Here is a 56,449-nt window from a genome sequence, read left to right on the forward strand (position 1 = left end):
AACGGCAACGGCAACGGCAACGGCAACGGCAACGGCAACGGCAACGGCAACGGCAGTATCAAAGGTAATTTGAGCGTTCGTCGGCGCGCCGACGTGGTCGGCTATCACTTCTCTGTCACGTAACTGTATTGTTGGCTATTCTCCGATCTGTCCCAGTACACTTCGTAACTGTTACGGTATTCTGGCCCCGCAGTGACCCACACAAGAACAATGACCCGTCAGCGCTTCGAGAACACGCCATGACCAACCTGCTGCTGTACCAGCGCATTGCCCAGCAACTGGCCGATGACATCCGCCGGGGTGTCTACCAGCCGGGGGAGCGGGTGCCGTCGGTGCGCAAGATGAGCGCGCAGCTCAATGTCAGCCATGCCACCGTGCTGCAGGCTTACGCCAATCTCGAGGACCAGGGCCTGATACGTGCCCGGCCGCAGTCCGGCTACTACGTCCACCAGACCCCGGCGTTGACGGCGCAGACCCCGGATATCGCGCGGGTCGAGCGCCCGGGCCTGGTCACCCGGGCAAGCATCATCCAGCAAGTGCTGGTCGAGGCGCGGCGCGATGGGGTATTCCCGTTCGGCGCCGCGGTGCCGCATGTGGACTACCTGCCCGTGCGTGCCCTGCACCAGCAATTGGCCAAGGTGACGCGCTTCCACAGCCCGCGTGCCTTCAGCTACATGTTCAGCCCGGGTTTCGAACCGCTGCGCCGGCAGATCGCCATCCGCATGCGTGATGCAGGCGTGCTGGTCGATCCGCGTGAAGTGGTGGTCACCCACGGCTGTGTCGATGCCCTGCAGATGGCGCTGCGGGTGCTGACCCGGCCGGGCGACCTGATCGCTGCCGAATCGCCCACATACTACGGCCTGCTGCAGTTGGCCGACCTATTGGGGCTCAAGGTCATCGAGATTCCCAGCGACCCATCTACCGGTATCAGCCTGGAGGCCCTGCAACTGGCCGCCAACCAGTGGTCGATCAAGGCGCTCGTACTGACGGCGCGCTTGAGCAATCCCCTGGGCGGCACCATCCCCGAGGAGCGGCAGAAACAGTTGCTGCGCCTGGCCTCCGACTTCGACATACAGATCGTCGAGGATGATATCTACGGCGAACTGATGTTCGAGCAGGGGCGCACCAAGGCGCTCAAGGCGTTCGATCGCCTCGACCGGGTGATCTACTGCTCGAGCTTCTCCAAGACCCTGTCGCCAGGGGTGCGGGTCGGCTGGATGATCGCCGGGCGCTACCAGGACGAGATCCAGCGCCTGCAGACTTTCACCACGCACTCGGCCTGCAGTGTCACGCAGATGGCGGTGGCTGCCTACCTGGAGAACGGCGGCTACGATCGCCACCTGCGCTACATTCGCCAGGAATATCGCAAGAACCTTAGTGCCTACCAGCTGGCGGTGCAGCAGCATTTCCCGGAAGGCACGCAGATGACCCGGCCCACTGGCGGATTCATCCTCTGGGTCAGCCTGCCGGGGCGGGTCAATACCCAGGAGCTGCATGTGCGGGCACTGGAGCAGGGGATCAGTATCGCGCCGGGGCTGATCTTCAGTAATACGGAGCAGTTCAACCACTGTATCCGGCTTAATTGCGGTATTCCCTGGAACCGCGAGGCGGAGCGCGCGGTGATGACCCTGGGGCTGTTGGCCCAACAATTGTGCCGCGAGCCGACAGGTTCACTTTTGTAGGCTTGTCAGATGAGCGGCGAACAGGGAGCATACGCGTTTTGCAGCTTACGCTCCCGGTACCCATGAACCTGTTTCGTCCTCTTGTCATTGCCCTGTGTTGCGCGTTGCCCTGGCTGCCGGCCGGAGCGGTGCAGGCTGCCGAGCCTGCTGCCAAGGCGCAGGTGGTGCACAAGTCGGCGGCCAAGGCTGCAGCCAAGCCGGCAGCCAAGCCGGCAGCCAAGCCCAAGGCCAAACCAAAGGCCAAACCAAAGGCCAAGCCCAAGGCGAAGGCCAAGCCTGTCAGCAAGGCTGTCGCCAAACCGCTGCCCAAGCCGAAAATCGACCTGAGCCTGCCGAGTGAGATGGTCAGGCATCTCGAACCGGACCTGGGTGACGGGCCGGTGGTGCGCAAGCCTCTGCTGCCGTCGATGTTCCCTACCAAGCCGGAGTCCGACAGCAGCCCGTTCCAGCTCAACGGCCGACTGATCAGCAACGAAATGCAGCTGCAGTTGCGCAACGACAGCCGGCGTGATGTCGACGGCGCGGCGATCGATTTCGAATTCCGCAACTGACTGCCGGGTCACGGTCTTTTTCATTCGCTCGGCAATTTCAAACATATGTTTGAGCGGTTAGTATCCAGGGACGTTCGTCCCGTTTTGCTCCTGGGAGTCCTGTTGTCATGAAATGCCGCGAGGGCTGCGGTGCCTGCTGCATCGCCCCGTCCATCAGTTCGCCTATCCCCGGCATGCCGCAGGGTAAGCCGGCCGGCGAACGCTGCCTGCACCTTAATGTCGAAAACCTCTGTGCGCTGTTCGGCAAGCCCGAGCGACCGCAGGTGTGTGGCGGCTTCAAGGCGGAAGCGGACATCTGTGGCAACGATCGTGACGAGGCCATCCGCATCATCGGGTGGCTGGAGCAGATGACGGCGGCGTGACAGGTTGGATCCTCGACAACAAGGAACAAGATGATGAGATCGATCAAGCGTATTGCACTGCTGTGTGGCATGGGTGTCGTGCTGGCACCCACGGCCTGGGCCGAGAACTGGCAGGTGGCCAAGGACGAGGAGGGGATCAAGGTGTCCCTCAGCGAGGTGGCCGGTTCCAAGTACAAGGCCTACCGTGGCGTGACCGTGATCAAGGCGCCGCTGGCCAAGGTCAAGGCGTTGCAGGAGGACGTGGCCGGGGCCTGCGCCTGGATCCACGAGTGCAAGTCGCAGAAACTGCTCAAGAGCGAGGGCGACCAGAGCTGGACCTACACCCAGTTCAATACGCCATGGCCGGTGACACCACGCGATTCCGTCCTGCATGTGACCACTGTCCAGGAGGCTGATGGCAGCCTGACCCGCAAGCTTGAGGAGCAGCCGAAGTATCTGCCGGAGGAAAAGGGCTTCGTGCGCGTCGCCCAGGTAGAGGGCTACTGGAAGCTGGTGCCCAAGGGTGACAGCACCGAGGTGACCTATCAGGTGCACACCGAGCCAGGTGGCAGCGTGCCGTCCTGGCTGGCCAACAAGTTCGTGGTGGATGCACCGTTCAATACCCTGAAGGGGTTGAAGGAGCGTGCCGAGAAACAGTGATCGGCGCCGGTAATGCAGAAACAAGAAAGGCTGCCCGAGGGCAGCCTTTTTGCGTTCGGCCGAAAAGGCTTACTTGCGGTCTTTCAGCTCGACGATGTCACGCTGCTCGTAGCCGGTGTACAGCTGGCGCGGGCGGCCGATCTTGTACGGGCTGGAGAGCATTTCCTTCCAGTGCGAGATCCAGCCGACGGTCCGCGCCAGGGCGAAGATCACGGTGAACATGCTGGTTGGAATACCGATGGCCTTGAGGATGATGCCCGAGTAGAAGTCGACGTTCGGGTACAGCGAGCGCTCGACGAAGTACGGATCGGTCAGGGCGATCTCTTCCAGGCGCATGGCCAGTTCCAGCTGCGGGTCGTTCTTGATGCCCAGCTCGCTGAGCACTTCGTCGCAGGTCTTCTTCATCACGGTGGCGCGCGGGTCGCGGTTCTTGTACACGCGGTGACCGAAGCCCATGAGCTTGAACGGATCGTTCTTGTCCTTGGCCTTGGCGATGAACTTGTCGATGTTCGAGACATCGCCGATTTCATCGAGCATGGTCAGTACGGCTTCGTTCGCACCGCCGTGGGCAGGGCCCCACAGTGCGGCGATGCCGGCGGCGATACAGGCGAACGGGTTGGCGCCCGAGGAGCCCGCCAGGCGCACGGTGGAGGTGGAGGCGTTCTGCTCGTGGTCGGCGTGGAGGATGAAGATCCGGTCCATCGCCTTGGCCAGCACCGGGCTGATCGGTTTGATCTCGCACGGGGTGTTGAACATCATGTGCAGGAAGTTTTCCGCGTACGACAGGTCGTTGCGCGGGTACATCATGGGCTGGCCCATGGAGTACTTGTAGACCATCGCGGCCAGGGTCGGCATTTTCGCGACCAGGCGTACCGCGGAGATTTCGCGGTGCTGCGGGTTATTGATGTCCAGCGAGTCGTGATAGAACGCCGACAGGGCGCCGACCACGCCGCACATCACCGCCATCGGGTGGGCGTCGCGGCGGAAGCCGTTGAAGAACGACTTCAGCTGCTCGTGAACCATGGTGTGGTTCTTCACGGTGCTGACGAACTGGGCCTTCTGCTCGGCATTCGGCAGTTCGCCGTTGAGCAGCAGGTAGCAGGTCTCGAGGTAGTCCGACTGTTCGGCGAGCTGTTCGATCGGGTAGCCGCGGTGCAGCAGCACGCCCTTGTCGCCATCGATGTAGGTGATCTTCGACTCGCACGAGGCGGTCGCCATGAAACCAGGGTCGAAGGTGAAGTGGCCTGATGCCCCCAACCCGCGGACGTCGATAACATCGGGACCAACGGTGCCGGTTAAAATGGGCAGCTCGACGGGGGCAGCGCCCTCGATGATCAACTGCGCTTTTTTGTCAGCCATGTGGCCTCCTATTAATGCTTGAAATCATCAGACAGACCCCCCACGCAGGGCCCGCACCACTATAGAGGGATAAATTCGAATGTCAATTTGCCTAAAGGCTGGTTGAAACGCCCTCTGAGGCCTGATTTTTCACGAAATTCTCGCCCGTTTACGCCTTTTGTCCCTTAAAGGCAATGCGATATTTGGGCTAGCCCCTCACGTTGTCATAAGCAGCCTAACTGTCTATACTCGGCAGCCGACTCCCAGGGGCTTCCAAGCCCGCCCTGCTGGGTGTCGTCGCTCTCCTGGGTGGTGGGTACCTGACCAGTACACTTACCAACAACTTTGCCCTGTTAGCTAGGGGCTCTTCAGTGTGAAAAAAGCCGTGAAAAGCCAACGACCTGTAAACCTAGACCTAAGGACCATCAAACTCCCGATCACCGCGTACACGTCCATTCTTCACCGTATTTCCGGCGTCATCCTCTTCCTCGGCCTTGCCATCATGCTGTACGCACTGGGCAAGTCGCTGGGTTCGGAGGAAGGCTTTGCCGAGGTGAAGGCGTGTCTGACCAGTCCGCTGGCCAAACTGGTGACCTGGGGCCTGCTGTCCGGCCTGCTGTACCACCTCGTGGCAGGTGTGCGCCACCTGATCATGGACATGGGTGTCGGTGAGACGCTGGAAGGCGGCAAGCTGGGCTCGAAAATCGTGATCGTCATCTCCGTGGTGCTGATCGTTCTGGCAGGAGTTTGGGTATGGTAACTAACGTCACGAACCTGTCGCGTTCGGGCCTCTACGACTGGATGGCGCAGCGCGTCTCGGCGGTCGTTCTCGCGGCTTACTTCATTTTCCTGATCGGCTACCTCGCCGCCCACCCGGGCATCGACTACGCCCAGTGGCACGCTCTGTTCACCAACAATGCGATGCGCATCTTCAGTCTGCTGGCCCTCGTTGCCCTGGGCGCCCACGCCTGGGTCGGCATGTGGACCATTGCCACCGACTACCTGACGCCGATGGCGTTCGGCAAGTCGGCGACTGCGATTCGTTTCCTGTTCCAGGCGGTATGCGGCGTTGCGATGTTCGCTTACTTCGTCTGGGGTGTGCAGATTCTCTGGGGTATCTGATTCATGGCTAACATTCCAACCATTTCCTTCGACGCCATCATCATCGGTGGCGGCGGCGCGGGCATGCGCGCAGCACTGCAACTGGCTCAAGGCGGCCACAAGACCGCCGTAGTCACCAAGGTGTTCCCGACCCGTTCGCATACCGTTTCCGCCCAGGGCGGCATCACCTGCGCCATCGCTTCGGCCGACCCGAACGACGACTGGCGCTGGCACATGTACGATACCGTCAAGGGTTCCGACTACATCGGTGACCAGGACGCTATCGAATACATGTGTCAGGAAGGCCCGGCCGCGGTCTTCGAGCTGGACCACATGGGCCTGCCGTTCTCGCGTACCGAAACCGGCCGTATCTACCAGCGTCCGTTCGGTGGCCAGTCCAAGGACTTCGGCAAGGGCGGCCAGGCTGCCCGTACCTGCGCAGCCTCCGACCGTACCGGTCACGCGCTGCTGCACACCCTGTACCAGGGCAACCTGAAGGCAGGCACCACCTTCCTCAACGAGTACTACGCCGTTGACCTGGTGAAGAACCAGGACGGCGCGTTCGTCGGTGTGATCGCGATCTGCATCGAAACCGGCGAAACCATGTACATCAAGTCCAAGGCCACCGTGCTGGCGACTGGCGGTGCTGGCCGTATCTACGCCTCCACCACCAACGCCCTGATCAATACCGGCGACGGTATCGGCATGGCCCTGCGTGCCGGCGTGCCGGTGCAGGACATCGAGATGTGGCAGTTCCACCCGACCGGCATCGCCGGCGCCGGTGTACTGGTCACCGAAGGTTGCCGCGGTGAGGGTGGCTACCTGATCAACGCCCACGGCGAGCGCTTCATGGAGCGTTACGCGCCGAACGCGAAAGACCTGGCCGGCCGCGACGTGGTCGCCCGTTCCATGGTCAAGGAAATCATCGCCGGCAACGGCGTGGGCCCGAACAAGGACCACGTGCTGCTGAAGCTGGATCACCTGGGCGAGGAAGTGCTGCACAGCCGCCTGCCAGGTATCTGCGAGCTGTCCAAGACCTTCGCCCACGTCGACCCAGTGGTCGCCCCGGTACCGGTCGTGCCGACCTGCCACTACATGATGGGCGGCGTTGCCACCAACATTCATGGCCAGGCCATCACCATGGACGCCGAAGGCAAGGATCACATCATCCCGGGCCTGTTCGCCGTGGGTGAAGTGGCTTGCGTATCGGTCCACGGCGCCAACCGCCTGGGCGGTAACTCGCTGCTCGACCTGGTGGTGTTCGGCCGTGCCGCCGGCCTGCACCTGGAAAAGGCGCTGACCGAAGGCGTCGAGTACCGCGATGCCAGCGACACCGACGTCGATGTTGCGCTGAACCGCCTGAACAAGCTCAACGAGCGTACCAGCGGCGAAGACGTGGCAAGCCTGAAGCGCGAACTGCAGAGCTGCATGCAGAACTACTTCGGTGTATTCCGTACCGGCGAATACATGCAGAAGGGTATCGAGCAACTGGCTGGCCTGCGTGACCGCATCGCCAACGTCAAGATCAACGACAAGTCCCAGGCCTTCAACACCGCGCGTATCGAAGCGCTGGAGCTGCAGAACCTGCTGGAAGTCGCCGAAGCTACCGCCATCGCGGCCGAAGCCCGTAAAGAGTCCCGCGGCGCGCACGCCCGTGAAGACTTCGAAGACCGTGACGACGAGAACTGGCTGTGCCACACCCTGTACTACCCGGGTGAGAAGCGCGTTGCCAAGCGCGGCGTCAACTTTGCGCCGAAGACAGTTCCTGCCTTCGAACCAAAAGTCCGGACTTACTAAGGGTGGCTGCTATGTTGAAAGTCGAAGTTTATCGCTACAACCCCGACACCGACTCGGCGCCCAAGATGGAGTCGTTCGACGTCGATACCGGCGGCAAGGACCTTATGGTTCTGGACGTGCTGGCACTGATCAAGGAAAAGGACGAGGGCTTCTCGTACCGTCGCTCCTGCCGTGAAGGCGTGTGCGGTTCCGATGGCATGAACATGAACGGCAAGAATGGCCTGGCCTGCATCACCCCGCTGTCGGGTGTGGTCAAGGGCAACAAGCTGATCCTGCGTCCGCTGCCTGGCCTGCCGGTCATTCGTGACCTGGTGGTCGATATGAGCATCTTCTACAAGCAGTACGAGAAGGTGAAGCCATTCCTGCAGAACGACACGCCGGCTCCGGCCATCGAGCGTCTGCAGTCGCCGGAAGACCGCGACAAGCTGGACGGTCTGTACGAGTGCATCCTGTGCGCTTGCTGCTCGACCTCCTGCCCATCGTTCTGGTGGAACCCGGACAAGTTCCTGGGCCCCGCCGCCTTGCTGCAGGCCTACCGTTTCCTGGCCGACAGCCGCGACACCAAGACTCAGGAGCGCCTGGCGTCCCTGGATGACCCGTTCAGCGTGTTCCGCTGCCGCGGGATCATGAACTGCGTGAACGTTTGCCCGAAGGGTCTGAACCCGACCAAGGCGATCGGCCACGTACGTAACATGCTGCTGCAAAGCGGCACCTGATTCAAAGCGTTGTACCTGCAGTAAGCCGAGGTGCGGGTGGTGAGCCCGCACTGAGGTAAAACCCGAGCAAGGGCCCACAAAGCCCGCGCTCATTACCTATGAAGATATGAGACCAGCAGGGGCTTTCCGGGCTGGTACCCGGAAAATCAGCAGGATCCAAGTGGCGTGGTTCAGTCGCTGTGTTCGGACTTTTCCAGGTTTGCTGTGGCTCTCGCCGATCAGTCCCCTAACCGAGGGTGACCAAGCATGCAAGAAAGCGTGATGCAGCGCATGTGGGAAAGCGCCCACCTTTCAGGTGGTAACGCTGCATATGTGGAAGAGCTTTATGAGCTCTACCTGCACGACCCTAACGCTGTGCCAGAAGAGTGGCGCACCTACTTCCAGAAGTTGCCCGCCGACGGCAGCACCGCTACCGATGTATCGCACTCGACGATCCGCGACCATTTCGTACTGCTGGCAAAGAACCAGCGCCGCGCCCAACCGGTTTCCGCCGGGAGCGTGAGCAGTGAACACGAGAAGAAGCAGGTTGAAGTGCTGCGACTGATCCAGGCCTATCGTATGCGCGGCCATCAGGCTGCCAAGCTCGACCCGTTGGGGTTGTGGCAGCGTCCTGCGCCCGTAGACCTGTCGATCAATCACTACGGCTTGACCAATGCCGATCTTGATACGACCTTCCGTGCCGGCGACCTGTTCATCGGCAAAGAGGAAGCGAGCCTACGCGAAATTTCCGAAGCGCTGCAGAAGACATATTGTCGCACCATTGGCGCCGAGTTCACCCACATCGTCGATTCCGAGCAGCGCAGCTGGTTCCAGCAGCGTCTGGAAAGCGTGCGTGGCCGTCCGGAATTCTCCGCTGACGTGCAGGCCCACCTGCTCGAGCGCGTCACGGCCGGTGAGGGCCTGGAGAAGTACCTGGGCACCAAGTACCCGGGCACCAAGCGCTTCGGCCTCGAGGGCGGCGAAAGCCTGATCCCGATGCTGGACGAAATGATCCAGCGCTCCGGTTCGTACGGCACCAAGGAAGTCGTGATCGGCATGGCCCACCGCGGCCGCCTGAACGTGCTCGTCAACACCTTCGGCAAGAACCCGCGCGAGCTGTTCGACGAGTTCGAAGGCAAGAAGATGAACGAGCTGGGCTCCGGTGACGTGAAGTATCACCAGGGCTTCTCCTCCAACGTGATGACCGCCGGTGGCGAAGTTCACCTGGCCATGGCGTTCAACCCTTCCCACCTGGAAATCGTCTCGCCAGTGGTGGAAGGTTCGGTTCGCGCCCGCCAGGATCGCCGCAACGACACCGTTGGCGACAAGGTCCTGCCGATCTCGATCCACGGCGACGCAGCGTTCGCCGGCCAGGGCGTGGTCATGGAAACCTTCCAGATGTCGCAGACCCGCGGTTTCAAGACCGGCGGCACCGTGCACATCGTGATCAACAACCAGGTTGGTTTCACCATCAGCAACCCGCTGGACTCGCGTTCCACCGAGTACGCCACCGACGTTGCCAAGATGATCCAGGCGCCGATCCTGCACGTGAACGGCGATGACCCGGAAGCGGTGCTGTTCGTCACCCAGCTGGCCATCGACTACCGCATGCAGTTCAAGCGTGACGTGGTCATCGACCTGGTCTGCTACCGTCGCCGCGGCCACAACGAGGCCGACGAGCCAAACGGTACCCAGCCGCTGATGTACCAGCAGATCAGCAAGCAGCGCACCACCCGTGAGCTGTATGCCGACGCCCTGATCCAGGCCGGCCGCATCGATGCCGAGCGCGCACAGGCCAAGATCGACGACTACCGCAACGCGCTGGACAACGGCCTGCACGTGGTCAAGAGCCTGGTCAAGGAGCCGAACCGCGAGCTGTTCGTCGACTGGCGCCCATACCTGGGCCATGCCTGGACCGCGCGTCACGACACCCGCTTCGACCTCAAGACCCTGCAGGAACTGTCGGCCAAGCTGCTCGAGCTGCCGGAAGGCTTCGTCGTCCAGCGCCAGGTGTCGAAGATCTACGAAGACCGCCAGAAGATGCAGGCCGGTGGCTTGCCGATCAACTGGGGTTACGCGGAGACCATGGCCTACGCCACCCTGCAGTTCGAAGGTCACCCGATCCGCATGACCGGCCAGGACATCGGCCGTGGCACCTTCTCGCACCGTCACGCGGTGCTGCACAACCAGAAGGACGCCAGCACCTACGTGCCGCTGCAGAACCTGTTCCCGGGCCAGCCGCGTTTCGACCTGTACGACTCCTTCCTTTCGGAAGAAGCGGTACTGGCCTTCGAATACGGCTACTCGACCACCACGCCGAACGCGCTGGTGATCTGGGAAGCCCAGTTCGGCGACTTCGCCAACGGCGCGCAAGTGGTGATCGACCAGTTCATCACCAGCGGCGAGCACAAGTGGGGCCGCCTGTGCGGTCTGACCATGCTGCTGCCACACGGCTATGAAGGGCAGGGCCCGGAGCACTCCTCCGCGCGTCTGGAGCGTTACCTGCAGCTGTGCGCCGAGCACAACATCCAGGTGTGCGTGCCAACCACCCCGGCACAGATCTACCACCTGCTGCGTCGTCAGGTCATCCGTCCGCTGCGCAAGCCGCTGGTCGTGCTGACGCCCAAGTCGCTGCTGCGCCACAAGCTGGCCATCTCGACCCTGGAAGACCTGGCCGAAGGCTCGTTCCAGACCGTGATCCCGGAAATCGATACCCTCGATCCGGCCAAGGTCGAACGCATCGTCCTGTGCAGCGGCAAGGTCTACTACGACCTGCTGGAAAAACGCCGTGCCGAAGGCCGCGAAGACATCGCCATCGTGCGTATCGAGCAGCTGTATCCGTTCCCTGAGGACGACCTGGTCGAGATCCTTGCGCCTTACACCAACCTCAAGGCAGCGGTGTGGTGTCAGGAAGAACCGATGAACCAGGGCGCCTGGTACAGCAGCCAGCACCACATGCGCCGTATCCTGGGCCGCCACAACAAGGCACTGGTCCTGGAATACGCCGGCCGCGACGCTTCCGCCGCGCCAGCCTGTGGTTACGCTTCGAAGCACGCCGAACAGCAGGAAAAACTGCTGCAAGACGCCTTCACTGTCTAACGCCTTCGCGCACCTGAAACCGAATTTAAGGAAACACAGATAATGGCTATCGAGATCAAAGCCCCAACCTTCCCGGAATCGGTTGCCGATGGCACCGTTGCCACCTGGCACAAGCAGCCGGGCGACGCCGTCAAGCGTGACGAACTGATCGTCGACATCGAAACCGACAAAGTCGTCCTGGAAGTCCTGGCCACCGCCGATGGCGTGCTGGGCGCAATCGTCAAGGGCGAGGGCGACACCGTCCTGTCCGACGAAGTGCTGGGTTCGATCGTTGAAGGCGGCGCCGCCGCCGCTGCACCAGCTGCCGCTCCGGCCGCTGCTGCTCCGGCCGCCGCTGCTGCCGCCGACGCTGGCGAAGACGACCCGGTTGCCGCGCCTGCCGCGCGCAAGCTGGCCGAAGAGAACGGCATCGACCTGGCTACCGTTGCCGGCACCGGCAAAGGCGGTCGCATCACCAAGGAAGACGTGGTTGCAGCTGTTGCCAACAAGAAGTCCGCGCCTGCCGCCGCTCCGGCTGCCAAGCCTGCCGCTGCTGCCGCCGCCCCGGTTGTGGTTGCCGCCGGCGACCGCACCGAGAAGCGCGTGCCGATGACCCGCCTGCGCGCCAAGATCGCCGAGCGTCTGGTCGAAGCCCAGTCGAACATGGCGATGCTGACCACCTTCAACGAAGTCGACATGACCGAAGTCATGGCCCTGCGTTCGAAGTACAAGGACCTGTTCGAGAAGACCCACAATGGCGTGCGCCTGGGCTTCATGTCGTTCTTCGTCAAGGCTGCCACCGAGGCGCTGAAGCGCTTCCCGGCGGTCAACGCCTCGATCGACGGCAACGACATCGTCTACCACGGTTTCGCTGACGTCGGCGTCGCCGTCTCCAGCGATCGCGGCCTGGTGGTTCCGGTCCTGCGCAACGCCGAGTCGATGTCGCTGGCCGAAATCGAGAACGGCATCGCCACCTTCGGCAAGAAGGCCCGTGACGGCAAGCTGTCGATCGAAGAGATGACTGGCGGTACCTTCACCATCACCAACGGTGGTACCTTCGGCTCGATGATGTCGACCCCGATCGTCAACCCGCCGCAGGCTGCCATCCTGGGCATGCACAACATCATCCAGCGCCCGATGGCCATCAATGGCCAGGTCGTGATCCGTCCGATGATGTACCTGGCGCTGTCCTACGATCACCGCCTGATCGACGGCAAGGAAGCGGTAACCTTCCTGGTGACCATCAAGAACCTGCTGGAAGATCCGTCTCGCCTGCTGCTGGACATCTAATCAACTAGCTGCGCGCCGCCGGCCCCGTTATTCAAGAGACGGGGCCGTGCGGTACGCGGCTTGTAGCTTGTAGCTGATAAGGAATCTTTTATGACCCAGAAATTCGACGTAGTGGTGATTGGTGCAGGTCCTGGCGGCTATGTTGCCGCCATCAAGGCTGCCCAACTCGGTCTGAAGACTGCCTGTATCGAGAAGTACACCGACGCCGAGGGCAAGCTGGCCCTGGGCGGCACCTGCCTGAACGTAGGTTGCATTCCTTCCAAGGCGCTGCTGGACAGCTCCTGGAAGTACAAGGAAGCCAAAGAAAGCTTCAACGTCCACGGTATCTCCACTGGTGAAGTGAAGATGGACGTCGCCGCGATGGTTGGCCGCAAGGCCGGCATCGTCAAGAACCTGACCGGCGGTGTTGCCACCCTGTTCAAGGCCAACGGCGTTACTTCGATCCAGGGCCACGGCAAGCTGCTGGCCGGCAAGAAAGTCGAAGTCACCAAGGCTGACGGCACCACCGAAGTCATCGAAGCCGACAACGTGATCCTGGCTTCCGGCTCGCGTCCGATCGACATTCCACCGGCTCCGGTCGACCAGAACGTCATCGTCGACTCCACCGGCGCCCTGGAATTCCAGACCGTACCGAAGCGCCTGGGCGTCATCGGTGCCGGCGTGATCGGCCTGGAACTGGGCTCGGTCTGGGCTCGCCTGGGTGCTGAAGTCACCGTCCTGGAAGCCCTGGACACCTTCCTGATGGCTGCCGACACTGCCGTGTCGAAAGAAGCCCAGAAGACCCTGACCAAGCAAGGCCTGGACATCAAGCTGGGCGCTCGCGTCACCGGCTCGAAAGTCAATGGCAACGAAGTCGAAGTCACCTACACCAACGCCGAAGGCGAGCAGAAGATCACCTTCGACAAGCTGATCGTCGCGGTCGGCCGTCGTCCGGTGACCACTGACCTGCTGGCTGCCGACAGCGGTGTGACCATCGACGAGCGTGGCTACATCTTCGTCGATGACCACTGCGCTACCAGCGTTCCGGGCGTATTCGCCATCGGTGACGTGGTGCGTGGCATGATGCTGGCGCACAAGGCCTCGGAAGAGGGCATCATGGTTGTCGAGCGCATCAAGGGCCACAAGGCCCAGATGAACTACGACCTGATCCCGTCGGTCATCTACACCCACCCGGAAATCGCGTGGGTCGGCAAGACCGAACAAGCCTTGAAGGCCGAGGGTGTTGAGGTTAACGTAGGCACCTTCCCGTTCGCGGCCAGCGGCCGTGCGATGGCAGCCAACGATACCGGTGGTTTCGTCAAGGTCATCGCCGACGCCAAGACCGACCGCGTCCTGGGTGTTCACGTGATTGGCCCATCGGCTGCCGAACTGGTACAGCAGGGCGCAATCGCAATGGAATTCGGCACCAGTGCCGAGGATCTGGGCATGATGGTCTTCAGCCATCCGACCCTGTCCGAAGCGTTGCATGAAGCAGCGCTGGCGGTGAATGGCGGTGCCATTCACGTCGCCAACCGTAAGAAGCGTTAATTATAAGAAACCACGGCGGTCTGCCCGTCGTGGGTCTTGCGTGCAAGACTCACCGCGGAACGTCCGCCGGACCGGATCACATGGGAAAACCCGGGGTCAACGGTCACAGGTGGTGCGGCGCCAGTAATGGCGCAGCGCCGAAGCGCAGTACCTAACGAAGACGGTAAAAAGCATGAATCTTCACGAGTATCAGGGTAAGCAGCTGTTCGCTGAATACGGCCTGCCAGTTTCCAAGGGTTTCGCAGTCGACACCCCTGAAGCTGCAGCAGAAGCCTGCGACAAGATCGGCGGTTCCGAGTGGGTTGTAAAAGCCCAGGTTCACGCTGGTGGTCGCGGTAAAGCGGGCGGCGTCAAGCTGGTTCGCAGCAAGGAAGACGCCAAGGCGTTCGCTGCCCAGTGGCTTGGCAAGAACCTGGTTACCTACCAGACCGACGCCAATGGTCAGCCAGTTTCCAAGATCCTGGTCGAATCCTGCACTGACATCGCCAAAGAGCTGTACCTGGGCGCTGTAGTCGATCGTTCGAGCCGCCGCATCGTGTTCATGGCTTCCACCGAAGGTGGCGTGGACATCGAGAAAGTCGCTCACGACACTCCTGAGAAGATCCTCAAGGCCACCATCGATCCGCTGGTCGGCGCTCAGCCGTTCCAGGGTCGCGAGCTGGCGTTCCAGCTGGGCCTGGAAGGCAAGCAAGTTCAACAGTTCGCCAAGATCTTCGTAGGCCTGGCCAAGCTGTTCAAGGATCACGATCTGGCCCTGCTGGAAGTGAACCCGCTGGTGATCAAGGCCGATGGCGATCTGCACTGCCTCGATGCCAAGATCAACATCGACGCCAACGCCATGTACCGTCAGCCTAAGCTGAAGACCTTCCACGACCCGTCGCAGGACGACGCCCGTGAAGCCCACGCCGCCAAGTTCGAACTGAACTACGTTGCCCTCGAAGGCAACATCGGCTGCATGGTCAACGGTGCCGGCCTGGCCATGGGTACCATGGACATCGTCAACCTGCACGGCGGCAAGCCTGCCAACTTCCTCGACGTTGGCGGCGGCGCTACCAAAGAGCGCGTTACCGAAGCGTTCAAGATCATCCTGTCCGACAGCAATGTCGCGGCCGTACTGGTCAACATCTTCGGCGGCATCGTTCGCTGCGACATGATTGCCGAAGGCATCATCGGCGCGGTGAAAGAAGTCGGCGTCAAGGTTCCGGTCGTCGTTCGCCTCGAAGGCAACAACGCCGAACTGGGCGCTAAAGTACTGGCAGAAAGCGGTTTGAACATCATTGCGGCAACCAGCCTGACCGACGCTGCTCAACAAGTTGTCAAAGCTGCGGAGGGCAAGTAATGAGCGTCCTGATCAATAAAGACACCAAAGTCATCTGCCAGGGCTTCACCGGCTCGCAGGGTACTTTCCACTCCGAACAAGCCATCGCCTACGGCACCAAGATGGTCGGCGGCGTCACCCCGGGCAAGGGTGGCACCACCCACCTGGGCCTGCCGGTGTTCAACACCGTGAAAGAAGCCGTAGAAGCTACCGGCGCTGACGCGTCGGTCATCTACGTACCGGCTCCTTTCTGCAAGGACTCGATCCTGGAAGCCGCCTTCGGTGGCATCAAGCTGATCGTCTGCATCACCGAGGGTATCCCTACCCTCGACATGCTGGACGCCAAGGTCAAGTGCGACGAACTGGGCGTGACCCTGATCGGCCCGAACTGCCCAGGCGTGATCACTCCGGGCGAGTGCAAGATCGGCATCATGCCAGGTCACATCCACCTGCCAGGCAAGGTCGGTATCGTTTCGCGTTCCGGCACCCTGACCTACGAAGCTGTCAAGCAGACCACCGACGCCGGCTTCGGCCAGTCGACCTGCGTCGGCATCGGCGGTGACCCGATCCCGGGCTCCAACTTCATCGACATCCTGAAGCTGTTCCAGGAAGACCCGAAGACCGAAGCGATCGTCATGATCGGTGAGATCGGCGGTTCCGCTGAAGAAGAAGCCGCGGCCTACATCAAGGCCAACGTGACCAAGCCTGTCGTTTCCTACATCGCCGGTGTTACCGCACCTGCGGGCAAGCGCATGGGCCACGCTGGCGCCATCATTTCCGGTGGCAAGGGTACTGCGGACGAGAAGTTCGCCGCCCTGCAGGACGCTGGTGTGAAAACCGTGCGTTCCCTGGCTGACATCGGCAAGGCCCTGGCCGAGCTGACTGGCTGGGAAGTCAAGAAGTAAGTAACACGCAATACCCCCCACGCGCACAAAGGCCACCTTCGGGTGGCCTTTGTCGTTAATGGGGATCGCTTGGAAGATGGGGCTGCACACCTGCGGAAATTCCGATGGTCGCTATCAGGATTTTCAACCAGACATTCGTTTGAATACGCAATAAATTGTCGCCGAACACGTTCAACAAGACGACAAACACATACGCACATCGGACAAGCAGCACTGGGCCAGTGCGTTTGTCGGGCAAAACAGGTAGGCTACGCGTTCACTCTGTGCCCGTACCCCAAAAGGGAACGACACGCTAAACGGGTCTGGCTCACCAAGCCGGGCAGCATTTCCCTTCATCCTATGGGAAATCCCCTCCGACTCCCGATTTCAGCAGTGTGGTATTTCCTTAAATGAAAGTGTTAAAAGGCCAGGATATCCTGGCGCTTGGCTTTATGACGTTTGCGCTTTTCGTAGGCGCCGGCAACATCATCTTCCCGCCCATCGTCGGCCTGCAGTCTGGCCCGCACGTATGGATGGCCGCACTCGGCTTCCTGGTCACCGCCGTGGGCCTGCCGGTCATCACCGTGATCGCCCTGGCCAAGGTCGGTGGCGGCATGGACGCCCTGAGCAGCCCGATCGGCAAGTTCTTCGGCGGCCTGCTGGCGGCTGTGTGCTACCTCTCGGTCGGCCCGCTGTTCGCCACCCCACGCACCGCGACCGTGTCGTTCGAAGTAGGCGTGGCGCCGCTGACCGGTGAAAGCCCGCTGGCTCTGCTCATCTACAGCGTGGTGTATTTCGCCGTGGTCCTGGCCGTGTCGATGTACCCGGGCAAGCTGCTCGACACCGTGGGGCGTTTCCTCGCGCCGTTGAAGATCATCGCCCTGGCTGTGCTGGGCATCGCGGCGTTCGCATTGCCGGCCGGCACCATCGGCGAGGCCCAGCCTGCCTACGCCGCCGCTGCGTTCTCCAAAGGTTTCTCCGATGGTTACCTGACCATGGACACGCTGGGGGCGCTGGTCTTCGGTATCGTCATCGTCAATGCCATCCGTTCGCGTGGCGTCGAGTCGCCGAAGCTGATCACCCGCTATGCCATCATTGCTGGCCTGATTGCCGGCCTGGGCCTGGTCCTGGTGTATGTCAGCCTGTTCCGCCTCGGCGCGGGCAGCCATGACATCGCAGCCGATGCCACCAACGGTGCGATGGTATTGCATGCCTATGTGCAGCACACCTTCGGTTCGCTGGGCAGTGGTTTCCTGGCAGTACTGATCGCACTGGCCTGCCTGGTCACCGCCGTGGGTCTGACCTGCGCCTGTGCCGAATACTTCAGCCAGATCCTGCCGCTGTCGTACCGTGCCCTGGTGGTGATCCTGGCTGGGTTCTCGCTGGTGATCTCCAACCTGGGCCTGACCAAGCTGATCATGTTCTCGATTCCAGTGCTGACGGCGATCTACCCGCCGTGCATCGTGGTCGTGGGCCTGAGCTTCGTGAAGGACCTGTGGAACTCGCCAACCCGCATCCTGGCGCCGGTCATGCTGGTGTCGCTGGTGTTCGGCGTCGTCGACGCCATCAAGGGCAGCAGCTTCGCCCACGTGCTGCCTGACGCCCTGGCGCACCTGCCGTTCAGCAACGAAGGCATGGCCTGGCTGGTGCCTTCGGTAGTGACCCTGGCTGTCGCCGTGGTCTGCGACCGCATGCTGGGCAAGCCGCGCGAGGCGCTGGCCTGATGGATTGAAACCTGATGGACGGGGCGCTGGCCAAAAGCCGAAGGGCCCCCGTCAAAGGTGGATATCGAAACCCCGCTGCCGAAAGGCGCGGGGTTTTTTGTGGCCTGGGCCGACGCTATCGCGCGATGGCGTGTCTTTTAACGAATCCGGGCGTCGAACACCGGTCTGTTTCTCTTTAAAGGGATTCCTGCATGACCTTCATCCAAAACAACCTGGGCAACCTCCTGGCCGTCTGCTGGTTCGCCATCTGCTGGGGCGGCTACACCCGCTATGCCACCTGGAAGGGGCGGGATACCGCGTGCCTGGCCAGCGTGTTGCACCTTTACCGCGAGGATTGGATGCGCCGCATGCTGCTGCGCGACAACCGCATCGCCGATGCCAGCGTGATCGGCAACCTGGAGCGCAATGCATCGTTCTTCGCCTCCAGCACCCTGATCATTCTTGCCGGCATCCTCACCGTGCTCGGTGCGTCCGACCGCGCATTGTCGCTGCTGGCCGACCTGCCGCTGGTGCAGCAGGCGTCCCAAGGCATGTCGGAAATCAAGCTGCTGTGCCTGGCGACGGTGTTCGTCTATGCGTTCTTCACTTTCAGCTGGTGCATGCGTCAATACAACTTCGCCGCAGTGTTGGTGGGCTCGGCGCCGATGATAGGCGAACGTCAGGTCAACGAACTGGAACGCAAGGCTTTCGCCTCCCGGGCGGCGCGGGTGCTGTCGCTGGCCGCCAACCAGTTCAACCTGGGGTTGCGCTCGTATTACTTCGGCATGGCCATGTTGAGCTGGTTCATCAGCCCCTGGCTGTTCATGGCCATGAGCGTGGGCGTGGTGTTCATCCTGTATCGCCGTGAGTTCCACTCCCATGTACTGGAAGTGATGGTGTTCACGCCCACCGAAAGTGCACCGATAGAGGCGAGCAGGGACACTTCCGACAGTGCAGGCTGAAGCCTTTCAGCGTTAAATGACAGACATAAAAAAACCCGACAATGTCGGGTTTTTTTATGTCGCGAGATTACTGCTTGGCAGGCTCGGCAGGTGCAGTGGCCGGCGCTGGAGTGGAAGGCGCGGCTTCCTCGGCGGCCTTCTGCTGCGCTTCGGCCTGATCTTTGGCGGCTTCGGCGTTTTCCTTGGCGGCGTCGTTCATCTTATCCTGAGCTTCGCCCATCTTCTCTTGGGCTTGCTCGGCATGTTGCTGTGCGTCCTGGGCTTTGTCTTCGCTCGCTTTATCGCAAGCAGCCAGGCCCATGGCAGCGGCCAGCATCAGAGCAAAAGCAAAAGGTTTACGCATGGGGTGTTTCTCCTGGGTGGAATAACTTTGTATGTTCCTTCGAGTACGCTGCCGGCGAATAAGTTCAACGCAGGTTACAGATATATAACTGCCCGGCCTATATAGACTTTTTACCCATTTTATGCGGCGGCGGACAATGAACGAGACTCCATTGATGGCGATGGCCGAGCGCTTTCTGTCGGCATTGAAACATTGCCAGGTATTACAGATGCGGGTGCAGCATGCCGACGCCGATGGCATGACCCTGGTGCTGCCCTGGTCGCCGGCCATTGTCGGCAATCCGCAGAATGGCGCGGTGCACGGTGGTGTGCTGACCACGCTGATGGACACCACCTGCGGCATGGCCACGCTCTGCGCGCTGCCCAGCTTCGAGGTATGCCCGACCTTGGACCTGCGCATCGACTATATGCACCCGGCCGAGGCAGGCAAGGATATCTTTGGCCATGCCCAGTGCTACCGGGTGACCCGCGATGTCATCTTCACCCGGGGGACGGCCTACCAGGACGACCCTGCGCAACCGATCTGCCAGGTGGTCGGCACCTTCATGCGCCTGGGGCAGGACGTCAAAGGCGGCATCCGCTTCGGTAACAGCCTCAAGGAGCGCCGCACGTGATCCCCAGCGATATCCGCCAGCAGCTGAACCAGGCCCACGCCCGGGGTGATTACCAGCCCTTGCTGGCGTTGATCCCCTATGCCGGATTGATCGGTATCGAATGCGAGCGCCAGGGCGAAGACCTGCTGTTCCGTCTGCCGGCCAATCCGGACAATATCGGCAACCCGTTGCTGCCGGCGATCCATGGCGGCGTGATCGCCGGGTTCATGGAGCTGTCCGCGGCGCTCTACCTGCTGATCTACAGCGAAAGCGCGAGCATTCCGAAGATCATCGATTTTTCCATCGATTACCTGCGTGCCGGCCTTTACCGCGATACCTACGCCCAGTGCCAGTTGTGGCGCCAGGGGCGGCGGGTGACCAACGTCGCCATTACCGCCTGGCAGGGTGATCGCGACACGCCGATCGCCACGGCGCGCGCGCATTTCAAGATTGAACCCGAAAAGCCCTTGAAATAGTCAGGGCTGCCCCCATCTGCTGGACATCCGCCATCAAAAACGGCCCGCTGGCCGCCAGGCGTCACCAACCAACAGATTGGAGTTTTGAAGACCATGAGTGTGGAGACTCAAAAAGAAACCCTGGGCTTTCAGACCGAGGTAAAGCAACTGCTGCACCTCATGATCCATTCCCTGTATTCGAACAAGGAGATCTTCCTGCGCGAGCTGATCTCCAACGCCTCCGACGCCGCCGACAAGCTGCGCTTCGAGGCCCTGGCCAAGCCTGAGCTGCTCGAAGGCGACGCCGACCTGAAGATCCGCGTCAGCTTCGACAAGGCCGCCAACACCGTGACCCTCGAGGACAACGGCATCGGCATGAGCCGCGAAGACGTGATCGCGCACCTGGGTACCATCGCCAAGTCCGGCACCGCCGACTTCATGAAGAACCTCACCGGCGACCAGAAAAAGGACTCGCACCTGATTGGTCAGTTCGGCGTGGGCTTCTACTCCGCGTTTATTGTTGCTGACAAGGTCGACGTGTTCAGCCGTCGCGCCGGCCTGCCGGCCGCCGAGGGCGTGCACTGGTCGTCGAAAGGCGAGGGCGAGTTCGAAGTCGCCACCGTCGACAAGCCGCAGCGCGGTACCCGCATCGTCCTGCACCTGAAGAAGGGCGAGGATGAATTCGCCGATGGCTGGCGCCTGCGCAACGTGGTCAAGAAGTACTCCGACCACATCGCCCTGCCGATCGAGCTGCCCAAGGAGCAGGCCGAGGCCGCCGAAGGCGAGGAAAAGCCGGCGCAGGAATGGGAAACCGTCAACCGCGCCAGCGCCCTGTGGACCCGTTCGCGCACCGAGGTGAAGGACGAGGAGTACCAGGAGTTCTACAAGCACATCGGCCATGACTTCGAGAACCCGCTGGCCTGGAGCCACAACAAGGTTGAAGGCAAGCTCGAGTACAACTCGCTGCTGTACGTGCCGGCCCGCGCGCCGTTCGACCTGTATCAGCGCGAAGCGCCACGCGGCCTGAAGCTGTACGTGCAGCGCGTGTTCATCATGGACCAGGCAGAGTCGTTCCTGCCGCTGTACCTGCGCTTCATCAAGGGCGTGGTCGACTCCAACGACCTGTCGCTGAACGTTTCCCGCGAGATCCTGCAGAAAGACCCGATCATCGACTCGATGAAGACCGCGCTGACCAAGCGCGTGCTGGACATGCTGGAGAAACTGGCGAAGAACGAACCCGAGCAGTACAAGGGCTTCTGGAAGAACTTCGGCCAGGTGCTGAAAGAAGGCCCTGCCGAAGACTTTGCCAACAAGGAGAAGATCGCCAGCCTGCTGCGCTTCGCCTCCACCCATGACGACAGCGGCGAGCAGAGCGTCGCCCTGGCCGACTACCTGGCCCGCGCCAAGGAAGGCCAGGACAAGATCTACTTCCTGACCGGCGAATCCTACGCCCAGGTCAAGAACAGCCCGCACCTGGAAGTCTTCCGCAAGAAAGGCATCGAAGTGCTGCTGCTGACCGACCGCATCGACGAGTGGCTGATGAGCTACCTCAACGAGTTCGACGGCAAGGCCTTCGTCGACGTCGCCCGCGGCGACCTGGACCTGGGCAAGCTGGACTCCGAAGAGGACAAGAAGGCCCAGGAAGAAGTCGCCAAGGATAAGGAAGGCCTGGTCGAGCGTCTCAAGGGCGCGCTGGGTGACAGCGTTGCCGAGGTGCGTGTCTCGCACCGCCTGACCGACTCGCCGGCGATCCTCGCCATCGGCGAACAGGACCTGGGCCTGCAGATGCGCCAGATCCTCGAGGCCAGCGGGCAGAAGGTGCCGGAGTCCAAGCCGATCTTCGAGTTCAACCCGAGCCACCCGCTGATCGAGAAGCTCGATGGCGAGCAGAGCGAAGACCGCTTCGCCGAGCTTTCGCACATCCTGTTCGACCAGGCGGCCCTGGCGGCCGGTGACAGCTTGAAGGATCCGGCGGCCTACGTACGCCGTCTCAACAAGCTGCTGGTCGAGCTGTCGGCTTGACCTGAGGCAAGAAAAGCCCGCTTCGGCGGGCTTTTTCATGTCTGCCGTTGCCACGAATACATCTATCCTGTCCTGACCCGTGAACGCCCAAGGAGAGCTGAATGAGCAAGGTCATCGTCGAGTCGTTGGTTTATCACCTGTCAGGCAAGGCTTACGAAAGCCGCCTGGTCTACGCCCCGGGCGCGCTGCCGCAGCCGGGCCTGGTGATGGCGCCGAACTGGATGGGTATCGGCGAGGGCGCCGAACGTATCGCCAAGGAAGTGGCCGAGCAAGGCTATGTGGTGCTGATTGCCGACCTGTATGGCCAGTCGGTACGGCCGTCCAATGCTGACGAAGCCGGTACGGCGATGATGCCGCTGAAGAACGACCGTGCCGAACTGCGCAAGCGCATGCAGGAAGCGCTGGCGCAATTGCTGGGGCAGTCCAAGGCGTTGCTCGAGCCAGGCAAGGTCGCGACGTTCGGTTTCTGCTTCGGCGGCTGCTGTGCCCTGGAGCTTGCCCGCACCGGCGCCGATCTGAGGGCGGCGGTGTCGTTCCACGGCACGCTGGATACCCCGAACCCCGAGGATGCCAAGCGCATCAAGGGTTCGGTGCTGGTGCTGCATGGCGCCTCCGATCCACTGGTGCCACGGGAGCAGTTGCCAGCCTTCGAAGAAGAGATGAATGCTGCCAAGGTTGACTGGCAGTTGCTCAGCTATGGCGGGGCAGTGCACTCGTTCACCGATCCGAACGCCAATGTGCCGGGCAAGATGCAGTATGACCGGCGCACCTCGGAGCGGGCATTCCGCTCGATGCATAACTTGCTCAAGGAAGTGTTCGCAAGCTGAAGGCTCAGGGGCCGCCAAGCGGCCCCAATCAGCGCGGCAGTTCGATCCGCCCGCTTTCTCCCGGCACCACCGGCCAATCCGCAGCCGCCCAGCGCGCCCGTGCCGCTTCTATCAATCCCGGGTCACTGGCGACGAAGTTCCAGTTCATCCGCCGCGGCCCATCCAGCGGCGCGCCGCCGATCAGCACCAGCTGGCACTCATCCTCGGCATACAAGCTCACGACTTCGCCCTCGGGTAGCACCACCAGGCTGCATGGCTCGACGTCCTCGTTATCCAGCAGCAACTCACCTTCGAGCAGATACAGCGCACGCTGCGTGTGCTCCGTCGGCACGATCAGGGTGGTGGCCGGCTGCATGCGTACATGGGCATAGAGTGTCGGGGAGAGCACTGGCACGGGAGATTCCAGGCAAAAGCCTTTTCCGGCAATCATGCGGATCTGCACGCCCAGGCTGTCGCTGAGCGGGAGGCTGGCCGCCGGATGATGGCTGTAGCTTGCCGGGCCCTGCTCATCGGACTTCGGCGAGGCCAGCCAGACCTGCAGCCCGTGCAGCCGCGAGCCGCGCTCGAACACCTCGGCCGGCGTGCGCTCGACATGCGCCACGCCCGCTCCGGCGGTCATCCAGCTGACGTCTCCCGGGCGCACGCGTTGGTCCGAGCCGAGGCTGTCCTTGTGCTGGATTTCACCCTCGAACAGGTAGGTGAGGGTGGACAGGCCAATATGCGGGTGCTGGCGAATGTCCATGCCATGACCCGGCGCGTAGTCGGTTTCCAGCATATGGTCGAAGAACACGAAAGGGCCTACGCTGCGGCACTGCGCCGAGGGCAGCGGGCGCAGGATCGGCTGGCCCTCGACCGATTCGGCGCGTGGGCGGATGACCAGGGGGCTGCTCATGGCGACACTCCTTGAGGGATGCCTGCAAGCATAGCGTTTTGCCGTCCGTGGCTGAACCGTCGCGAGCGCTGCCCGGTCTACTCTTGCGGTACCGGCAAAGGAGCCTGAGATGATCGCCCGCACATTGGCCTGCCTGCTGTTGAGCGCAAGTCTGTTCGACACTGCGCAAGCCCGCGACTACCGCTACAGCGACGCCCATCTGCACTACGTGGATTTCTTCCAGGAAACCGAAGGCATGCCGGCCTTGCTCAAGGCCATGGACGAGGCCGGGGTGGAGCAGTCGATGATCTCCGGCATCCCGGTGGCGAAGAAATGGCACGAGGACGAACCCAAGCGCCCGCGCTACTACGCCGGCGACGATGCCGATGCCTACTGGTACAGCGCCACCGACCTGTACGTCGCTGCCGCGCTGGAAAAGCTGCCCGCCGAGCAGCGCAGGCGCTTCCACCCGTTTCTCACCGGTTTCAACCCGGTGGACAAGAATGCCGTCAGCCATATCGAGCGCATGCTCGAGCTCTATCCGGGGCTGTGGCAGGGTATCGGCGAGGTGTTCACCCGCCATGACGACCTCACCGCCCTGACCAGCGGCGACACGCCGCGGGCCAACAACGAAGCCATGACCCGCATCTATCACCTGGCCGCCGAGCGCGACCTGCCGGTGCTGCTGCATTCGAACATCACCTCCAAGCGCGAGCGCAACCCGCTGTACCTGGCGGAAATCGAAGAGCCGTTGCGTAACCACCCGCATACCCGCTTCATCTGGGCCCATGCCGGCAGCAGCATGGAGATTCACCGGCACCAGGAACGCATGGACTTTCTCCTGCCGGTGCTCACCCGATTGCTCGAGGACTATCCAAACCTGTACGTGGACTTGTCCTGGAGTGTGCTCGAGCCCTACCTGCTGGATGAGCAGGGCGTGCCACGCAAGGCCTGGGTCGACCTGGTCGTGCGCTTTCCCGAGCGCTTCATGCTCGGGTCCGATGTGGTGGGGCGCTTCGGCAGCATCGGCGAGCAGATGCACGCTTTCAATCCATTCCTCGATGCCTTGCCTGAAGCGGTGGCAGAGCGGGTGAGCCGGAGGAATTTTGTCGAACTGCTGCCAAAAAGCGTGAAATAGTGAGTTTCATGCACGGATAGCGTTTTGATATCGCCTTTTCGTCTTACGCAATTTCCAGATGGCCCGATACCTTTTTTAAGCAACGGAATATCACGCTTGGGAGGGATCCTGGAAATGAGCCTGAGACGCTTGAACATCGCGCCGCGCGCCGGCCTTGGCTTTGGCATCATGGCGCTGCTGGTAGTGGCGCTGGGCGGCTTTGCGCTGCAGCAGATGACCAACATGCGCCAGCAGTCCGAGCAGGTCGACAACAACTGGCTGCCGAGCGTGATCTCGGTGGGTCGCATGACCCAGGACATGCTGCGCATCCGCGCCCTGACGCTGCGCCTGCTGGTCAACACCGACCCGGCCGCCCAGCAGCAGAACCGTGCCCGCATCGACGAGGTCAAGGGTGGCCTGAGCAAGGCTCAGAGTCACTACGATGCCTTGATCGTGCTTCCTGAGGAGCGGACGCTGTTCGACCGCTACCAGGGCCTCGAACGTCAATACATGACCTTGCAGGGGCAGGTGGTGCAACAGGCCACCGATGGGCATGTCCAGGCAGCGGCGGCGCTGGTCAACGGTGAGATGAACCAGTTGGCCGACCAGATGACGGCGACCCTCAACGAGCTGATCGAACTGAACAATCATCAGGCCAACTCAGCCACCGACCTGGCCGAGGCCGTGTACAACGGCGCGAAGGTATGGGTCGGCGTGTTGCTGGTGATTGCCCTGAGCCTCACCGTGGTGCTCGCCCTGGCCTTGACCCGTAGCATCGTGCGGCCGCTCGGCCAGTCGTTGAAGGTCGCCGAGACGGTCGCCACCGGCGACCTGACCCCGCAGATCACCGTGCAAGGTGATGACGAGCCGGCGCGCCTGCTGGCGGCGCTCAAGAGCATGCAACTGAGCTTGCGCGAGACCATCGGGCGGATCTCCGACTCGGCCAGTCAGCTGGCTTCGGCCTCCGAGGAGCTGAGCGCGGTCACCGAAGACGCCACCCGTGGGCTGCAGCAGCAAAGCATGGAAATCGAGCAGGCCGCCACGGCGGTCAATCAGATGACGGCGGCGGTGGAGGAGGTGGCGAGCAACGCGGTGGCCACCTCTGAGGCCTCCCGCGAGTCCGACCAGATCGCTCGGCGCGGGCGTGAACAGGTGCGAGCCACGGTTACCGCCATCGAGGCGTTGGCCACTGGCGTGGCAGGTAATGCCGAGGAGGTCGGGCAACTGGCCCAGCAGGTGCACGACATCAGCAAGGTGCTGGATGTGATCGGCTCGATCGCCGAGCAGACCAACCTGCTGGCGCTCAACGCGGCCATCGAGGCGGCGCGGGCCGGCGAGGCCGGGCGCGGGTTCGCCGTGGTCGCCGACGAGGTGCGGGCGCTTGCCCACCGTACGCAGAGTTCGACCCAGGAGATCGAGCAGATGATCGTGGCCATCCGCAGCGGTGCCGAGCGAGCCGTGCAGGGCATGCAGCATAGCGATGCCCAGGCCCGTTCGACCCTCGACGGTGCCCATGCCGCGGGCCAGGCGCTGGAGGCGATCGCCGCGGCCATCGGCCAGATCAACGAACGCAATCTGGTGATCGCCAGTGCCTCGGAGCAGCAGGCCCAGGTGGCGCGGGAGGTGGACCGTAACCTGACCACCATCCGCGACCTGGCGCATCAGTCGTCGGCGGGGGCCGAGGAGACGTCTGCAGCGAGCCAGGCCCTGTCGCGGCTGGCGGTGGATCTCAATACCCTGGTGCAGCGCTTCTCGGTGTAAGCCCCTCGCGGGCTTGCCCCGCGATGAGGGCCGGCAGGGCACAAACAAAAACGCCCCGACCTAGGTCGGGGCGTTCTCGTTCAGCGTGTCAGCCGATCACTTGCCTTCCCAGCGCTTGAGCACCAGGGTGGCGTTGGTGCCGCCGAAGCCGAAGCTGTTGCTCATCACGGTGGTGAGCTTGGCGTCTTCGGTCTTGCGCACGATCGGCAGGTCCGCGACTTCCGGATCCAGCTCGTCGATGTTGGCCGAGCCGGCGATGAAGTTGTTTTCCATCATCAGAAGGCAGTAGATCGCCTCGTGCACGCCTGCGGCGCCCAGCGAGTGACCCGACAGGCTCTTGGTCGAGCTGATCTTCGGTGCCTTGTCGCCGAACACTTCACGCACGCCCTTCATCTCGGCGACGTCGCCGACCGGGGTGGAGGTGCCGTGGGTGTTCAGGTAGTCGATCGGGGTGTCGACGGTGGACAGCGCCTGCTGCATGCAGCGGATTGCGCCTTCGCCGCTCGGGGCGACCATGTCGTAGCCATCGGAGGTCGCGCCGTAGCCGACGATCTCGGCGTAGATCTTGGCGCCACGGGCCAGGGCGTGCTCGAGTTCTTCGACCACGACCATGCCGCCGCCGCCGGCGATGACGAAGCCGTCACGGTCGGCATCGTAGGCGCGCGAGGCCAGCTCGGGGGTTTCGTTGCGCTTGGTCGACAGGGCGCCCATGGCATCGAACAGGAACGACTGGCTCCAGTGCTCTTCTTCACCGCCGCCGGCGAAGACGATGTCCTGCTTGCCCCACTGGATCTGCTCCATGGCGGTGCCGATGCAGTGTGCGGAGGTGGCGCAGGCCGACGAGATCGAGTAGTTGATGCCCTTGATCTTGAACGGGGTGGCCAGGCACGCCGACACGGTGCTGCCCATGGTGCGGGTGACGCGGTAGGGGCCGACGCGCTTGACGCCTTTCTCGCGCAGGGTGTCCAGGGCTTCCATCTGGTTCAGGGTGGAAGCGCCGCCGGAGCCGGCCACCAGGCCGGTGCGCGGGCTGGAGATCTGCTCTTCGCTCAGGCCGGAATCCTTGATCGCGTCCTGCATCGCCAGGTAGGCGTAGGCCGCGGCATGGCCGACGAAGCGGTAGACCTTGCGGTCGATCAGCTCTTCGAGGTTCAGGTCGATGGAACCGGAAACCTGGCTACGCAGCCCCATTTCCTTATATTCCGGGTTGTAACGGATACCCGGACGGCTGTTGCGCAGGTTTTCGGTGACGGTCTCTTTGTCATTGCCCAGGCACGAAACAATGCCCAGACCAGTGATAACGACGCGGCGCATGCGAATAACCCTTAGAAATTGTCAGTGGAGGTGAACACGCCGACCCGCAGGCCTTCGGCGGTGTAGATCTCGCGCCCGTCGACGCTGACCGAGCCATCGGCGATGGCCATGTTCAGCTTGCCCTTGAGGACGCGCTTGATGTGAATGTTGTAGGTGACTTTCTTGGCGGTGGGTAGTACCTGGCCGAAGAATTTCACTTCGCCCGAACCCAGCGCACGGCCACGGCCCGGCAGGCCTTGCCAGCCGAGGAAGAAGCCGACCAGCTGCCACATGGCATCGAGGCCCAGGCAGCCTGGCATCACCGGGTCGCCTTCGAAGTGGCAGGCGAAGAACCACAGGTCTGGATTGATATCCAGCTCGGCGACCAATTCACCTTTGCCGAACTTGCCGCCTTCCTCGCTGATGTGGGTGATGCGATCGACCATCAGCATGTTCGGGGCGGGCAGTTGCGCATTACCGGGGCCGAACAGCTCACCGCGACTGCAGCGCAGCAGGTCTTCCCGAGTAAAGGCGTTTTGTTTGGTCATGCGAGCTCCTCAATAACCCCCTGTGGCAGGGGACGAATCTTCCCGGCCGGCCCGAAGCGCTTTGCATCCGAGGCGGCAGCCTACAGGTAGACTATTGCGTTGTGGTGAAAGTCACAGCGCACCTGGCAAAAGAAGTACAGGTGTGCACTGAAATGTTATTTTCCGGCCCTGAGGCGGTCCTGTCCAGTCCTTAAGACTGCCGCACTTTAGCATTTATCGCCAGTCGCAACTGCCTGACCGGGCAACCAGCGGCGCAGGATGCGCTGCAGGTCGGTACGTTTGAACGGCTTGCTCAGGTAATCGTTCATCCCGGCGGCCAGACAGCGTTCGCGGTCGCCCTGCAACGCGCTGGCGGTCAGGGCGATGATCGGCAACCCTTCAGCCTGCGGTAGCAGGCGGATGCGGCGGGTTGCCTCGTATCCGTCCACCTGGGGCAGGCGGCAATCCATCAGCACCGCGGCGAACCGTTGCTGGCCGACCAGTTCGATCGCCTGGGCGCCATCCATGGCCAGGCTGACCTCGAAGCCCAGGCTGCGCAGCATGGCCTCGATGACGCTCTGGTTGACCGGGTTGTCCTCCACCAACAGGATCCGCCCGCCGCCTTCAGTCGCTGCCTGGTCCTGTGTTGCGACACCGGGAAGGGCGCTGGGTGTGCTGGCCAGTGCCAGCGGCATTTCCAGGGTGAAGGTCGAACCCAGCCCTTCACGGCTCTCGCCGCGCAACTGGCCACCCATGCGTTCGGCCAGGGTGCGGGCGATCGACAGGCCCAGGCCGGTGCCGCCGTAGCGGCGGGAGATGGTGTTGTCGGCTTGCTGGAAGGCCACGAACATCATTTCCAGGCGGTTGCTGTCGATGCCGATGCCGGTGTCGCGCACGGTGCAGGTCAGCCAGATCAGCTGGCGGTCGAGCACTTGCCAGCGCGCCTCGATCGCCACTTCGCCACGCTCGGTGAATTTCAGCGCATTGCCCACCAGGTTGAGCAGGATCTGGCGGATCCGCGTCGGGTCGCCCACCACCTGCAACTGGTGCATGCCGGGAGGCAGTTGCAGGCGCAGGTCGAGGTTGCGCTGCTGGGCGGTGTGCTGGAACGACTGCACGCTGCTGGTGATCAGGTCGCCGAGGTTGAAATCAATGTGCTCAAGCTCGAGGGTGGTGCGCTCGATCCGCGAGAAATCGAGGATATCGTTGATCACTTTGAGCAGATGCCCGGTGGATTCGCTGGCCACCGCGGTGTATTCGGCCTGCTCACCGGTAAGTTCGGTGGTTTCGAGCAACTGCAGCATGCCCAGCACACCGTTCATGGGCGTGCGCAGCTCGTGGCTCATCATTGCCAGGAAGTCGGATTTTGCGCGGTTGGCCTGCTCGGCCTCTTCGCGGGCCTGGATCAGTTGGCCCATGGCCTGTTGTTGTTCATGGGCGGCCTGGTCGAGGGCGCTGGCCAGGTTGTTGATGTGCCGGGCCAGATGGCCCAGCTCGCTGTCGTCGACCACCGGCAGGGGCGCGTTGAAGTCGCCCTGCTGGATGGCGCGGACCGCATGGCCCATTTCGCTGATCGGTTTGGACAGGCTGGTGGCCAGGCGGCGGGCCAGCAGGAAGGTGAACAGCAGGGCGAACAGCGCGAGGATCGCGGCCTTGATCACGATCTCCTGCTGGCGCTGGCTGAAGGCATCGTCGGACATGCCGACGATCACCCGCCCGAGGTAGTCGTCGCCGATGTTCGGTGGCGGGGTCTTGCCCTGCAGGAAGTCGTTGTCCAGGCGGATCTGCTGCAAACGGATCGGCGCCTGGAATACCTCGACCCGCTGGGCGCGACTGAGGCTTTCATCGGGCTGCTCGACGTACACCAGAATATGGTTGCGGCTGTCCTGCACCTCGAGAAAACGCACATGGGGAATGCTCAAGGTGGCGCGCATCAGGCTCTCGAGCACCTCGTTGTTGCCCGAAATCACCCCGTACTCGGACGCCGGCGCCAGCTGGTTGGCGATCAACTGCCCGGTGTGGTTGAGCTCCTGGCGCAAGTCCTGGATGCGTACGAAGGTAAAGAAGCTGATCAGCAGCAGGGTCAGCAACAGGGCGGGGCCCAGGCTGATGATCTGGGTGCGGGTGTGGATGTCCCAGCTCAGGCGCTTGCTCATGGGGTGGGGGCTCCTTCGGCAAGGGCCAGGGCGGCGGCGTCCGGGTCGATCGCTTCCAGGCCCAGGGCGCGGGCCACCTGCTGGTTGCCGCTGACACCAAAGTGCGTGGGGTAGAGGCTGCGCGGCCAGCGCGCCGGTGGGAGGTCGAGCAACTGCTCGAGCACCGCCAGCCAATCGTCCTGGTCGCTGTAGGTGCTGGCCAGGGCGCCGGCGCGGACGAAGCCGACGTTCGGGCCGATCAGCGCCATCTGCCGGCCATAGCTGCTGAGCAGCACGTTCTTGGCCGACTTGGAGTTGTACAGCTCGGGGTCGTCCAGCCCCAGCAGCACATCACTGTTGTTCAGCAACTGCTGCAAGGGGCGGCTGTCGCGCACGTCGGGCCAGTCCTGGGCAACGATCTCCAGGCCCAGCGGGCGGGCGACCTGGCGCAGCTCGTCGAGCAGGAAGCGGCTGTGTTCGCCATACAGCACGCCGATGCGCCGCGCCTGCGGTAGCAGGTAGCGGGTCAGGCGCAGTTGCCGGGCCAGGGGCGGGTCGCTCCACAGCAAGGTGAGGTAGGCGGGGCGCGACACGCCCAGGCGTTGCTCGGCCTGGACCCGGCTGATGCGCAGCGCCAGTGCCGATGGCCCGGTTGCCTCCGTCAGGCGCCATTCCAGGGCCGGGATGTCGAGCAGCACCAGGCGGGTGTCGGCCTTGAGCTTGCCCGGACCAGGCAACTGCTCGACGGTCTGGAACCGCACCTGGTCGTGGGGCCTGCGCTTTTCCAGGGCTGCGACGAAGCTGCGGATGCCGGGCTGGTCTTCGCCGCCGACCAGCAGGATCTCGCTGGCCGACAGCGATCCCAAGGGCCACAGGCACAACAGCAGCAGGCGCAGCAGGCGCACCATCAGAACTCCAGCTCCGCGCTGACGCTCAGGCGGTGGCGGCTGTCATAGCGATTTTGCTCGAGGGTGACCGGTTCGTCATCCAGGCGCTGCTGCCACAGCGCGGCCAGTTCCAGGTTGCTGCCGTGGATCTTGAAGCGCTTGGCCACGCGCAGGTCGACCCGCTCGTAGCGGTACTGGTTGAGGGCATCGTCGCCGTAATAGAAGAGGGCGCTGGACCAGCCCTCGCCCCAGTCGCGCAGCCAGCCGGCCGAGCCGCTGTTACGGGCACTCAGGCGGCGGTCGGCCGGATTGCTGGCCCAGGCGTCGACATAGGCATAGGTCAGGCGCAAGCGGTCGCGCTGGGTGGCGCGCCAGTCGAACTGCGCCTCGCTGCCGCTGAACCGGGCCTTGTTGGCGTTGCTGGCGATGAACTGGTTGTTCTTCAACGGCTCGCTGATCATGCCGGTGATCTCGTCGTAGAACAGTTTCACGTCGACGTTCAGGTCGATGTCGCTGAAGGCGCCGTTGTAGCCGAGTTCTCGCGAACGCATGCGTTCCTGGTCGAGGTTACCGGGGCCGCGGGTCTTGACGAAATACTCGCCGTTCTGCAGCCCGTACAGGTTGGGCGAGAGGTTCTTGACCGTGTAGCTCCAGTTGACGTTGTTCTCGAACATGTCCGGCGAGCGAATGGCCTCGGAATACACCGCGCGCAAGCCATGGCGAGGGGTGATCAGGTAGTTCACCGCCACACGCGGGGTCAGCGAGTTGCCCGACAGCTGCGAATGTTCGTACATGGCGCCGCCCTGGAGGATCCAGTGCTCGTCGGCGCGCCATTCGAGCTGGCCGAACAGGCGCCAGGTCTGGTCGTCGATGCTGCCGTTGAAGTAGGTCTGCGAGTCGGCGCGGTCGTAGCGGTAGTTCATGCCGCTGACCAGGCGCAGGCTGTCGGTGAGGCTCAGGGTGTCCTGGATTTCCAGGTCATAGCGGGTTTCGCGGGTGCTCTGGTCGACGTCGCCGCAGATCGTGTTGCTGCCACCGCTGGCCCACTGGCCCTGCACCTGGCCCATCAGCGAGCCGAGCACGGGATCGCTGGTACTGGGCAGGTTGCCGGTGTACAGGTTGCGCGCGACCTTCTCGGCGAAGTTCGGGTCGAGCTGCCACAGGCGTGTCAGCTCGGGGCTGAAGGCAATTGCCGCATCGCAGGCGCGCCACACCTGCTGGCGGTCAAAATGCTGCGCCGAGCCCTGCACATACAGGCTGTGCTCGGGGTTGAGGTCGAGGTTCCAGCGCACGGAGCCGGCGTAGTCCTTGGCGTTGACGTCGGCGTTGTAGCCAGCCCGGTAGTTGCCGAACACCGGCTGGTAGGTGTAGGGGCGCTGATTGCTGCCTTCCTTGGCCGCCAGTTGCCATTCCAGGGTCTGGTCGGGCGCCAGGGTATGCACGGCATTGATGTTGATGCGGTTGGCGCGGCGACTGTCGCGGTAGTCGCGACCGAACTGGTCCTGGTCGAAGCCGTCATCCTGCTGGCCGGAGAGCGACAGGCGCAGGTCGCCGCTGTCCCAGCCGAAGCCCTGGCTTGCGTAGTAGTCGTTGATGCCGTCCTGGCCGCGGGTCAGCTTGACCCGCGTGCCATGGCTGTCGGCCGGGTTGCGGGTGAGGATGTTGACCACCGCCATCAGCGCGTTGGCGCCGTAGCTGACGGTGTTCGGGCCGCGGAACACCTCGATGCGCTCGATATCCTCGATGGCCACGGGGATATCGCTCCAGTCCACCGTGGCCAGCCCCGCGCGGTACACCGAGCGGCCATCGATCAGCACCTGCATGCGCCGGGCGTCGCTGACGTTGCTGCCGTGGTAGTTGACCGTCGGCTGGTTGCCGGCGCCGTAGCCGATCATCATGCCCGGCACCAGGCGCAGCAGCTCGGGGATGTCGCGGGCACCGCTGGCACGGATCAGCTCGTTGTCGAGCACGGTCATGCTGCCCGGAACCGCCGCCGGGGATTGTTTCAGGCGCGTGGCGGTCAGAACCTGCGGCAAGTCCTGGTTGTCGATGAACAGGTCATCGGCCACGGCCGGGCCGCCCAGCAGGGCAGTCAGCAACAGCAGGCGGGGGTACGGGGGCGTGCCAGGGAACACGAAACGGCCTTGTTTCAGAAATGAATCAGGCATGTTAACCGACCGTGCGGCTTTTGCCAGTGCGACACCATGACAGGCCCGCCCTGCGAATGGGCGGGTACTGCCACTGGCTCTGGCGCATGCGCGCCGTATAATGCGCACGTCGCCACTTACTTTATTGGTTAACGGATTGGATATGACTGAACAGCAACCTGTTGCAGTTCTTGGAGGCGGCAGCTTCGGCACCGCCGTGGCGAACCTCTTGGCACAGAACGGCCATCCGGTACGGCAGTGGATGCGCGACCCGGCGCAAGCCGAGGCAATGCGCGTCGACCGCGAGAATCCGCGTTACCTCAAGGGCATCCGCCTGCATGACGGCGTCGAACCGGTCAACGACCTGCTCGCCACCCTGCAGGGCAGCGCACTGATCTTCGTCGCCTTGCCCTCCAGCGCGTTGCGCAGCGTGCTGGCCCCCCACGCCGAGCTGCTGCGTGGCAAGGGCCTGGTCAGCCTGACCAAGGGCATCGAGGCGAACACCTTCAAGCTGATGAGCCAGATCCTCGAAGAGATCGCCCCCCAGGCACGCATCGGCGTGCTGTCAGGCCCCAACCTGGCCCGCGAGATTGCCGAGCATGCGTTGACCGCCACCGTGGTCGCCAGCGAGGACGAAGCGCTGTGCCAGCAGGTGCAGGCCGTGCTGCATGGCCGCACGTTCCGTGTCTACGCCAGCAGTGATCGCTTCGGCGTCGAGCTGGGCGGCGCGTTGAAGAACGTCTACGCCATCATCGCCGGCATGGCCGTGGCCCTGGGGATGGGCGAGAACACAAAGAGCATGCTGATTACCCGGGCCCTGGCCGAGATGACCCGCTTCGCCGTGAGCCAGGGCGCCAACCCCATGACCTTCCTCGGGCTGGCCGGGGTCGGTGACCTGATCGTCACCTGCTCCTCGCCCAAGAGCCGCAACTACCAGGTCGGCCATGCGCTGGGCCAGGGCCTGAGCCTCGAGCAGGCGGTCAGCCGCCTGGGTGAAGTTGCCGAAGGTGTCAACACTCTCAAGGTGCTCAAGGCCAAGGCCCAGGAAGTGGGCGTGTACATGCCGCTGGTGGCGGGCCTGCACGCGATCCTGTTCGAAGGCCGCACGCTCAACCAGGTGATCGAGCACCTGATGCGCGCCGAGCCGAAGACCGATGTCGATTTCATTTCCACCAGCGGTTTCAACTGAGGGAGAAACGTATGAACGATACCCCGGAGCGCGCCCAGCGCGAGTCGATCATCCTGCGCGTGCTGTGGATGCTGGTGTTCCTGGTGGCCTGGCAACTGGCCGAGCTGCTGCTTGGCGGCCTGGTGCTGGTGCAACTGATCTACCGCCTGATCTACGGCGCGCCCAGCGCCAGCCTGATGAACTTCGGCGACAGCCTGAGCCAGTACCTGGCACAGATCGGCCGTTTCGGCACCTTCCACAGCGACCAGAAACCCTGGCCGTTCGCCGACTGGCCGACTCCGCGCACCCCGGAAGGCGAGGCGCCCCACGCCGTGGCCCCGGCGCCACACCCGGTGCGTGACGAGGAGCCCAAGCTGTGAAGCTCTGGGTGCTGCGCCACGGCGAGGCCGAGCCACGGGCCAACAGCGACGCCGAGCGGCGCCTGACCGCCCACGGTCGCGAGCAGGTGCTGCGCAGCGCCGCGCACCTGTTGGGCCAGCCGTTGCAGGCAATCATCGCCAGCCCCTACGTGCGTGCCCAGCAGACCGCCGCCCTGGTGCATGGCGCCCTCGGCTTTTCCGAGCCGGTGCGTACCGTGCCCTGGCTGACGCCAGAGAGCGACGTGGCGCAGACGATCGGCGAAATCGAGCGCCTTGGGCTCGAGCATGTCTTGCTGGTCAGCCATCAGCCACTGGTGGGCAACCTGGTCGGCCTGCTCGAGCATGGTCACAGTCAGCAGCCGGCACCCCTGAGCACGGCCAGCCTGGCCGAGCTGGAGGGTGAGTGGCCACTGGCTGGGTTGATGACCCTGCGCGGGCTTTACCACGCCTGAACGTGTGGGGGGGACAGGTCCGGCCGCTTCGCCGGCCAGCCGGCTTGTATCTTCAAAGACTCCTGCACTGAAGCGGTGAGCCGGCGCTTGCGACAGCGAATGACCTGATCGCCCTCGCCGATGACCTTTCCAAACGTTGCCGGCCCAATGCCCCTTGCCGACAATGGGCCATCCATCCCCGTGCAGAGCAGGCGGCCATGTCGCAGCAGATCTTCTTCGCCCACGCCAATGGCTTCCCTTCGGCCACCTACGGCAAGCTGTTCGCCGAGCTGGCGCCGGACTACCAGGTGCATCACCTGGAACAGCACGCCCACGATCCGCGCTTTCCGGTCAACGACAACTGGCAGAACCTGGTGGACGAACTGTTGCATCACCTGGAACGGCAGGACGCACCGGTCTGGGGTGTCGGTCACTCCCTCGGCGGTGTGCTGCACCTGCATGCGGCGCTGCGTCGGCCGGAGTTCTACCGCGGGGTGGTGATGCTCGATTCGCCGGTGCTGACCCGCGCCGACGAATGGCTGATCCAGGCCGCCAAGCGCCTGGGTTTCATCGACCGCATCACCCCAGCCGGGCGTACCCTGGGTCGGCGCGAGGCATTCGCGGACCGCGACAGCGCCCGTCGCTACTTCGCCGGCAAGACCTTGTTTCGCCACTTCGACCCGGATTGCCTGGAGGCCTACCTGGAGCATGGCCTGGAGCAGGGCGAGGACGGTCTGCGCCTGCGCTTCGACCCGGCCACCGAAATCAGCATCTACCGCAGCATTCCCCATGTCAGCCCAGCCAGGCCACGTCAGTTGCAGGTGCCGCTGGCGATGGTGCGCGGCGCCCAAAGCCGGGTGATTCGCAAGCACCACGCCCTGGCCGTGCGCGCCATGGCCAAGGGCGAGTACCACAGCCTGCCGGGCGGGCACATGTTCCCGCTGGAGCGGCCCACCGACACCGCCAGCCTGATCAAGGGCCTGTTCGACCGCTGGAGCCAGGCATGAGCGCCCAGGTCGAGGAGATCCGCCTGACGCTGGGCCATATCGAGCTGGCCGCGCACCTGTTCGGTCCGGCCGACGGCCTGCCGGTGATCGCCCTGCATGGCTGGCTGGACAACGCCAACAGCTTCGCCCGCCTGGCGCCGCAGCTGAAGGGGCTGCGCATCGTCGCCCTGGACCTGGCCGGGCATGGTTACTCCGAGCATCGCCCGGTCGGTGCCGGCTATGCCCTGGCCGACTACGCCCATGACGTGCTGCGGGTTGCCGAGCAACTGGGCTGGGAGCGCTTCGGCCTGCTCGGTCATTCGCTTGGCGCGATCATCTCGGTGCAGTTGGCCGGGGCCTTGCCCGAGCGGGTCAGTCACCTGGCGCTGATCGACGGGGTGATCCCACCGACGCTCAGCGAACAGGACGCTGCCGAGCGCCTGGGGCTGGCCTTGCAGGCACAGCTGCGCCTGGAGGGCAAGCGCAAGTCGGTGTACCCGACCCTGGAGGAGGGCGTCGAGGCGCGCATGAAGGGCATGGTCGCGGTCAGCCGCGAAGCCGCCGAGTTGCTGGCCCAGCGCGGCCTGATGCCGGTGCCCGGCGGCTATAGCTGGCGCAGCGACAGCCGCCTCACCTTGCCTTCGCCCACCCGGCTGAACCAGGACCAGGCCATGGCCTTCGTCAAGCGCATCGCCTGCCCGGCGTGCCTGGTGGTTGCCGCCGACGGCATGCTGGCGCGCCACACGGAACTGCTGGAGCAGCTACCCTTCGAGCAGGTGACCTTGCCGGGCGGGCACCATCTGCACCTGAACGACGCCGCGGGCGCGGCCCTTGTCGCAGACTGTTTCAATCGCTTCTTTGGCATTCCTTGACTTGCACCGGACAAGTGTCGAGGCTTGGCGGGTTGAAAGGGAGACAACCATGTACATGCCAGACATCCACGCACCTTGCCCCGCCACCTGCGAGGGCGGTCGATGAGCGCACCTGTTTTCGTTCGCGGCGCCATCGCCGCGTGCCTCGCCATTGCCAGCCCGCTGCTCTGGGCTGGCAGCCTGCCGGTACCCGCAGACGCTAAGGTGGTCGACCAACGCCCGGCAGTGGAGCAGGAACGCGTCTATCCCATGGGCCCGCTGCGCAAGATCAGCGGCCGGCTACGGGTCGAGGACAAGGTCGAGAGCCGTGGCCAGGTCAGCTCCGTGACCTACGAATTGCCGGTCGAGCGCAGCGCCCGCGAAGCCTTCACCAGCGCCCGCGAAGCGTTGCAGCAGGACGGTGGCTACCCGTTGTTCTGGTGCCAGGGCCGCGACTGCGGCGAAGCCAGCCTGTGGGCCAACGACGTGTTCGCCAACGCCCGCCTCAACGGCGGTGACGAGCAGCAGGCATTCATCCTGTTGCGCCGCTCCGCCGAAGAAGCCGACACCCTGGTGGCGCTGTACAGCGTGACTCGCGGCAATCGCCGCGCCTACCTGCATGTCGAGGAGTTCGTCGCCGGCAGTCCGTTGGGCGAGCTGCTGCCCACCGCCGCCACGGTGCTGCGCGAGCTGCGCGACACCGGCAAGCTCGACTACCCTGACCTGGCCGAGCCCCAGGCCGCCTGGGCGACGCTGCTGGCCCGCAGCCTCAACCTCGACAGCACCCTGCGCGCCAGCCTCAGCGGCAAGGGCGCCGAAGCCTGGCGCGAGCAACTGGTCAAGGCCGGCGTGCGCAGTGCCCGGCTTGAGGTGGGCGACGCCCCGACCGAAGGCCTGCACCTGGAACTGATCCGTTGAGTGAGCGCCACCATGGCCAACAATGACCGCCTGTTGATCCAGATCCTGCTGCTGACCCTGCTGGGCGCCGCGCTGTGGGTGATGGCGCCGTTCATCTCGGCGCTGCTGTGGGGCGCCATCCTGGCCTTCGCCAGCTGGCCGCTGATGCGCTTACTGACCCGCGTGCTGGGCGGCCGCGAAACCCTCGCCGCGAGCCTGCTGACCACGGTGTGGATCCTGCTGGTGGCCATGCCGCTGGTGTGGCTGGGGTTCAACCTGGCCGACCATGTGCGTGATGCCACCGCGTTCATTCGCGATGTGCAGGTCGATGGCCTGCCGGACGCGCCCGCCTGGGTGGCCGGGATCCCGTTCGTGGGCGAGCGCCTGGTTGGCTGGTGGGAGTCCTTCGACCAGCAGGGCGCGGCCTTGTTGGCCTCGGCCAAGCCGTACCTGGGGCAGGTCGGCAACTGGTTGCTGGCCCGCAGCGCGCAGATCGGCGGCGGGGTGCTGGAGCTGACCCTGAGCCTGGTGTTCGTGTTCTTCTTCTACCGCGACGGGCCACGCCTGGCGGCGTTCGTGCACCGCCTGCTGCAACGGCTGGTGGGCGAGCGCGCCGAGTACTACGTCGACCTGGTCGCCGGCACCGTACAGCGGGTGGTCAACGGCGTGATCGGCACCGCTGCCGCCCAGGCGCTGCTGGCACTGATCGGCTTCCTGATCGCCGGCGTGCCGGGGGCCATCGTGCTGGGCCTGGTGACCTTCATGCTCAGCCTGATCCCCATGGGTCCGCCGCTGGCGTGGATACCGGCCACCGCCTGGCTGGTGTGGAAGGGCGACTACGGCATGGCGGTGTTCCTGGGCGTCTGGGGCACCTTCATCATCAGCGGCGTGGACAACGTGCTCAAGCCGTACCTGATCAGCCGCGGCGGTAACCTGCCGCTGGTCATCGTGCTGCTCGGGGTGTTCGGCGGCCTGATCGCGTTCGGCTTCATCGGGCTGTTCATCGGGCCGACCTTGCTGGCGGTGGGGTACAGCCTGCTGCTGGACTGGAGCCGCAATACCGCGCAGCACACGCCGCAGCGCTGATATCCATCGCGGGCTTGCCCCGCGATACATCAGCGATCTTTACGCTTTCTTTATGCCCTGACCCCACCCCCCATCTCGCCCCTTTACGCCCCTCCCTCGGACAATTTCCCCAAAGCGGCCTTCACGCCGCAACTAGGGGAGATTGCACATGTACATGCTCGACGGGCTGTCACTGCTTCTGGCGGTGGCGTTGGCGGTTTACCTGCTGGTGGCGCTGCTGCGCGCCGATCGCGGCTAAGGGGCGACCATGCACAGTTACGATTACCTGCTGCTGCTGGCGTTCTTCGCCATCGTGCTGTTGCCGGCGCCTTGGCTCGGACGCTTCTACTACAAGGTGATGGAAGGCCAGCGTACCTGGCTGTCTCCCGTCCTCGGCCCGGTGGAGCAGGGCTGCTACCGCCTGGCCGGGGTGAACGCCGAACAGGAGCAGGGCTGGAAGCAGTACACCCTGGCGCTGCTGGCCTTCAACCTCGCGGGCTTCCTGCTGTTGTTCGCCGTGCTGCTGCTGCAAGGCTCGCTGCCACTGAACCCGCAGCACCTGCCGGGCCAGGAGTGGTCGCTGGCGTTCAACACTGCGGTCAGCTTCATGACCAATACCAACTGGCAGGCCTACAGTGGTGAAGCCTCGGTCAGCTACCTGACGCAAATGATCGGCCTGACCGTGCAGAACTTCGTCAGTGCCGCCACCGGCCTGGCCGTGCTGGTCGCCCTGTGCCGGGGCATTGCCCGTCGCTCGGCCAATACCCTGGGCAACTTCTGGGTCGACCTGACGCGCGCCACCCTCTACGGCCTGCTGCCGCTGTGCCTGGTGCTGGCGCTGCTGCTGGTCTGGCAAGGCGTGCCGCAGACCTTTGCCGACTACGTCCACGCCGTGACCCTGCAAGGCACCGAGCAGACCATCCCGCTGGGCCCAGCCGCCAGCCAGATCGCCATCAAGCAGTTGGGCACCAACGGCGGTGGCTTCTTCGGCGTCAACTCGGCGCACCCGTTCGAGAACCCCACGGCCTGGAGCAACCTTTTCGAAGTGGCTTCGATCATCCTGATCCCGGTGGCCCTGGTATTCACCTTTGGCCACTACGTGAAGGACCTGCGCCAGAGCCGCACGATCATCGCCTGCATGCTCGCGCTGTTCCTGATCGGCGGCAGCACCGCGCTGTGGTCGGAGCATCAACCCAATCCGGCCCTGGAAAGCGCCCAGGTGCAGCAGAGCGCGCCGCTGGAAGGCAAGGAGAGCCGCTTCGGTACCACAGGTTCGGTGTTGTGGACGGTGACCACTACCTCGGCTTCCAACGGTTCGGTCAACGCCATGCACGATAGCCTCAACCCGCTGACCGGCATGGTGGCGATGGTCAACATGATGCTTGGCGAGGTGATCTTCGGCGGCGTCGGCGCCGGCCTCTACGGCATGCTGCTGTTCGTGCTGATCGCCGTGTTCCTGGCCGGCCTGATGATTGGCCGCACCCCGGAATACCTGGGCAAGAAGCTGCAGGCCCGTGAAGTGCAACTGCTGGTGGCGACCCTGCTGGTGATGCCGGTGGGCGTGCTGGTGCTCGGCGCCATCGCCGCCAGCCTGCCTGGGCCTGCCGGCGCGGTAACCAACCCCGGCGCCCACGGCTTCAGCCAACTGCTGTACGCCTACACCTCCGGCACCGCCAACAATGGCTCGGCCTTCGCCGGCTTCGGCGCCAACACCCCGTTCCACAACGTGATGATCGGCCTGGCCATGCTGATCGGCCGCTTCGGCTACATCCTGCCAGTGCTGGCCCTGGCCGGTAGCCTGGCGGCCAAGAAAAGCGCGCCGCAAGGCCTGAACAGCTTCCCCACCCACGGCCCGCTGTTCACCACGCTGCTGCTGGTGACCATCCTGCTGGTCGGTGGCCTGACCTTCCTGCCGACCCTGGCCCTGGGGCCGATTGCCGAACACCTGAGCCTGGGTTTCTGAGGAACACACCATGAACATGCCCATTCCCGAAGTGAAGGCGCGTCATAGCGCCAAGGACCAGACCCGTTTCGCCGCCCTGTGGCGCCCGGCGCTGGTGCAGGCCTTCGTCAAGCTCGACCCGCGCCAGCTCAGGCGCGCCCCGGTGATGCTGGTGGTGGCCCTCACTGCCATGCTGACCACCGTGCTTTGCTTTGCCCCTGAAAGTGGCGTGAGCACTTCAGTGGCCGTGCAGATCACCGTGTGGCTATGGTTCACCGTGCTGTTCGCCAACTTCGCCGAAGCCCTCGCCGAAGGTCGCGGCAAGGCCCGCGCCGACAGCCTCAAGGCTGGCAGCCAGGGCCTGGCCGCCAAGCGCCGCAAGAGCGACGGTACGTTCGAGACCGTCGCCGCCACCCAGTTGCGCAAGGACGACGTGGTGCGCGTGGTGGCCGGTGAGCTGATCCCCGGCGACGGTGAGGTGCTCGAAGGCATCGCCGCGGTCAACGAGGCGGCCATCACCGGCGAGTCCGCGCCGGTGATCCGCGAGTCCGGCGGCGACCGTTCGGCCGTTACCGGCAACACCCGCCTGGTCTCCGACTGGCTGCTGATCCGCATTACCAGCAACCCCGGCGAGTCAACCCTTGACCGCATGATTGCCCTGGTCGAAGGCGCCAAGCGGCAGAAGACCCCCAACGAGATCGCCCTCGACATCCTGCTGATCGGCCTGACCCTGATCTTCCTGATTGTGGTGGTGACCCTGCAGCCGTTCGCCCGCTTCGCCGGCGGCGAGCTGCCGCTGATCTTCCTCGCCGCGCTGCTGGTGACGCTGATCCCCACTACCATCGGCGGCCTGTTGTCGGCCATCGGCATCGCCGGCATGGACCGCCTGGTGCGCCTGAACGTGATCGCCCGCTCTGGCCGCGCCGTGGAAGCGGCAGGCGACGTGCATACGCTGATGCTCGACAAGACCGGCACCATCACCTTCGGCAACCGTCGCTGCAGCGCCCTGCACGCAGCCTCCGGGGTGACCGCCAAGGAGCTGGGGGAGGGCGCCTTGCTCGCCTCGCTGGCCGATGACACTGCCGAAGGCAAGTCGATCGTCGAGTACCTGCGCCAGTTGCACGATTTCGCGGAACCTGCGAGCAACCAGTACGAAGCCATCGCCTTCAGCGCCGAGACGCGCCTGTCGGGCATCGATTTTCAGCAGCGCCGCTACCGCAAGGGCGCCGTCGACGCGGTGCTGGCCTTCTGCGGCCTGCAACGCCTGGAGCTGCCCACGGCCCTGGCCCGTGAAGTGGAGCGCATCGCCCAGAGCGGCGGTACTCCGCTGCTGGTGTGCGTCGACAAGCACCTGCTCGGCGTGATCCACCTCAAGGACGTGGTCAAGCCCGGTATCCGCGAGCGCTTCGCCGAACTGCGCAAGCTCGGTATCCGCACTGTGATGGTCACCGGCGACAACCCGCTGACCGCCGCCGCCATCGCCGCCGAGGCGGGCGTCGATGACGTGCTCGCCGAGGCCACCCCGGAGAAGAAGCTGGCGCGGATCCGCCAGGAGCAGAACGACGGGCGCCTGGTGGCCATGTGCGGCGACGGTGCCAACGACGCGCCGGCCCTGGCCCAGGCCGATGTCGGCATGGCCATGAACGACGGCACCCAGGCGGCCCGCGAGGCCGCCAACATGGTCGACCTGGACAGCGACCCGACCAAGCTGCTGGACGTGGTGCAGGTGGGCAAGGAGCTGCTGGTCACCCGCGGCGCGCTGACCACCTTCTCCATCGCCAACGACGTGGCCAAGTACTTCGCCATCCTGCCGGCGCTGTTCGCCGCCATCTACCCGCAGTTGGGCGTGCTCAACCTGATGCACCTGGCCAGCCCGCAGAGCGCGATCCTCTCGGCCATCGTGTTCAACGCGCTGATCATCATCGTGCTGATCCCCCTGGCGCTGCGTGGGGTGCGGGTGCAGGCCGCCAGCGCCGCCCATTTGCTGCGGCGCAACCTGCTGATCTACGGCCTGGGCGGCATTGTCGTGCCGTTCGCCGGGATCAAGCTGATCGACATGCTGCTTACTGCGCTGCACCTGGTCTGAGGAGAGACTGACATGACCGCTTATGTACGCCCGGCCCTGAGCCTGGTCCTGCTGATGACCGTGGTCACCGGCGCGCTGTATCCCCTGGCGGTGACCGGCATCGCCCAGGTCGCCTTCCCTGAGCAGGCCAACGGTAGCCTGGTGCGCGATGACCGTGGCCAGGTGCGCGGCTCGGCGCTGATCGCCCAGGAATTCAAGGGCGACGGCTGGTTCCAGTCGCGGCCTTCGGCGGGCGCCTATGCCACCGTGGCCAGCGGCGCGAGCAACCTGGCGCCGAGCAACCCGGCGCTGGCCGAACGGGTCAAGACTGACGCCTCCCAGCAGTACCAGGCGCAGCAGGGGCCGGTGCCCCAGGCGCTGTTGACCACCTCCGGCAGCGGGCTGGACCCGCACCTGCCGCCCGAGGCGATCGCCTACCAGCTGCCGCGTGTGGCGGCGGCGCGGCAGGTCTCGGAGGAGCGCTTGCAAGGGTTGGTGAATGGGGCCACCCTGCGGCCATTGGTCGGGCCGCCGGTGGTGAATGTGCTGGCGTTGAACCAGGCGCTTGAACGCCTTGCGCCGAGCCACTGAAGCCGGGGCCGCTTTGCGGCCCATCGCCGGCAGGCCCTCATTCGTTACATTTTGAAGGATGAAGCATGAGTAACCCCACCCGCGCCGACGCGCTGTTGGCCGGCCTGCCCCGCGAAGGCCGCGGCAGGCTCAAGGTGTTCCTCGGCGCCGCGCCCGGGGTCGGCAAGACCTTTGCCATGCTCCAGGCCGCCCACGCCCAGCAGCGCCAGGGCGTGCAAGTGGTAGCCGGAGTGGTCGAGACCCACGGCCGCGCCGAGACCGAAGCCCTGCTCGGCGGGCTGCCCCAACAACCCCTGCTGCGCAGCGAATACCGCGGCGTGATGCTCGAGGAAATGGACCTCGACGGCCTGCTCAAGGCCGCGCCACCGCTGGTGCTGGTCGACGAACTGGCTCACACCAACGCCCCCGGCAGCCGCCACGCCAAGCGCTGGCAGGACGTGCAGGAACTGCTCGCCGCCGGCATCGACGTCTACACCACGGTCAACGTCCAGCACCTGGAAAGCCTCAACGACAAGGTCCGCGACATCACCGGCGTGCAGGTGCGCGAGACGCTGCCCGACTGGGTGCTGCAGGAAGCCTTCGAACTGGTGCTGATCGACCTGCCGCCGCGCGAGCTGCTCGAGCGCCTGCGCGAGGGCAAGGTCTACGTGCCCGAGCAGGCGCGAGCCGCCATCGAGGCCTATTTCTCCCAGACCAACCTCACCGCCCTGCGCGAGCTGGCCATGCAGACCGCCGCCGCCCAGGTGGACGCGGACCTGGCCAGCGGCTACCGCCAGCGCGGCCAGGAAGCCCCGGCCCTGCGCGGCCGGCTGCTGGTGGGCATCGATGGCGACGAGCAGGCCGAACGCCTGGTGCGGCATGCCTGTCGCGTCGCCCAGCGTCGCCATCTGCCATGGAGCGTGGTCCACGTCGACAACGGCCGCCTGCGTGACGAAACGGCCCGCCATCGCTTGCAGGCCGCCCAGCAACTGGCCGAGCGCCTTGGCGGCGAAGTGGTGCTGCTGCGCGCCGGCGAAGTGGCACGCACGCTGATCCAGCACGCCGCCGAGCGCCGCGCCAGCCTGGTGCTGGTGGGCCAGTCCCGTGACCTGTTACGTCGGCGCCTGTTCGGCGCCGGCGTGGCGGCCCGCCTGCTGCGTGAGAGCCACGGCCTGGAGATCAACGTGCTCGACCGCGACGCCCAGCCGCCAGCGGCGCGCACGGCGGTCAAGCGCGTATGGGTGTGGCGCCATTATGTGCTGGCGCTGGTCGCCACGCTGCTGGCCGCAGGCCTGGCCTGGGCCGTGTCGAGCGTGCTGGCGCTGCCCAACATTTCCCTGGTGTTCCTCGCCGCCGTGCTGCTGGTGGCGGTGCGCAGCAGCCTGGGGCCGGCCCTGGCGTGCGCGGCGCTGTCGTTCCTCACCTACGATTTCCTGTTCATACCGCCGAACTTCTCCTTCGCCATCCAGCGCGAAGAGGACGTGCTGACCCTGGTCTTCTTCCTGCTGATGGCCGCGCTGACCGGCAACCTCGCCGCGCGCCAGCGCCGCCAGTTGCAGGCGTTGCGCGAGACCCAGGCAGAGACCCGCCAGTTGCTCGATCTGTCGCGTCGCCTGACCGTGGCCACCGACCGCCAGGCGGTGTTCAGCGCTGCCGGCCAGCATATGGATGGCTGGCAGGGCGTGCAGGTGTGTCTGCTCGAACGCAGTGCCGACGGCCTGCTGCAGGTGGCCAGCGGTGGCTCGCCAGCCTTCACCGACAATGAACGCGCCGCCGCCGAATGGGCCTGGCAACATGGCCAGGCCGCGGGCTTTGGCAGTGACACCTTGCCCCACGGCCGCTGGTGGTGGTGGCCGCTGGCCGTGGAGGAACAGCCCCTGGCCCTGCTCGGCATCCGCCCCCGCGACGGCGAACCACTGAGTGATCCGCGCCGTCGGTTGTTGATGGCCCTGGCGCAGCCCCTGGCCCAGGCCCTGGCCCGCGCCCGCCTGGGCGAACAACTGGAAGCCGCCCGCCTGCATGGTGAAACCGAGCAACTGCGCAGCGCCTTGCTCGCCTCGGTCTCCCATGACCTGCGCACGCCGCTGACGTCGATGCGCGGCAGTATCGACAGCCTGCTGGCGCTGGGCGACGCCATCCCCCCGGACGATCGCCGCGAGCTGCTGGAAGGCACTCGCAACGAAGCCGAGCGCCTGGATCGCTACATCCAGAATCTGCTGGACATGACCCGCCTGGGCCACGGCACGCTCAAGCTGGCCCGCGACTGGGTAGCCCCGGCCGATATCGTCGGCAGCGCCCTCAACCGCTTGCGCGTGGTGCTGGCGCCCCTGCGCGTGCACACCGAAGTCCCGCCCGAGCTGCCGCTGCTGTTCGTGCACGCGGCGCTGATCGAGCAGGCGCTGATCAACGTGCTGGAAAACGCCGCGCGCTTTTCCCCGGCCAACGGTCGGCTGCAACTGCAGGTCTCGGTGCACGACGAACAGCTGTGCCTCGCGGTCGCCGACGAGGGCCCCGGCATCCCCCAGGACGAGCGCGAAAAGATCTTCGACATGTTCTACACCGCCGCCCGCGGCGATCGGGGCGGGCAGGGCACCGGCCTGGGCCTGGCGATCTGCCAGGGCATGATCGGTGCCCATGGCGGGCGCATCCTGGTCGACGATGGCATCGATGGCCACGGCACCCGCATCACTCTATGCTTGCCGCTGCCGACCCAACCCGACACCGAAAGTGAAGCCCCATGAGCCAAGCCGCCACCCTGCTGGTCATCGACGACGAGCCGCAGATCCGCAAGTTCCTGCGTATCAGCCTGGCGTCCCAGGGCTACAAGGTGATCGAGGCCGGCACCGGTAGCGAGGGCCTGGCCCAGGCCGCCCTGAACAAGCCCGACCTGGTGGTGCTCGACCTCGGCCTGCCGGACATGGACGGCCAGCAGGTGCTGCGCGAACTGCGTGAATGGAGCACGGTACCGGTGATGGTGTTGTCGGTGCGTGCCAGCGAAGTACAGAAGGTCGATGCGCTTGACGGCGGGGCCAACGACTACGTGACCAAGCCCTTCGGTATCCAGGAATTCCTCGCCCGGGTGCGGGCGTTGCTGCGCCAGGCGCCCCAGGTGGGGGCAGCCACGTCGGCGGCGAGCTTTGGGCCATTGGTGGTGGATTTTGCCTATCGCAAGGTGACCCTGGAGGGCGTCGAGGTGGCGCTTACGCGCAAGGAGTATGCGTTGCTGGCGCAACTGGCCGGGCACCCCGGGCGGGTGATCACCCAGCAGCAACTGCTCAAGGATATCTGGGGGCCGACCCATGTCGACGATACCCACTACCTGCGCATCGTGGTGGGGCACCTGCGGCAGAAGCTGGGGGATGACCCCACGGCGCCCAGGTTCATCATTACCGAACCGGGCGTGGGGTACCGTCTGGTGACACCGGCTTGACGCCCGCCGTTGTGGGAGCGGGCTCGCCCCCACAAACCCATCGCGTTACACGGATAACTCCAGGGCCAGCAGCTCCTGCACGCTCTGCCGTCGACGGATCATCCGCAGGTTACCTTGTTCGAGCAGAAACTCCGGGAGCAACGGTCGGCTGTTGTAGTTCGACGACATCGATGCGCCATAGGCCCCGGCGTCGTGAATTACCAGCAGATCGCCCACCTTGGCCTGGGGCAGGTCCTGGGGCATCAGCTCCTCGTCGTTCTGGGTGAACACATCACCGGACTCGCACAGCGGCCCGGCCACCACGGTCGGTTGCAGGGGGCGATTGACTGGGTGCCCCACGGCATCGAACAGGCTCATGCGGTGATAAGCACCGTACATCGCCGGGCGCATCAGGTCGTTGAAGCCGGCATCGACCAGGATGTAGTGGCGGTCGCCCATCTGCTTGACGGCGCGCACCTCGGCCACCAGGTAGCCGCACTCGGCCACCAGGAAACGCCCCGGCTCGATCTCCATGCGCACGGGGTGGCCGAGCATCGCCTCGATCTCCGAACGCGCCACCGCCCAGGTGCGGGCATAGCGCTGCAGGTCAACCGGCTGGTCGCCGTCGCGGTAGGGCGTGGACAAACCGCCGCCGATGGAGAAGGCCTCGATATCCATGCCCAGGCGGCCGATCAGCCCGACCATCGCGCTGGCCACCTGCTCCAGGTGCTGGTAGTCCACCCCCGAGCCGATGTGCATGTGCACGCCCACCAGATGCAGGCCGTGTTCTTTTACGCAGGCCAGCGCCTCGGGCAGTTGTTCGTGCCAGATGCCGTGCTTGCTGTTCTCGCCGCCGGTATTGGTCTTGCGGCTGTGGCCATGGCCGAAGCCGGGGTTGATGCGCAGCCACACCCGGTGGCCGGGGGAGCGCTCGCCGAGCTGGCGGAGCATGTCGATGGAGCCGGCGTTGACCTCGATACCGGTCTCCACCACCCGCGCCAGGGTCGGCTGGTCCAGCACGTCGCAGGTCAGCACCACGCCGGCCGGTTCGCCGCCCACCGACGCCCCGGCGGCGAAGGCGCGTTCCATTTCGCCCAGCGACACAGCATCGAGCACCAGGCCGCGTTCGCGGATCAGACGCAGCACATGCAGGTTGGGGTTGGCCTTCTGCGCGAAGCGCACGGTGTCGAAGTGCTGGGTGAGCTGGTCGATGCGCTGATGGATGGTCTGGGCGTCGTAGGCCCACAGCGGCGAGCCGTGCTGGCGGACGGCGTCGGCCAGGAGGGTGGTGGTCATGGTGGCGTTCCTTGTTTTGGATACGCCGATGGTGAGGCAGTTTTGGTGATTCAGAAAAATAGCTATTGTTCTGAAGGCAATTCATATTTGATATGTCGAAACCCCTCCAGATTTCTGGTCACGCCCAGGTCTTGTCTCAGCCATGCGACTTTCCATCCGTCATATCGAAGTGTTCCGCGCCATCATGGCCGCCGGCAGTGTCACTGGCGCCGCGCGCCTGCTGTTCACCTCGCAGCCCACGGTCAGCCGCGAGCTGGCGCGCATGGAGCAGGTCACCGGCCTGAGCCTGTTCGAGCGCGAAGGCGGGCGCCTGGTGCCCAGTGCCCAGGCCTTGCTGCTGATCGAGGAAGTCGAGCGTGCCTTCGTCGGCCTCGAGCGCATCGACCGCTTCGCCCAGGCCATCCGCAATTTCGAGCAGGGCCGGCTGGCCATCACCTGCCTGCCGTTGTTCTCGCAAACCCTGCTGCCGAAGGCCTGCAAGGCGTTTCACCAGCACCATCCCGGGGTCAGCCTGAGCATCACCGCCCAGGAGTCGCCATTGTTGGAGGAGTCGCTGGTCGCCCAACAGCACGACCTCGGCCTGACCGAGACCGCGCAAGTGCCGCGGGGCGCGGTCGGCGAACTGTTGTTCAGTGCCGACATGGTCTGCGTGTTGCCCGCGCAGCACCCCCTGCTGGCCAAGCCGGTACTCCAGCTGCAGGACTTCCACGAAGTCGACTTCATCAACCTGGCCAGCCTGGACAGTTACCGGCAGCAACTCGACCTGCATTTTCGCGAGGCCGGCGTGAACCGGCGGACGATCATCGAGACCACCAGCGCCGCCTCGGTGTGCGCCATGGTCCGCCAGGGCCTGGGGGTGGCGATCATCAATCCGCTGAGCGGGCTGGAAGCGGGGCAGGCTGGGCTGGCGATCCGCCGCCTGAGCCTGTCGGTGCCGTACCAGGTGATGCTGATCCGGCCCGAGCTGCGGCCCGCATCAGCGGTGTTGGAGCCGTTCTGCCAAGCGCTGCGGGAGCAGGCCAGGGCAATGGAGGCGGCTTTGGCGCAAGGCGCCTGAGCGCCTGGGCGAACGATTGGAACATTCCCGGCCACGCCAGGGTCAACCCCATCAGCAGTGATCGAAAATGCTCCACAGCATGAGGACTCGCCATGAGTACGCTGACGATCGAAGGCTGGTTCAAAGGTGAGGGTGATCGCAGGTCCACCCCGGTGGGTGACATTCACTTCGACATCCAGGGCGTGAACCACCGCAAGTTGGAGCAGGCCGAGGAACGCCTGCAACAGAGCCACGAGCCCGAGGCGATGGTGGATGTCGACATGGACAGCCTGAACCTGGTGCTGCCCGAGGGCTACGGCCCGTTGTCGGACTGCCGCCTGCGCGTCTACCTGAGTGACGACGAGCGTGGCCAGTTCCATCTGGTCGGGCATCGGGCCAGTGATGGCAGCCTGATCTACACCAATGCGGTGTTGATCGCTCAGCTGAGCTGAATACCGGCTGCGCTGTCGCCGGTTTCCAGGCGTGCCGCCACTGACGTTGCCACTTCGCTGAAAGCCCGCGCCGCCGCGCTCTGGTAAGCGCCCCTGCGCTGCATCAAGACTGCGGTGCGCTGCAGGCGCAGTGGGTCCAGGGCAATGGCGGTCAGGTCATCATGGGCCAGGGCGAGGTTGGCGGGCAGCAGGGTCGACAGGGTCGTGCGGCGCACCACTTCGATCACTGCGCCAATGGCGTTGGCCTCCATCCGCACCCGTGGGCGTATGCCGTGCTGGCGGCAATAACGCTCGATCTGCTCGCGCGTGGCGAACTCGGCGCTGAGCAGGATCAGCGACTCGTCGTTGAGTGCCTGAGGGCCAATGCTGCGGGCAGTAGCCAGCGGATGCGCGCGACCGACCACCAGCGCCAGGGTTTCCACCAGCAGCGGACGGCTGTCGATGTCCTGGCTGTGGACCTCATCGAAGGCGATGCCGACATCCAGCTCATCGGCCTGCAACAGCTCCTCCATGCGCTCCTGGGCGATTTCGCGCAGGTTCAGGGTGATGTTCGGATAACGCGCATGGAAGGCCTCGACCAGCGGGCCGATCAGGTAGGTGGTGAAGGTCGGCGTCACTGCCACCCGCAGCGATCCCCGGCTCAGATCTCCCACGTCATGGATGGCGCGCCTGGCCTCCAGCAGTTCCTGTTCCGCCCGCTTGGCATAGCGCAGGTAGACCTCCCCGGCATCGGTCAGCCGCGTGCTGCGCCCGGAACGGTCGAACAACTGCGCGCCCAGGCTTTCTTCCAGTTGCCTGACCTGCTGTGACAGCGCCGGCTGGGAGACATGCAGCGCCGCTGCGGCGCGGGTGAAGCTGTGGTGTTGCGCCACTGCGAGAAAGTACTGGAGGTGCCGGGCAAGCATGACTGTTCCCATAAGATAATCTGATGTGCTTCATCATAAATGAGACTTTTACCTTATGTAATGCGCTACGTAACCTTTGCCTCAACACACCGCGACATTGAGGCAAGCAGCCATGAAAGACATCATCGACGGTTTTCTGAAGTTCCAGCGCGACGCCTTCCCCGAACGGATCAAGCTGTTCAAGGACCTGGCCACCCAGCAAAGCCCCCGGGCGCTGTTCATCTCCTGCTCCGACAGCCGCCTGGTGCCTGAGCTGGTCACCCAGCGCGAGCCGGGCGACCTGTTCGTCATCCGCAACGCAGGCAACATCGTGCCGTCCTACGGCCCTGAGCCTGGCGGCGTATCGGCCTCGGTCGAATATGCCGTCGCCGCCCTGCAGGTAGCCGACATCGTCATCTGCGGCCACTCCGACTGCGGCGCCATGACCGCCATCGCCACCTGCAAGTGCCTGGACCACATGCCCGCCGTGGCCGGCTGGCTGCGCTACGCCGACTCCGCCCGGGTGGTCAACGAGGCGCGCCAGCATCACAGCCCGCAGGCCAAGGTCGAGGCCATGGTGCGCGAGAACGTGATCGCCCAGCTGGCCAACATCCAGACCCACCCCTCGGTGCGCCTGGCCCTGGAAGAGGGCCGCGTGCGCCTGCATGGCTGGATCTACGACATCGAAAGCGGCCGCATCGATGCCTTCGACGGACGTACCGGCCAGTTCGTCGCCCTGGCGCAGAACCCTGACGTCAATGCCGTTTCCCACCCTTCCAAACACGTTGCCTGAACCCCTTTCAAACCCAAGGAGACACACCATGATCCAGTCGCAAATCAGCCAGAACGCCCGCCTTGCCCTGAGCGAAGTCATCCTCCTGGCCAAGGCCCGCAAGGACCTGTCGTTCGCCCAGATCACCGACGGCACCGGCCTGTCCGAAGCCTTCGTCACTGCCGCGCTGCTGGGCCAGCACCCGCTGCCGGCCAGCGCTGCCCAGGTGGTGGGTGACAAGCTCGGCCTGGACGCCGACGGCATCGCCCTGCTGCAGACCGTGCCACTGCGCGGCAGCATCCAAGGCGGCGTGCCGACCGACCCGACCATCTACCGCTTCTACGAGATGCTGCAGGTGTACGGCACCACCCTCAAGGCACTGGTCCACGAGAAGTTCGGCGACGGCATCATCAGCGCCATCAACTTCAAGCTCGACGTGAAGAAGGTAGACGATCCGGAAGGTGGCTCCCGCGCGGTGATCACCCTGGATGGCAAGTACCTGCCGACCAAACCGTTCTGATTCGCCCCTAGGGTAATGGCTCGGGCGTCGCACGACGCCCGGGCCATTTCCACGCAGGCTATTGATCCCCTACAGGAGCGACGGCATGGACCTGATCTTCAGAAATGTCCGCATCGACGATGCAAAACCCTTGATGGATGTGGCCGTGCACGACGGCAAGATCACTGATATCGCCCAGACGATCACGGCAACGGCAAACCAGGAAATCCAGGGCAACGGCAATGTCCTGGTCCCCGGCTTCGTCGAAGCTCACCTGCACCTGGAAAAAGCCAATGTCATGCAGCGCAGGGCCAACCGCTCCGGCACCTTGAAGGAAGCGATCGCCGTCACTGCGGCGCTCAAGCCCACCCTGACCCGCGACGACATTCGCGAGCGCTCTGTGCAGGTGTTGCGCGCCCTGGTGCAGGCCGGCACCACCCATGTGCGTGCCCACGCGGAGTTCGACCCGGCCCAGGGTTTCACCGGCCTGGACGTGGTCCTGGAGCTGCGCGAAACCTTGCGTGATGTCATCGATATCCAGGTAGTGGCGTTTCCCCAGGAAGGCATCCTGAAACTGCCCGGCATGAAGGAGATGATGGTCGAGGCCATGGAGAAGGGCGCCGATGTGGTCGGCGGCATTCCCTACAACGACGTCTCGCCCCTGGAGCACATCGATTTCGTCTTCGACCTGGCCCAGCGCTATGGCAAGGACATCGACCTGCACCAGGACTTCGCCGACGACGCCGAGCACATGACCATCGAATACGTGGCCCGGCGGACCCTCGCCGCAGGCTACCAAGGGCGCGTCAGCGTCGGCCACCTGACCAGCCTGGCGGCCGTCGAGCCAGAGCGCCAGTCGCGCATCATCGCCCTGCTGCGCGAAGCCGGCATCAGCGTGATGTGCCTGCCCGCCACCGACCTGCACCTGGGCGCCCGTGGCGACAGCCACAATGTGCGGCGCACCTTGACCCCGGTGCGAGCGTTGCGCGATGGCGGGGTGAACGTATGCCTGGCCACCAACAACATCCGCAATGCCTTCACCCCCTACGGCACCGGCGACCTGCTGCACATCGCGCAGCTGGCCATCCCCGCCTGCCACCTGGGCGGGGCGGACGACCAGGCCACGGTGTTGCCGATGCTCACCAGCAACCCGGCCAAGGCCCTGGGGTTGCACAGCCATGGCCTGGCGGTGGGCAACGACGCGGACCTGGTGCTGATGGATACCCACCGTGTCGGCGACGTGATCCTCGACCTGCCAGCGCGGCTGATGGTGCTCAAGCGCGGCAGGGTGGTGGCGACGGCCGAGCAGCGGCGTTCGGTGGTGTTCTGAAGGCCGGGCTCAGACCGCCAGCAGCAACAGTGCCGCCACCAGTGCCGGGGGCATTACCAGCACGCCCAGGCGCAAGAAACTCAGCGCGCCGACATGCTCGCCCTCGCGGCGGATCGCCACCAGCCACAGCAGCGTGGCCAGGGAACCGGTGATCGACAGGTTCGGCCCCAGGTCGACGCCGATAAGCAAGGCGGCGGTGGTCTGCCGGGGCAGCTCGACCAGTTGGCCGATGGAGCCGGCGATCAGGCCGGTGGGCAGGTTGTTCATCAGGTTGCCGGCCACCGCGGCGATCACGCCCGCGGCCCAGCTCGCCGTGTCCGGCGATTGCTGCGCCAGGGTCGCCAGCCTATGCGCGAGCCGTTCGATCACGCCGGTATGGGCCACCGCCTCCACCAGCACGAACAGGCCCGCCACCAGCGGCAGCACGCCCCAGGCCACATGGCGCAGCAACGGCGCCGGGCTGCGCCGCTGGCGCAGGTGGATCAGCCCGACCGTGGCCATGCCTGCGCAAAAGGTCGGCAGCCCCAGCGGCACGTCCAGTGCCGATACCGTCAACAGCAGGGCACCGGTGAACATCAGGCCCAGCGCGCAAAGCCGGGCGCCGGCCGACAAGGGGCGCATCTCGATGGCCACGGCCAGCGGTTGGCGGATGCGCTTGCGCATGGTCAGGCGCAGCATCAGGTAGGTCGCGGCGATGGCTGCCAGCGACGGCAGGCTGAACTGGCGCAGCCACTCCAGCAGCGGTGGCATCTGGCTGCCGAAGACCACCAGGTTGGCCGGGTTGGAGATGGGCAGCACGAAGCTGGCGGCATTGGCGATGAAGGCGCAGATGAACAGGTAGGGCAGCGGCTCGGCCTTGGCCGCCTTGCATGCCGCGTACACAGCCGGCGTCAGCACCACGGCGGTGGCGTCGTTGGACAGGAACACCGTAACCCATGTACCGACCAGGAACACCAGGTCGAACAGGCGCTGCCCGGAGCCCTTGGCGTGCTGCACCGCGTACCTGGCCAGCCAGTCGAACAACCCCTCCTGGCGCGCCAGTTCGGCCAGCACCATCATGCCGACCAGGAACAGGTACACATCGCCACCTTTGGCCACCGCCGACAATGCCATGCGCCACGGGATCAGCCCGCAGGCCGTCAGCAGCATGGCGGCGCCCAGCGCCCAGACGTATTCCGGCATACGACCGGGGCGAACGATGATCAGGGCGGTGGCCAGGGCCGCGACCGACCAGATGATCAGGGATGAATCAGCAACGGGCATGGGAACTACCAATTTCAGAATGGGGTATCGAGGGCGGCCACGACGCTGCACGCCCAGGCCGGCGGCATGGCCGCTTACGTTAGCACTCCCGTACCTTGGCAGGGATGAAGTTCGTGCAGGCCCGAGTGCACTGGCAGCCCTCCCTGGCAAAACCCATCAACCGCTATAAGCGCGATCAATGTTGGCAGACGGTCACTGCATCCGCCTCTAGATTGCACAAGGCGTGCTGGAAGCCCCGAACAACAATAACGAGGGACCCGACTATGCCCACCGCCCCACAAGCGTCCAACGCCTGGCGCATCCTGTTCCTGCTGTTCCTGGCCAACCTGTTCAACTTCTTCGACCGCACCATCCCGGCCATCGTCATCGAGCCGATCCGTCTGGAGTGGCACCTGAGCGACTTCCAGATCGGCATCATCGGCACCGCCTTCACCCTGGTCTACGCCATCGCCGGCCTGCCGCTGGCACGTATCGCCGACACGGGTTCACGCAGCAAGCTCATGGGCTGGGGCTTGCTGGCCTGGAGCGGGCTGACGGCGGTCAACGGCATGGTCGGCAGTTTCTGGAGCTTCCTGCTGGTGCGCATGGGCGTGGGCATCGGCGAGGCCAGCTATGCGCCCGCCGCCAACTCGCTGATCGGCGACCTGTTTCCCGCCGGGCGGCGGGCAAGGGCGATGGGCATCTTCATGCTCGGCCTGCCGTTGGGCCTGTTGCTAGCGTTCTTTACAATCGGCGCGATGGTCGAGGCCTTCGGTACCTGGCGCGCACCGTTCTTCATTGCCGCCGTGCCCGGCGTGCTGCTGGCGCTGTTCATTTTCATGATCCGCGAACCCGCGCGCGGTGCGGCGGAGACCGTGGCCATCGCCCAGACCCCGCTGGACCGCCCGCTGCGTCGGGTGCTGAGCGTGCCCACCTTCGCCTGGCTGGTGCTGGCAGGGCTGACTTTCAATTTCTCCACCTACGCCTGCAACTCGTTCATGGTGCCGATGCTGCAGCGTTACTTCGCATTGTCGTTGCATGACGCCGCAGTGGCCACCGGGCTGATCGTCGGCCTCAGCGGCCTGGTGGGCCTGACCCTCGGCGGCTGGGTGGCCGACAAGGTGCACCAGCGCTTCGCCAACGGCCGCCTGGTGTTTGCCGCGCTGAGCATGCTGGTGGCCAGCTTGTGCACCGCGTGGGCACTGCATGCCGGGCGCATCGAGCTGGGCGTGTTCGTGGCGGTCTTCGGCATTGGCTGGCTGTTCTCGTA

At 64.5% G+C, this 56,449-nt stretch carries 51 protein-coding genes (1 of these 51 cut by a window edge); 40 read left to right on the plus strand and 11 right to left on the minus strand.

Annotated elements, in window-relative coordinates; genetic code table 11:
• Positions 1–239 precede the first annotated feature (239 nt).
• The 4 genes from ACODS9_RS15415 (at position 240) to ACODS9_RS15430 (ending at position 3,234) form a co-directional block, all read left to right on the plus strand.
• Entirely contained in the window at positions 240–1,682 is a 1,443-nt protein-coding gene (locus tag ACODS9_RS15415; RefSeq protein WP_038706507.1) for an aminotransferase-like domain-containing protein, read from the plus strand.
• A gap of 62 nt (positions 1,683–1,744) precedes the next feature.
• Entirely contained in the window at positions 1,745–2,233 is a 489-nt protein-coding gene (locus ACODS9_RS15420) for a hypothetical protein (protein ID WP_489094224.1), read from the plus strand.
• A 107-nt stretch (positions 2,234–2,340) separates the two neighbouring features.
• Positions 2,341–2,595, plus strand: a complete 255-nt coding sequence (locus ACODS9_RS15425) for a YkgJ family cysteine cluster protein (RefSeq protein WP_023628900.1) — start codon at positions 2,341–2,343, stop codon at positions 2,593–2,595.
• Between the two features lie 33 nt (positions 2,596–2,628).
• Entirely contained in the window at positions 2,629–3,234 is a 606-nt protein-coding gene (locus tag ACODS9_RS15430) for an START domain-containing protein (protein ID WP_110704459.1), read from the plus strand.
• Between the two features lie 69 nt (positions 3,235–3,303).
• Here the strand turns inward: ACODS9_RS15430 and gltA are convergent, their stop codons facing one another.
• The gene (gltA, locus tag ACODS9_RS15435) at positions 3,304–4,593 is read right to left on the minus strand and encodes a citrate synthase (RefSeq protein WP_046854764.1); all 1,290 of its coding nucleotides are present in this window, start codon (positions 4,591–4,593) and stop codon (positions 3,304–3,306) included.
• A 352-nt stretch (positions 4,594–4,945) separates the two neighbouring features.
• Between gltA and sdhC the strand changes: the two genes are divergently transcribed.
• The 11 genes from sdhC (at position 4,946) to ACODS9_RS15490 (ending at position 18,927) form a co-directional block, all read left to right on the plus strand.
• Entirely contained in the window at positions 4,946–5,332 is a 387-nt protein-coding gene (gene sdhC / locus ACODS9_RS15440; RefSeq protein ID WP_023628897.1) for a succinate dehydrogenase, cytochrome b556 subunit, read from the plus strand.
• Positions 5,326–5,694 carry a succinate dehydrogenase, hydrophobic membrane anchor protein gene (sdhD, locus tag ACODS9_RS15445; protein WP_023628896.1) on the plus strand — a complete coding sequence of 123 codons (369 nt, stop codon included), beginning with the start codon at positions 5,326–5,328 and terminating at the stop codon, positions 5,692–5,694. Before sdhC ends, sdhD begins: the two co-directional genes overlap by 7 nt.
• Positions 5,695–5,697: 3 nt before the next feature.
• Positions 5,698–7,470, plus strand: coding sequence for a succinate dehydrogenase flavoprotein subunit (sdhA, locus tag ACODS9_RS15450; RefSeq protein WP_023628895.1), 1,773 nt, complete (start codon positions 5,698–5,700; stop codon positions 7,468–7,470).
• 11 nt (positions 7,471–7,481) lie between these two features.
• The gene (locus ACODS9_RS15455) at positions 7,482–8,186 is read left to right on the plus strand and encodes a succinate dehydrogenase iron-sulfur subunit (protein WP_172231853.1); all 705 of its coding nucleotides are present in this window, start codon (positions 7,482–7,484) and stop codon (positions 8,184–8,186) included.
• 246 nt (positions 8,187–8,432) lie between these two features.
• Positions 8,433–11,264: a 2-oxoglutarate dehydrogenase E1 component gene (locus ACODS9_RS15460; protein WP_046854765.1), complete on the plus strand. Its 2,832-nt coding sequence runs from the start codon at positions 8,433–8,435 to the stop codon at positions 11,262–11,264.
• 42 nt (positions 11,265–11,306) lie between these two features.
• Entirely contained in the window at positions 11,307–12,533 is a 1,227-nt protein-coding gene (gene odhB / locus ACODS9_RS15465) for a 2-oxoglutarate dehydrogenase complex dihydrolipoyllysine-residue succinyltransferase (RefSeq protein WP_046854766.1), read from the plus strand.
• 90 nt (positions 12,534–12,623) lie between these two features.
• A complete protein-coding gene (gene lpdA / locus ACODS9_RS15470) occupies positions 12,624–14,060 on the plus strand; it encodes a dihydrolipoyl dehydrogenase (protein WP_046854767.1) in 1,437 nt (478 codons plus the stop codon).
• A 172-nt stretch (positions 14,061–14,232) separates the two neighbouring features.
• Positions 14,233–15,399, plus strand: a complete 1,167-nt coding sequence (gene sucC, locus ACODS9_RS15475; protein WP_023629628.1) for an ADP-forming succinate--CoA ligase subunit beta — start codon at positions 14,233–14,235, stop codon at positions 15,397–15,399.
• Complete coding sequence (sucD, locus tag ACODS9_RS15480) at positions 15,399–16,283, plus strand: succinate--CoA ligase subunit alpha (protein ID WP_004376004.1); 885 nt, start codon at positions 15,399–15,401, stop codon at positions 16,281–16,283. Before sucC ends, sucD begins: the two co-directional genes overlap by 1 nt.
• 389 nt (positions 16,284–16,672) lie before the next feature.
• Positions 16,673–17,986, plus strand: a complete 1,314-nt coding sequence (gene brnQ, locus ACODS9_RS15485; protein ID WP_367858322.1) for a branched-chain amino acid transport system II carrier protein — start codon at positions 16,673–16,675, stop codon at positions 17,984–17,986.
• A 191-nt stretch (positions 17,987–18,177) separates the two neighbouring features.
• Positions 18,178–18,927, plus strand: coding sequence for a DUF599 domain-containing protein (locus ACODS9_RS15490; protein WP_489094225.1), 750 nt, complete (start codon positions 18,178–18,180; stop codon positions 18,925–18,927).
• A 67-nt stretch (positions 18,928–18,994) separates the two neighbouring features.
• On the opposite strand, the gene ACODS9_RS15495 is transcribed toward ACODS9_RS15490, so the two are convergent.
• A complete protein-coding gene (locus ACODS9_RS15495) occupies positions 18,995–19,270 on the minus strand; it encodes a hypothetical protein (protein WP_046854770.1) in 276 nt (91 codons plus the stop codon).
• Positions 19,271–19,406: 136 nt separating this feature from the next.
• Here ACODS9_RS15495 and ACODS9_RS15500 point away from each other — a divergent pair, with 136 nt between their 5' ends.
• The 4 genes from ACODS9_RS15500 to ACODS9_RS15515 all read left to right on the plus strand — a co-directional run bounded on the left by ACODS9_RS15500 (position 19,407) and on the right by ACODS9_RS15515 (position 23,166).
• Positions 19,407–19,883, plus strand: coding sequence for a PaaI family thioesterase (locus ACODS9_RS15500; protein ID WP_367858324.1), 477 nt, complete (start codon positions 19,407–19,409; stop codon positions 19,881–19,883).
• On the plus strand, positions 19,880–20,338 hold the full coding sequence (locus ACODS9_RS15505; protein WP_023629623.1) for a PaaI family thioesterase: 459 nt from the start codon (positions 19,880–19,882) through the stop codon (positions 20,336–20,338). The genes ACODS9_RS15500 and ACODS9_RS15505 overlap by 4 nt, the downstream gene beginning before the upstream one ends.
• A 93-nt stretch (positions 20,339–20,431) precedes the next feature.
• Complete coding sequence (htpG, locus tag ACODS9_RS15510) at positions 20,432–22,339, plus strand: molecular chaperone HtpG (protein WP_102684712.1); 1,908 nt, start codon at positions 20,432–20,434, stop codon at positions 22,337–22,339.
• A gap of 101 nt (positions 22,340–22,440) precedes the next feature.
• On the plus strand, positions 22,441–23,166 hold the full coding sequence (locus tag ACODS9_RS15515) for a dienelactone hydrolase family protein (RefSeq protein WP_023629622.1): 726 nt from the start codon (positions 22,441–22,443) through the stop codon (positions 23,164–23,166).
• Positions 23,167–23,194: 28 nt separating this feature from the next.
• On the opposite strand, the gene ACODS9_RS15520 is transcribed toward ACODS9_RS15515, so the two are convergent.
• On the minus strand, positions 23,195–24,058 hold the full coding sequence (locus ACODS9_RS15520) for a pirin family protein (protein WP_489094226.1): 864 nt from the start codon (positions 24,056–24,058) through the stop codon (positions 23,195–23,197).
• A 109-nt stretch (positions 24,059–24,167) separates the two neighbouring features.
• Between ACODS9_RS15520 and ACODS9_RS15525 the strand changes: the two genes are divergently transcribed.
• Positions 24,168–25,175: an amidohydrolase family protein gene (locus ACODS9_RS15525; RefSeq protein ID WP_401111021.1), complete on the plus strand. Its 1,008-nt coding sequence runs from the start codon at positions 24,168–24,170 to the stop codon at positions 25,173–25,175.
• A 114-nt stretch (positions 25,176–25,289) separates the two neighbouring features.
• Positions 25,290–26,915 (plus strand): methyl-accepting chemotaxis protein, encoded by a 1,626-nt coding sequence (locus ACODS9_RS15530; protein WP_367858328.1) that lies wholly within the window; start codon positions 25,290–25,292, stop codon positions 26,913–26,915.
• A 96-nt stretch (positions 26,916–27,011) separates the two neighbouring features.
• Here ACODS9_RS15530 and fabB read toward each other — a convergent pair whose 3' ends face one another.
• The 5 genes from fabB to ACODS9_RS15555 all read right to left on the minus strand — a co-directional run bounded on the left by fabB (position 27,012) and on the right by ACODS9_RS15555 (position 33,925).
• A complete protein-coding gene (gene fabB / locus ACODS9_RS15535) occupies positions 27,012–28,229 on the minus strand; it encodes a beta-ketoacyl-ACP synthase I (RefSeq protein ID WP_046854777.1) in 1,218 nt (405 codons plus the stop codon).
• 11 nt (positions 28,230–28,240) lie between these two features.
• The gene (gene fabA / locus ACODS9_RS15540) at positions 28,241–28,756 is read right to left on the minus strand and encodes a 3-hydroxyacyl-[acyl-carrier-protein] dehydratase FabA (protein ID WP_023631260.1); all 516 of its coding nucleotides are present in this window, start codon (positions 28,754–28,756) and stop codon (positions 28,241–28,243) included.
• A 206-nt stretch (positions 28,757–28,962) separates the two neighbouring features.
• A complete protein-coding gene (locus tag ACODS9_RS15545) occupies positions 28,963–30,891 on the minus strand; it encodes a response regulator (protein ID WP_489094227.1) in 1,929 nt (642 codons plus the stop codon).
• Positions 30,888–31,778, minus strand: a complete 891-nt coding sequence (locus ACODS9_RS15550) for an ABC transporter substrate-binding protein (protein ID WP_489094228.1) — start codon at positions 31,776–31,778, stop codon at positions 30,888–30,890. The genes ACODS9_RS15545 and ACODS9_RS15550 overlap by 4 nt, the downstream gene beginning before the upstream one ends.
• A complete protein-coding gene (locus tag ACODS9_RS15555) occupies positions 31,778–33,925 on the minus strand; it encodes a TonB-dependent receptor plug domain-containing protein (protein WP_489094229.1) in 2,148 nt (715 codons plus the stop codon). Before ACODS9_RS15555 ends, ACODS9_RS15550 begins: the two co-directional genes overlap by 1 nt.
• Positions 33,926–34,067: 142 nt before the next feature.
• Here ACODS9_RS15555 and ACODS9_RS15560 point away from each other — a divergent pair, with 142 nt between their 5' ends.
• The 13 genes from ACODS9_RS15560 (at position 34,068) to ACODS9_RS15620 (ending at position 47,689) form a co-directional block, all read left to right on the plus strand.
• The gene (locus tag ACODS9_RS15560) at positions 34,068–35,093 is read left to right on the plus strand and encodes an NAD(P)H-dependent glycerol-3-phosphate dehydrogenase (protein ID WP_038706499.1); all 1,026 of its coding nucleotides are present in this window, start codon (positions 34,068–34,070) and stop codon (positions 35,091–35,093) included.
• An 11-nt stretch (positions 35,094–35,104) separates the two neighbouring features.
• Entirely contained in the window at positions 35,105–35,452 is a 348-nt protein-coding gene (locus ACODS9_RS15565) for a DUF4389 domain-containing protein (protein ID WP_038706498.1), read from the plus strand.
• A complete protein-coding gene (gene sixA / locus ACODS9_RS15570) occupies positions 35,449–35,904 on the plus strand; it encodes a phosphohistidine phosphatase SixA (protein ID WP_489094230.1) in 456 nt (151 codons plus the stop codon). Before ACODS9_RS15565 ends, sixA begins: the two co-directional genes overlap by 4 nt.
• Before the next feature lie 197 nt (positions 35,905–36,101).
• On the plus strand, positions 36,102–36,890 hold the full coding sequence (locus ACODS9_RS15575; protein ID WP_489094231.1) for an alpha/beta fold hydrolase: 789 nt from the start codon (positions 36,102–36,104) through the stop codon (positions 36,888–36,890).
• A complete protein-coding gene (locus ACODS9_RS15580; RefSeq protein WP_489094232.1) occupies positions 36,887–37,741 on the plus strand; it encodes an alpha/beta hydrolase in 855 nt (284 codons plus the stop codon). Before ACODS9_RS15575 ends, ACODS9_RS15580 begins: the two co-directional genes overlap by 4 nt.
• 102 nt (positions 37,742–37,843) lie before the next feature.
• On the plus strand, positions 37,844–38,638 hold the full coding sequence (locus tag ACODS9_RS15585) for a DUF4892 domain-containing protein (RefSeq protein WP_367858337.1): 795 nt from the start codon (positions 37,844–37,846) through the stop codon (positions 38,636–38,638).
• 12 nt (positions 38,639–38,650) lie between these two features.
• Positions 38,651–39,703: an AI-2E family transporter gene (locus ACODS9_RS15590; RefSeq protein ID WP_046857716.1), complete on the plus strand. Its 1,053-nt coding sequence runs from the start codon at positions 38,651–38,653 to the stop codon at positions 39,701–39,703.
• Between the two features lie 148 nt (positions 39,704–39,851).
• Positions 39,852–39,941 carry a K(+)-transporting ATPase subunit F gene (kdpF, locus tag ACODS9_RS15595; RefSeq protein ID WP_011534724.1) on the plus strand — a complete coding sequence of 30 codons (90 nt, stop codon included), beginning with the start codon at positions 39,852–39,854 and terminating at the stop codon, positions 39,939–39,941.
• Positions 39,942–39,950: 9 nt separating this feature from the next.
• A complete protein-coding gene (gene kdpA, locus ACODS9_RS15600) occupies positions 39,951–41,645 on the plus strand; it encodes a potassium-transporting ATPase subunit KdpA (protein WP_489094233.1) in 1,695 nt (564 codons plus the stop codon).
• A 10-nt stretch (positions 41,646–41,655) separates the two neighbouring features.
• Positions 41,656–43,710 (plus strand): potassium-transporting ATPase subunit KdpB, encoded by a 2,055-nt coding sequence (kdpB, locus tag ACODS9_RS15605; protein WP_046854788.1) that lies wholly within the window; start codon positions 41,656–41,658, stop codon positions 43,708–43,710.
• A gap of 12 nt (positions 43,711–43,722) precedes the next feature.
• Complete coding sequence (gene kdpC / locus ACODS9_RS15610; protein ID WP_489094234.1) at positions 43,723–44,280, plus strand: potassium-transporting ATPase subunit KdpC; 558 nt, start codon at positions 43,723–43,725, stop codon at positions 44,278–44,280.
• Positions 44,281–44,345: 65 nt separating this feature from the next.
• The gene (locus ACODS9_RS15615; protein WP_489094235.1) at positions 44,346–47,000 is read left to right on the plus strand and encodes a DUF4118 domain-containing protein; all 2,655 of its coding nucleotides are present in this window, start codon (positions 44,346–44,348) and stop codon (positions 46,998–47,000) included.
• Positions 46,997–47,689: a response regulator gene (locus ACODS9_RS15620; RefSeq protein ID WP_046854791.1), complete on the plus strand. Its 693-nt coding sequence runs from the start codon at positions 46,997–46,999 to the stop codon at positions 47,687–47,689. Before ACODS9_RS15615 ends, ACODS9_RS15620 begins: the two co-directional genes overlap by 4 nt.
• A gap of 45 nt (positions 47,690–47,734) precedes the next feature.
• Here ACODS9_RS15620 and lysA read toward each other — a convergent pair whose 3' ends face one another.
• Complete coding sequence (gene lysA, locus ACODS9_RS15625; RefSeq protein WP_489094236.1) at positions 47,735–48,964, minus strand: diaminopimelate decarboxylase; 1,230 nt, start codon at positions 48,962–48,964, stop codon at positions 47,735–47,737.
• 142 nt (positions 48,965–49,106) lie between these two features.
• Between lysA and ACODS9_RS15630 the strand changes: the two genes are divergently transcribed.
• Together ACODS9_RS15630 and ACODS9_RS15635 are read left to right on the plus strand one after the other, a co-directional pair.
• Positions 49,107–50,021, plus strand: coding sequence for a LysR family transcriptional regulator (locus ACODS9_RS15630; RefSeq protein ID WP_401111061.1), 915 nt, complete (start codon positions 49,107–49,109; stop codon positions 50,019–50,021).
• A 92-nt stretch (positions 50,022–50,113) separates the two neighbouring features.
• Positions 50,114–50,452: a hypothetical protein gene (locus ACODS9_RS15635; protein WP_046854794.1), complete on the plus strand. Its 339-nt coding sequence runs from the start codon at positions 50,114–50,116 to the stop codon at positions 50,450–50,452.
• Here the strand turns inward: ACODS9_RS15635 and cynR are convergent.
• Complete coding sequence (gene cynR, locus ACODS9_RS15640; protein WP_489094237.1) at positions 50,440–51,357, minus strand: transcriptional regulator CynR; 918 nt, start codon at positions 51,355–51,357, stop codon at positions 50,440–50,442. The two genes, ACODS9_RS15635 and cynR, sit on opposite strands and share 13 nt — an antisense overlap.
• Positions 51,358–51,469: 112 nt before the next feature.
• Between cynR and ACODS9_RS15645 the strand changes: the two genes are divergently transcribed.
• The 3 genes from ACODS9_RS15645 (at position 51,470) to ACODS9_RS15655 (ending at position 53,937) form a co-directional block, all read left to right on the plus strand.
• On the plus strand, positions 51,470–52,129 hold the full coding sequence (locus ACODS9_RS15645) for a carbonic anhydrase (RefSeq protein ID WP_489094238.1): 660 nt from the start codon (positions 51,470–51,472) through the stop codon (positions 52,127–52,129).
• A gap of 28 nt (positions 52,130–52,157) precedes the next feature.
• Positions 52,158–52,628, plus strand: a complete 471-nt coding sequence (cynS, locus tag ACODS9_RS15650; protein WP_038706489.1) for a cyanase — start codon at positions 52,158–52,160, stop codon at positions 52,626–52,628.
• A gap of 85 nt (positions 52,629–52,713) precedes the next feature.
• Positions 52,714–53,937: an amidohydrolase family protein gene (locus tag ACODS9_RS15655; protein WP_489094239.1), complete on the plus strand. Its 1,224-nt coding sequence runs from the start codon at positions 52,714–52,716 to the stop codon at positions 53,935–53,937.
• 9 nt (positions 53,938–53,946) lie between these two features.
• Here the strand turns inward: ACODS9_RS15655 and ACODS9_RS15660 are convergent, their stop codons facing one another.
• The gene (locus ACODS9_RS15660) at positions 53,947–55,200 is read right to left on the minus strand and encodes an arsenic transporter (RefSeq protein ID WP_489094240.1); all 1,254 of its coding nucleotides are present in this window, start codon (positions 55,198–55,200) and stop codon (positions 53,947–53,949) included.
• A gap of 263 nt (positions 55,201–55,463) precedes the next feature.
• Between ACODS9_RS15660 and ACODS9_RS15665 the strand changes: the two genes are divergently transcribed.
• Positions 55,464–56,449, plus strand: the 5' portion of a protein-coding gene (locus tag ACODS9_RS15665; protein WP_489094241.1) for a spinster family MFS transporter. 367 nt of this gene lie beyond the right edge of the window; only the first 986 of its 1,353 coding nucleotides appear in the window; its start codon is at positions 55,464–55,466; the stop codon falls past the right edge of the window.

The organism is Pseudomonas sp. FG36 (genome assembly GCF_057809275.1).

Excerpts from the sequence above, each read along its gene's own strand:
- ACODS9_RS15620 (WP_046854791.1), top strand. The coding sequence starts at position 46,997 with ATGAGCCAAGCCGCCACCCTGCTGGTCATCGACGACGAGCCGCAGATC.
- ACODS9_RS15430 (WP_110704459.1), top strand. The coding sequence starts at position 2,629 with ATGAGATCGATCAAGCGTATTGCACTGCTGTGTGGCATGGGTGTCGTG.
- fabB (WP_046854777.1), bottom strand. The coding sequence starts at position 28,229 with ATGCGCCGCGTCGTTATCACTGGTCTGGGCATTGTTTCGTGCCTGGGC.
- ACODS9_RS15550 (WP_489094228.1), bottom strand. The coding sequence starts at position 31,778 with ATGGTGCGCCTGCTGCGCCTGCTGCTGTTGTGCCTGTGGCCCTTGGGA.
- ACODS9_RS15500 (WP_367858324.1), top strand. The coding sequence starts at position 19,407 with ATGAACGAGACTCCATTGATGGCGATGGCCGAGCGCTTTCTGTCGGCA.
- cynS (WP_038706489.1), top strand. The coding sequence starts at position 52,158 with ATGATCCAGTCGCAAATCAGCCAGAACGCCCGCCTTGCCCTGAGCGAA.
- ACODS9_RS15455 (WP_172231853.1), top strand. The coding sequence starts at position 7,482 with ATGTTGAAAGTCGAAGTTTATCGCTACAACCCCGACACCGACTCGGCG.
- ACODS9_RS15545 (WP_489094227.1), bottom strand. The coding sequence starts at position 30,891 with ATGAGCAAGCGCCTGAGCTGGGACATCCACACCCGCACCCAGATCATC.
- sucD (WP_004376004.1), top strand. The coding sequence starts at position 15,399 with ATGAGCGTCCTGATCAATAAAGACACCAAAGTCATCTGCCAGGGCTTC.
- kdpA (WP_489094233.1), top strand. The coding sequence starts at position 39,951 with ATGCACAGTTACGATTACCTGCTGCTGCTGGCGTTCTTCGCCATCGTG.
- ACODS9_RS15630 (WP_401111061.1), top strand. The coding sequence starts at position 49,107 with ATGCGACTTTCCATCCGTCATATCGAAGTGTTCCGCGCCATCATGGCC.
- ACODS9_RS15520 (WP_489094226.1), bottom strand. The coding sequence starts at position 24,058 with ATGAGCAGCCCCCTGGTCATCCGCCCACGCGCCGAATCGGTCGAGGGC.
- ACODS9_RS15615 (WP_489094235.1), top strand. The coding sequence starts at position 44,346 with ATGAGTAACCCCACCCGCGCCGACGCGCTGTTGGCCGGCCTGCCCCGC.
- ACODS9_RS15660 (WP_489094240.1), bottom strand. The coding sequence starts at position 55,200 with ATGCCCGTTGCTGATTCATCCCTGATCATCTGGTCGGTCGCGGCCCTG.
- brnQ (WP_367858322.1), top strand. The coding sequence starts at position 16,673 with ATGAAAGTGTTAAAAGGCCAGGATATCCTGGCGCTTGGCTTTATGACG.
- ACODS9_RS15495 (WP_046854770.1), bottom strand. The coding sequence starts at position 19,270 with ATGCGTAAACCTTTTGCTTTTGCTCTGATGCTGGCCGCTGCCATGGGC.
- ACODS9_RS15655 (WP_489094239.1), top strand. The coding sequence starts at position 52,714 with ATGGACCTGATCTTCAGAAATGTCCGCATCGACGATGCAAAACCCTTG.
- fabA (WP_023631260.1), bottom strand. The coding sequence starts at position 28,756 with ATGACCAAACAAAACGCCTTTACTCGGGAAGACCTGCTGCGCTGCAGT.
- ACODS9_RS15420 (WP_489094224.1), top strand. The coding sequence starts at position 1,745 with ATGAACCTGTTTCGTCCTCTTGTCATTGCCCTGTGTTGCGCGTTGCCC.
- ACODS9_RS15580 (WP_489094232.1), top strand. The coding sequence starts at position 36,887 with ATGAGCGCCCAGGTCGAGGAGATCCGCCTGACGCTGGGCCATATCGAG.
- kdpF (WP_011534724.1), top strand. The coding sequence starts at position 39,852 with ATGTACATGCTCGACGGGCTGTCACTGCTTCTGGCGGTGGCGTTGGCG.
- ACODS9_RS15590 (WP_046857716.1), top strand. The coding sequence starts at position 38,651 with ATGGCCAACAATGACCGCCTGTTGATCCAGATCCTGCTGCTGACCCTG.
- ACODS9_RS15555 (WP_489094229.1), bottom strand. The coding sequence starts at position 33,925 with ATGCCTGATTCATTTCTGAAACAAGGCCGTTTCGTGTTCCCTGGCACG.
- ACODS9_RS15525 (WP_401111021.1), top strand. The coding sequence starts at position 24,168 with ATGATCGCCCGCACATTGGCCTGCCTGCTGTTGAGCGCAAGTCTGTTC.
- kdpB (WP_046854788.1), top strand. The coding sequence starts at position 41,656 with ATGAACATGCCCATTCCCGAAGTGAAGGCGCGTCATAGCGCCAAGGAC.
- sucC (WP_023629628.1), top strand. The coding sequence starts at position 14,233 with ATGAATCTTCACGAGTATCAGGGTAAGCAGCTGTTCGCTGAATACGGC.
- ACODS9_RS15460 (WP_046854765.1), top strand. The coding sequence starts at position 8,433 with ATGCAAGAAAGCGTGATGCAGCGCATGTGGGAAAGCGCCCACCTTTCA.
- ACODS9_RS15530 (WP_367858328.1), top strand. The coding sequence starts at position 25,290 with ATGAGCCTGAGACGCTTGAACATCGCGCCGCGCGCCGGCCTTGGCTTT.
- gltA (WP_046854764.1), bottom strand. The coding sequence starts at position 4,593 with ATGGCTGACAAAAAAGCGCAGTTGATCATCGAGGGCGCTGCCCCCGTC.
- ACODS9_RS15425 (WP_023628900.1), top strand. The coding sequence starts at position 2,341 with ATGAAATGCCGCGAGGGCTGCGGTGCCTGCTGCATCGCCCCGTCCATC.
- odhB (WP_046854766.1), top strand. The coding sequence starts at position 11,307 with ATGGCTATCGAGATCAAAGCCCCAACCTTCCCGGAATCGGTTGCCGAT.
- lpdA (WP_046854767.1), top strand. The coding sequence starts at position 12,624 with ATGACCCAGAAATTCGACGTAGTGGTGATTGGTGCAGGTCCTGGCGGC.
- kdpC (WP_489094234.1), top strand. The coding sequence starts at position 43,723 with ATGACCGCTTATGTACGCCCGGCCCTGAGCCTGGTCCTGCTGATGACC.
- ACODS9_RS15585 (WP_367858337.1), top strand. The coding sequence starts at position 37,844 with ATGAGCGCACCTGTTTTCGTTCGCGGCGCCATCGCCGCGTGCCTCGCC.
- ACODS9_RS15515 (WP_023629622.1), top strand. The coding sequence starts at position 22,441 with ATGAGCAAGGTCATCGTCGAGTCGTTGGTTTATCACCTGTCAGGCAAG.
- ACODS9_RS15490 (WP_489094225.1), top strand. The coding sequence starts at position 18,178 with ATGACCTTCATCCAAAACAACCTGGGCAACCTCCTGGCCGTCTGCTGG.
- ACODS9_RS15575 (WP_489094231.1), top strand. The coding sequence starts at position 36,102 with ATGTCGCAGCAGATCTTCTTCGCCCACGCCAATGGCTTCCCTTCGGCC.
- htpG (WP_102684712.1), top strand. The coding sequence starts at position 20,432 with ATGAGTGTGGAGACTCAAAAAGAAACCCTGGGCTTTCAGACCGAGGTA.
- ACODS9_RS15415 (WP_038706507.1), top strand. The coding sequence starts at position 240 with ATGACCAACCTGCTGCTGTACCAGCGCATTGCCCAGCAACTGGCCGAT.
- sdhD (WP_023628896.1), top strand. The coding sequence starts at position 5,326 with ATGGTAACTAACGTCACGAACCTGTCGCGTTCGGGCCTCTACGACTGG.
- ACODS9_RS15560 (WP_038706499.1), top strand. The coding sequence starts at position 34,068 with ATGACTGAACAGCAACCTGTTGCAGTTCTTGGAGGCGGCAGCTTCGGC.
- ACODS9_RS15645 (WP_489094238.1), top strand. The coding sequence starts at position 51,470 with ATGAAAGACATCATCGACGGTTTTCTGAAGTTCCAGCGCGACGCCTTC.
- ACODS9_RS15565 (WP_038706498.1), top strand. The coding sequence starts at position 35,105 with ATGAACGATACCCCGGAGCGCGCCCAGCGCGAGTCGATCATCCTGCGC.
- lysA (WP_489094236.1), bottom strand. The coding sequence starts at position 48,964 with ATGACCACCACCCTCCTGGCCGACGCCGTCCGCCAGCACGGCTCGCCG.
- ACODS9_RS15635 (WP_046854794.1), top strand. The coding sequence starts at position 50,114 with ATGAGTACGCTGACGATCGAAGGCTGGTTCAAAGGTGAGGGTGATCGC.
- sdhA (WP_023628895.1), top strand. The coding sequence starts at position 5,698 with ATGGCTAACATTCCAACCATTTCCTTCGACGCCATCATCATCGGTGGC.
- cynR (WP_489094237.1), bottom strand. The coding sequence starts at position 51,357 with ATGCTTGCCCGGCACCTCCAGTACTTTCTCGCAGTGGCGCAACACCAC.